Source organism: Micromonospora sp. NPDC005220 (genome assembly GCF_040607895.1).
Taxonomy (GTDB): domain Bacteria; phylum Actinomycetota; class Actinomycetes; order Mycobacteriales; family Micromonosporaceae; genus Micromonospora.
Window position 1 is genome coordinate 1 of sequence record NZ_JBEXHP010000020.1, and the last position, 57,671, is coordinate 57,671.

Annotated in this window: 43 protein-coding genes, 1 tRNA gene and 1 pseudogene (1 of these 45 running past the window's edge); 19 read left to right on the forward strand and 26 right to left on the reverse strand. The window is 67.4% G+C overall.

The genetic code is table 11. The features are described 5' to 3' along the window. The first annotated feature begins 223 nt into the window (after positions 1 to 223). On the forward strand, positions 224 to 964 hold the full coding sequence (locus ABZU52_RS11580; protein ID WP_354970994.1) for a hypothetical protein: 741 nt from the start codon (positions 224 to 226) through the stop codon (positions 962 to 964). A 408-nt stretch (positions 965 to 1,372) separates the two neighbouring features. Here the strand turns inward: ABZU52_RS11580 and ABZU52_RS11585 are convergent, their stop codons facing one another. From ABZU52_RS11585 to ABZU52_RS11595, 3 genes are all read right to left on the reverse strand, one after another. After that, entirely contained in the window at positions 1,373 to 2,329 is a 957-nt protein-coding gene (locus tag ABZU52_RS11585; protein ID WP_354970995.1) for a tyrosine-type recombinase/integrase, read from the reverse strand. 515 nt (positions 2,330 to 2,844) lie between these two features. Further along, complete coding sequence (locus ABZU52_RS11590; RefSeq protein ID WP_354970996.1) at positions 2,845 to 4,032, reverse strand: restriction endonuclease; 1,188 nt, start codon at positions 4,030 to 4,032, stop codon at positions 2,845 to 2,847. Positions 4,033 to 4,034: 2 nt separating this feature from the next. Next, on the reverse strand, positions 4,035 to 6,275 hold the full coding sequence (locus tag ABZU52_RS11595; RefSeq protein WP_354970997.1) for an AAA family ATPase: 2,241 nt from the start codon (positions 6,273 to 6,275) through the stop codon (positions 4,035 to 4,037). A gap of 532 nt (positions 6,276 to 6,807) precedes the next feature. Here ABZU52_RS11595 and ABZU52_RS11600 point away from each other — a divergent pair. Continuing rightward, on the forward strand, positions 6,808 to 10,329 hold the full coding sequence (locus ABZU52_RS11600) for an AAA family ATPase (RefSeq protein WP_354971044.1): 3,522 nt from the start codon (positions 6,808 to 6,810) through the stop codon (positions 10,327 to 10,329). Here ABZU52_RS11600 and ABZU52_RS11605 read toward each other — a convergent pair. Beyond that, positions 10,324 to 10,605 (reverse strand): NIPSNAP family containing protein, encoded by a 282-nt coding sequence (locus ABZU52_RS11605; protein WP_354970998.1) that lies wholly within the window; start codon positions 10,603 to 10,605, stop codon positions 10,324 to 10,326. The genes ABZU52_RS11600 and ABZU52_RS11605 overlap by 6 nt on opposite strands. Positions 10,606 to 11,391: 786 nt before the next feature. On the opposite strand from ABZU52_RS11605, the gene ABZU52_RS11610 reads away from it, so the two are divergent. Together ABZU52_RS11610 and ABZU52_RS11615 are read left to right on the forward strand one after the other, a co-directional pair. After that, positions 11,392 to 13,791 (forward strand): hypothetical protein, encoded by a 2,400-nt coding sequence (locus ABZU52_RS11610; RefSeq protein ID WP_354970999.1) that lies wholly within the window; start codon positions 11,392 to 11,394, stop codon positions 13,789 to 13,791. A 1-nt stretch (position 13,792) separates the two neighbouring features. Then, positions 13,793 to 14,230: a hypothetical protein gene (locus ABZU52_RS11615; protein WP_354971000.1), complete on the forward strand. Its 438-nt coding sequence runs from the start codon at positions 13,793 to 13,795 to the stop codon at positions 14,228 to 14,230. A gap of 257 nt (positions 14,231 to 14,487) precedes the next feature. On the opposite strand, the gene ABZU52_RS11620 is transcribed toward ABZU52_RS11615, so the two are convergent. From ABZU52_RS11620 to ABZU52_RS11645, 6 genes are all read right to left on the reverse strand, one after another. Further along, a complete protein-coding gene (locus ABZU52_RS11620) occupies positions 14,488 to 16,572 on the reverse strand; it encodes an AIPR family protein (RefSeq protein ID WP_354971001.1) in 2,085 nt (694 codons plus the stop codon). A 334-nt stretch (positions 16,573 to 16,906) separates the two neighbouring features. Beyond that, complete coding sequence (locus tag ABZU52_RS11625; protein ID WP_354971002.1) at positions 16,907 to 20,008, reverse strand: HsdR family type I site-specific deoxyribonuclease; 3,102 nt, start codon at positions 20,006 to 20,008, stop codon at positions 16,907 to 16,909. Between the two features lie 3 nt (positions 20,009 to 20,011). Continuing rightward, positions 20,012 to 21,196 carry a restriction endonuclease subunit S gene (locus tag ABZU52_RS11630; protein WP_354971003.1) on the reverse strand — a complete coding sequence of 395 codons (1,185 nt, stop codon included), beginning with the start codon at positions 21,194 to 21,196 and terminating at the stop codon, positions 20,012 to 20,014. Then, positions 21,189 to 22,766: an N-6 DNA methylase gene (locus tag ABZU52_RS11635; protein ID WP_354971004.1), complete on the reverse strand. Its 1,578-nt coding sequence runs from the start codon at positions 22,764 to 22,766 to the stop codon at positions 21,189 to 21,191. Before ABZU52_RS11635 ends, ABZU52_RS11630 begins: the two co-directional genes overlap by 8 nt. 188 nt (positions 22,767 to 22,954) lie before the next feature. Further along, the gene (locus ABZU52_RS11640; RefSeq protein WP_354971005.1) at positions 22,955 to 23,932 is read right to left on the reverse strand and encodes an aminoglycoside phosphotransferase family protein; all 978 of its coding nucleotides are present in this window, start codon (positions 23,930 to 23,932) and stop codon (positions 22,955 to 22,957) included. After that, on the reverse strand, positions 23,932 to 25,305 hold the full coding sequence (locus tag ABZU52_RS11645; RefSeq protein WP_354971006.1) for a tetratricopeptide repeat protein: 1,374 nt from the start codon (positions 25,303 to 25,305) through the stop codon (positions 23,932 to 23,934). Before ABZU52_RS11645 ends, ABZU52_RS11640 begins: the two co-directional genes overlap by 1 nt. 564 nt (positions 25,306 to 25,869) lie before the next feature. On the opposite strand from ABZU52_RS11645, the gene ABZU52_RS11650 reads away from it, so the two are divergent. From ABZU52_RS11650 to ABZU52_RS11700, 11 genes are all read left to right on the forward strand, one after another. Beyond that, positions 25,870 to 26,115: a hypothetical protein gene (locus tag ABZU52_RS11650; RefSeq protein ID WP_354971007.1), complete on the forward strand. Its 246-nt coding sequence runs from the start codon at positions 25,870 to 25,872 to the stop codon at positions 26,113 to 26,115. After that, the gene (locus tag ABZU52_RS11655) at positions 26,112 to 26,444 is read left to right on the forward strand and encodes a hypothetical protein (protein WP_354971008.1); all 333 of its coding nucleotides are present in this window, start codon (positions 26,112 to 26,114) and stop codon (positions 26,442 to 26,444) included. The genes ABZU52_RS11650 and ABZU52_RS11655 overlap by 4 nt, the downstream gene beginning before the upstream one ends. Before the next feature lie 109 nt (positions 26,445 to 26,553). Beyond that, positions 26,554 to 26,826, forward strand: a complete 273-nt coding sequence (locus ABZU52_RS11660; protein ID WP_354971009.1) for a hypothetical protein — start codon at positions 26,554 to 26,556, stop codon at positions 26,824 to 26,826. A 19-nt stretch (positions 26,827 to 26,845) separates the two neighbouring features. Continuing rightward, positions 26,846 to 27,508 carry a GNAT family N-acetyltransferase gene (locus ABZU52_RS11665; protein WP_354971010.1) on the forward strand — a complete coding sequence of 221 codons (663 nt, stop codon included), beginning with the start codon at positions 26,846 to 26,848 and terminating at the stop codon, positions 27,506 to 27,508. A gap of 62 nt (positions 27,509 to 27,570) precedes the next feature. Next, a complete protein-coding gene (locus ABZU52_RS11670) occupies positions 27,571 to 28,404 on the forward strand; it encodes a hypothetical protein (RefSeq protein ID WP_354971011.1) in 834 nt (277 codons plus the stop codon). 137 nt (positions 28,405 to 28,541) lie between these two features. Continuing rightward, positions 28,542 to 28,700, forward strand: coding sequence for an FxLD family lanthipeptide (locus ABZU52_RS11675; protein ID WP_354971012.1), 159 nt, complete (start codon positions 28,542 to 28,544; stop codon positions 28,698 to 28,700). A gap of 93 nt (positions 28,701 to 28,793) precedes the next feature. Beyond that, positions 28,794 to 31,904 (forward strand): lantibiotic dehydratase, encoded by a 3,111-nt coding sequence (locus tag ABZU52_RS11680; protein WP_354971013.1) that lies wholly within the window; start codon positions 28,794 to 28,796, stop codon positions 31,902 to 31,904. After that, entirely contained in the window at positions 31,901 to 33,190 is a 1,290-nt protein-coding gene (locus ABZU52_RS11685; protein WP_354971014.1) for a lanthionine synthetase C family protein, read from the forward strand. Before ABZU52_RS11680 ends, ABZU52_RS11685 begins: the two co-directional genes overlap by 4 nt. A gap of 14 nt (positions 33,191 to 33,204) precedes the next feature. Beyond that, the gene (gene fxlM / locus ABZU52_RS11690; RefSeq protein WP_354971015.1) at positions 33,205 to 35,277 is read left to right on the forward strand and encodes a methyltransferase, FxLD system; all 2,073 of its coding nucleotides are present in this window, start codon (positions 33,205 to 33,207) and stop codon (positions 35,275 to 35,277) included. A gap of 1 nt (position 35,278) precedes the next feature. Next, positions 35,279 to 36,382 carry a hypothetical protein gene (locus ABZU52_RS11695; protein ID WP_354971016.1) on the forward strand — a complete coding sequence of 368 codons (1,104 nt, stop codon included), beginning with the start codon at positions 35,279 to 35,281 and terminating at the stop codon, positions 36,380 to 36,382. A gap of 194 nt (positions 36,383 to 36,576) precedes the next feature. Further along, on the forward strand, positions 36,577 to 37,446 hold the full coding sequence (locus ABZU52_RS11700; protein WP_354971017.1) for a hypothetical protein: 870 nt from the start codon (positions 36,577 to 36,579) through the stop codon (positions 37,444 to 37,446). A 358-nt stretch (positions 37,447 to 37,804) separates the two neighbouring features. Here the strand turns inward: ABZU52_RS11700 and ABZU52_RS11705 are convergent, their stop codons facing one another. Both ABZU52_RS11705 and ABZU52_RS11710 read right to left on the reverse strand, forming a co-directional pair. Next, a complete protein-coding gene (locus tag ABZU52_RS11705) occupies positions 37,805 to 38,068 on the reverse strand; it encodes a GNAT family N-acetyltransferase (protein ID WP_354971018.1) in 264 nt (87 codons plus the stop codon). 22 nt (positions 38,069 to 38,090) lie between these two features. Next, positions 38,091 to 38,645: pseudogene (locus ABZU52_RS11710) on the reverse strand (transposase family protein); the annotation flags it as partial. Positions 38,646 to 38,854: 209 nt separating this feature from the next. On the opposite strand from ABZU52_RS11710, the gene ABZU52_RS11715 reads away from it, so the two are divergent. From ABZU52_RS11715 to ABZU52_RS11725, 3 genes are all read left to right on the forward strand, one after another. After that, positions 38,855 to 40,108, forward strand: a complete 1,254-nt coding sequence (locus tag ABZU52_RS11715) for an ATP-binding protein (RefSeq protein ID WP_354971019.1) — start codon at positions 38,855 to 38,857, stop codon at positions 40,106 to 40,108. 233 nt (positions 40,109 to 40,341) lie between these two features. Continuing rightward, positions 40,342 to 40,575, forward strand: coding sequence for a hypothetical protein (locus tag ABZU52_RS11720; RefSeq protein ID WP_354971020.1), 234 nt, complete (start codon positions 40,342 to 40,344; stop codon positions 40,573 to 40,575). A gap of 122 nt (positions 40,576 to 40,697) precedes the next feature. Continuing rightward, a complete protein-coding gene (locus tag ABZU52_RS11725) occupies positions 40,698 to 42,194 on the forward strand; it encodes a hypothetical protein (RefSeq protein WP_354971021.1) in 1,497 nt (498 codons plus the stop codon). 248 nt (positions 42,195 to 42,442) lie between these two features. On the opposite strand, the gene ABZU52_RS11730 is transcribed toward ABZU52_RS11725, so the two are convergent. The 11 genes from ABZU52_RS11730 to ald form a co-directional block, all read right to left on the reverse strand. Further along, positions 42,443 to 43,894 carry an IS701 family transposase gene (locus tag ABZU52_RS11730; protein WP_354971022.1) on the reverse strand — a complete coding sequence of 484 codons (1,452 nt, stop codon included), beginning with the start codon at positions 43,892 to 43,894 and terminating at the stop codon, positions 42,443 to 42,445. Positions 43,895 to 44,432: 538 nt separating this feature from the next. Continuing rightward, positions 44,433 to 45,356 (reverse strand): tyrosine-type recombinase/integrase, encoded by a 924-nt coding sequence (locus tag ABZU52_RS11735; RefSeq protein ID WP_354971045.1) that lies wholly within the window; start codon positions 45,354 to 45,356, stop codon positions 44,433 to 44,435. Between the two features lie 149 nt (positions 45,357 to 45,505). Then, positions 45,506 to 45,579: transfer RNA gene (locus tag ABZU52_RS11740), tRNA-Pro, on the reverse strand. Between the two features lie 198 nt (positions 45,580 to 45,777). Further along, the gene (gene der, locus ABZU52_RS11745) at positions 45,778 to 47,184 is read right to left on the reverse strand and encodes a ribosome biogenesis GTPase Der (RefSeq protein WP_354971023.1); all 1,407 of its coding nucleotides are present in this window, start codon (positions 47,182 to 47,184) and stop codon (positions 45,778 to 45,780) included. Between the two features lie 49 nt (positions 47,185 to 47,233). Next, positions 47,234 to 47,914, reverse strand: a complete 681-nt coding sequence (cmk, locus tag ABZU52_RS11750; protein ID WP_354971024.1) for a (d)CMP kinase — start codon at positions 47,912 to 47,914, stop codon at positions 47,234 to 47,236. A 194-nt stretch (positions 47,915 to 48,108) separates the two neighbouring features. After that, entirely contained in the window at positions 48,109 to 48,879 is a 771-nt protein-coding gene (locus ABZU52_RS11755; RefSeq protein WP_354971025.1) for a pseudouridine synthase, read from the reverse strand. Continuing rightward, positions 48,866 to 49,786, reverse strand: coding sequence for an SMC-Scp complex subunit ScpB (gene scpB, locus ABZU52_RS11760; RefSeq protein WP_354971026.1), 921 nt, complete (start codon positions 49,784 to 49,786; stop codon positions 48,866 to 48,868). Before scpB ends, ABZU52_RS11755 begins: the two co-directional genes overlap by 14 nt. Continuing rightward, entirely contained in the window at positions 49,779 to 50,888 is a 1,110-nt protein-coding gene (locus tag ABZU52_RS11765; protein WP_354971027.1) for a segregation/condensation protein A, read from the reverse strand. Before ABZU52_RS11765 ends, scpB begins: the two co-directional genes overlap by 8 nt. Positions 50,889 to 50,929: 41 nt before the next feature. Then, positions 50,930 to 51,853, reverse strand: coding sequence for an AAA family ATPase (locus ABZU52_RS11770; protein ID WP_354971028.1), 924 nt, complete (start codon positions 51,851 to 51,853; stop codon positions 50,930 to 50,932). Between the two features lie 179 nt (positions 51,854 to 52,032). Then, the gene (locus ABZU52_RS11775) at positions 52,033 to 52,998 is read right to left on the reverse strand and encodes a site-specific tyrosine recombinase XerD (protein ID WP_354971029.1); all 966 of its coding nucleotides are present in this window, start codon (positions 52,996 to 52,998) and stop codon (positions 52,033 to 52,035) included. Positions 52,999 to 53,036: 38 nt separating this feature from the next. Next, positions 53,037 to 54,152 carry an alanine dehydrogenase gene (ald, locus tag ABZU52_RS11780; protein WP_354971030.1) on the reverse strand — a complete coding sequence of 372 codons (1,116 nt, stop codon included), beginning with the start codon at positions 54,150 to 54,152 and terminating at the stop codon, positions 53,037 to 53,039. 225 nt (positions 54,153 to 54,377) lie between these two features. Here ald and ABZU52_RS11785 point away from each other — a divergent pair, with 225 nt between their 5' ends. After that, complete coding sequence (locus ABZU52_RS11785) at positions 54,378 to 54,719, forward strand: TM2 domain-containing protein (RefSeq protein ID WP_354971046.1); 342 nt, start codon at positions 54,378 to 54,380, stop codon at positions 54,717 to 54,719. Positions 54,720 to 54,801: 82 nt separating this feature from the next. On the opposite strand, the gene ABZU52_RS11790 is transcribed toward ABZU52_RS11785, so the two are convergent. From ABZU52_RS11790 to ABZU52_RS11800, 3 genes are all read right to left on the reverse strand, one after another. Further along, on the reverse strand, positions 54,802 to 55,407 hold the full coding sequence (locus tag ABZU52_RS11790; RefSeq protein WP_354971031.1) for an NUDIX hydrolase: 606 nt from the start codon (positions 55,405 to 55,407) through the stop codon (positions 54,802 to 54,804). A 52-nt stretch (positions 55,408 to 55,459) separates the two neighbouring features. Continuing rightward, complete coding sequence (locus ABZU52_RS11795; protein ID WP_354971032.1) at positions 55,460 to 57,211, reverse strand: CTP synthase; 1,752 nt, start codon at positions 57,209 to 57,211, stop codon at positions 55,460 to 55,462. 163 nt (positions 57,212 to 57,374) lie between these two features. Continuing rightward, positions 57,375 to 57,671, reverse strand: partial view of a hypothetical protein gene (locus ABZU52_RS11800; RefSeq protein ID WP_354971047.1) — the final stretch only. The gene runs 2,118 nt beyond the window's last position; 297 of the gene's 2,415 nt are visible here — the last part of the coding sequence; the start codon falls outside the window, past its right edge; it ends in the stop codon at positions 57,375 to 57,377.

Below are 57,671 nucleotides of genomic sequence, written 5' to 3' on the forward strand. Positions count from 1 at the left end.
TCCACTCCGGACGGGCTGCGGTGATCACCTGCACCCGGGCATCCTGCCTGACCGTCCCTAACAGACAGACGCCAGGGTTACGAGACGTCCCTTAGTAAGCTGTGGTCCACACTAATGTCGGAAAGGGACCTGTATGCCGGTTTGTAATGTGCGCCCCTTTCCGGTATCTCGGTACCAACTCGCGCCCGCCCGGCCCGCCACCAACGTCAGACCGAAGGCATAAATGGACGACAAAGAAGATGTCGAGCTAGCGCCGATCAATGAGAGAGTTAATCCGCACTCGTTCAAGCTAGTTGTCGGCGCAAGCACCACGAGCGCCATCGCTGGGGCACTCGGTCTTGTGGCGAACGCGGGTCAGTTCGCCTCCCTCACCCTCGACATCGCGCTCGTGTGCGTCGGCGCCGTTTCGGCGGTCTTGTGCGTCGTGGGCCTTCTGCGAAAGGGGTTCACCGACTCCAGGCGACGAGTGACTTTTGTGGCGACGATATTGTTGATCTCCGGCGCAGCTATAGGGGTCGGGATAAAACAACGGTTCGGAAGCGACCCCGAGTCTCTGCCGGCGAGTGACGCACAAGTCGAACCTGAACAGGTGAGGAGCCCCATTGCCAACGGGCACTTTCTGGAACCGCATGAACCCTTGCCGGCCTGCGCTCTGGCAAAGATCTACATCGAGGGCGGTGTCCCGAAGACCGGATGGGTATACGTCGTGGGGCACCGGGACCACGGGACCAGTCGCATATATTTCGTTACGGTCGAGAGAGCTTCAAATGACAGGTGGGCCAGCAGAGTTCCCACTGGCAGCAATGCGGCGGAAGTGTGGCTCCTTGCCGTGGCGGCCGACTGGGTCAACTACCTCCCAGAGTTGGCGCCGTCAGCTCAGTCAACTCGATGGTCCTCCGAGGATTTGCCGCCGGGATCTACGTCGCTTGACCACGCAACGTTTCCGCTGGCTGCCGGTTGTTAGCATTTGCGGCGGCTCGATCGGGTGTCACCAATCGGTAGTTCCGGATTATCCGCGTGCCTATCTGTGCAGCTTCTATTTTGAGTGAAATGCCTAATCCTGTGTAATCGACTCAGCGTGATCGAGTGCACTGACATCGGCAGATCCGAACGCCGAGCCGCCCGTCACTGGTAGGTCACCCTTATGCAACGTCAGCAATCGGACCGTCGGCGGGTCCTACAGGCGTCATGGATGCCGATCAGCATTAGGCCGGCTACTCGGATGCTGCTGTGTACAACCGGTCGTACCGAAATCTGCACCGGAGCCAGTGAGCCGAATCCAGCCTGACTCGACTCGGGCCCGCCGATCAACGACGAGAGCAACGCGGTCGGCCAAGCCGGCACTCGGCCCGGCCGACCGTGTTGCCGGCGTCTACACCCCTTCCCCGATGCGCAGTTGCACCTGGATCTCCTGGGCGCGTTCGGCCGCCGCGCTGGCACCGTAGTGCCGGGGCATGTCCTCCGAGGTCCAGCCCAACAGCAGCATCAGGTCGCCGGTGTTCCCGCCGGCACGCTTCCACTCGTGGGCGAAGTTGTGCCGCCAGCGGTGGGCGTGCACGTTCGCCACGCCCGCGGCGAGCCCCAACCGCTTCAGACGAATTTTGATGCCGTTGGCCGCCAACCTCCGCCCGCCGCGGTCGGCGAGCCACAGATCCGGCAGTTCCGAACCCTTGTGCTTGCCTCGGGCGCGCAGGTAGCGGCTGATGGCCCGCGCCGTCTTCGGCCCGAACCGCACCCGGCGGTCCTTGGCACCCTTGCCGTGGTAGTGCACCGACTCCGTGTTGAGGTCGACGTCGTCGAGCAGCAGGTTGCCGACCTCCGACAGCCGCGCCCCGGTGTTGTAGTACAGGCGGATGATCGCCTCGTCACGCAGGTGCGGGAAGGTCTTGCCCTTGCAGGCGTCGAGGAGTTTCTTCGTGTCCTCGTCCTGCATGATCGGGATCAGCTTCTGTGGTGTCTTGGGCTGTCGGACCCGATCCATCGGAGAGCGGTCGATGTCCTCCTCAGCCAGCAACCACTTGAAGAACTGCTGCAGACCTTTGTGCTTGTTCAACGCGGTCGACGCCGACCGGGTCTCGATCATCCACGCCTGGAACGCCTCCGCATGCCCCCGGGTCACCTCAGTGGGGTCCTCCGCGGCGTCGGCGGCATCAGGGTCCGGCGAATGCTCGGCCAGGTAGCGGGCCAACTGCGCCGCCGCGAGCAGGTAGTTGTACCGCGTCGTCTCCGGGTAGTTGCCCGCCCGCAGCGTCCGGTCCCAGTCGCGCAGGTATCCCGCCCAGGTCGAGGACAGGTCGATGGTGAGCTTGGTGAGGTCCAGTAGAGCCATGTCGGTCACCCGTCGAGTCAAGGGGTCGATAAGCGGCGTGCTCGACCTCGACGAACCACCATGAACACAAAAAAGAGGGTTTCCACAGGCTCTGACCTGCGGAAACCCTCTCGCTGTCGGGACGGCCGGATTCGAACCGACGACCCCTTGACCCCCAGTGAACTAGCGGGTCTGCCGGGGCTTGCCGGACGTTCCCGGCTCGTGCCGAACACGCAGGTCGATGGACGATCGGAGGTCCGCGTCACGTCAGGCTCTGTCGGGCCTTGCCAAACCGTCCGTGAGACGGTTGTGAGATATCACGGGAGCCCGGGCCGGGAGAGGCGTTGGAGGTCATCAGCCAGCGCCTCTCCGCACGTTGATGATCGGATCCTGTTCACAGAGTCGCACCGCCGTAACGGCATATGCCATCGTCGGCAATGAGCGGCGATGGCGCCGGACGGGGAATGACCCGTCCGCGGCGATCAGCTGCCGCGCCGCTCTGTCGTTAACCGGCCGTGCGCGAGTCGTCGCCTTCCTCAGTAGGCGCTCGGCGCGGTTGCGCGCCGGACCAGCGCCGCAACGTCATCGAGAATCTCGTGCGGCTGCCTCAAGAGGTCGAGCGGGTGATGGATGATCTCTATCGTCGTATTCCGGATGTGCTTGCGCTCCGGCGGAGTCGTTCCCTTCGCGTACACCAGCCATCCAGTTCGCACATCGAGGGCAGCACAGTAGGCGAGCATCTGGTAGGTGTCTCCGTTCGGGAAGCCCGACGTTGGATGCTCGAGCTTGTACTTTGCATCGAACACCGCGACGGGTCGGCCGTCGACCAGGTAGACCAGGTCGGGCCGAATCGGGATGCTCTGTTCGGCATCCAGATAGGTCCGATACTGCGCCTCCACAACTCCCGGGCAGGATCCGAGCGCCTCGCGGATCGCGGCGGCGACGAAGTTTTCGAAGACTGTGGCCATGTTGACGGCGAAGGCAGCGATTGCGATACCGCCGGCATCGGGCTCCGCGGACTGGTTATCGAGGATCAGCTCGGCCAGCCGGAGTGCGGGCACATACCTCATGTTGATCCGACTGGGGCTCCACAGGGGAACCGGCGCATGGGGTGGAAGGACGGGTACCCCGGCAAGGCGTGCGTCCAGCCGCTCTAGCCGCTCCCGTGCGGACGGCAGGAGCCGGGGCACGGCCAACATTCGGCGTACAGCGGTGCGGAGCAGTCGGTTCTCGACGATGTCGACGGTCCAGTCGTCGAACTGCACCTCGATCGGCAGCGGTATGGCTGGCCGACGGGCGAACTGCTCGGCGAATCGAACGCGTCCCCGGATCAGAGGGAGTGCCTCCTCGAACGATGTGTACCCCTGCAGGAGACCACCAGCGAGGGCCCGCTCGGCCTGCCGGATCAATGACTCCGCCAGTGCCGGCCATAGTCCTGACGCCGGTGCCGCAGTTACGTCCTCCGGGCGGAACCGCGGATCTTTCGCGTACCCGAGAAAGAACAGCAACCTCACCACGCCGACCTTCGGCTGCACCTGGACGTCGAGGTCTCCAGCGCGGACCGCGCCCACCTTGCCGCCAGGTCGAATACGCCAGCTCCTGCGCTCGGGGGTCAGCTTGACCAGGCCGGACGCCCGGAGTATCCGAACCTGAGCGTCGTCGAGGGGCCGCAGCACACCACTGGTATCCAGTTCCGGCAGGATGACCGCATCCACGCTGTCCACTGCTACCGCACGTCATCCGAATCATCGGCAATAACGACGGAAGCGGTTTGGGCACGGACCGCAGCCAGTCCGAATCGGCTGTGCACCTGCGCCCGGCTGAGTCGACCGTAGTAGTGCTCCTCGAGCAGCGGCAGCAGATCGTGCCGCCAGACGCGCTGGAGCGCAGCCTCATCGTCGAGGCCGGGCCGCATGAGATACGACGGCCCGATCTTGAAATCGTGGTCTTGGGCGCCGATCAGGGTGTTGAGTGAGGCCAACAGCCCGGCACGCTCGTCGTCTTCGCGGCCGTTGGCGGCAAGCCAACTCCCGAGAACATCGCGAACCGGATCCTCGTCGGGGTGTAGTTCGATGAACGCGAAGCGGCGTCGGATGGCGGCGTCGATCATCGCGATCGACCGATCAGCCGTGTTCATCGTCCCAATGATGAACACGTTGGGCGGCAAGTTGAAGGCCTCGGACGGCGAGTACTGCAGCCGCACCGTGGATTCGCGGTACTCGAGCAGGAAGTACAGCTCACCGAAGACCTTGGCCAGATTCGCCCGATTGATCTCATCGATGATCAGCACGTACGGGCGGTGCCGGTCGTTTCTTGCCTGCGAAGCGATCTCCCGCAGCGGGCCTGGTGTCTTAACAAAGCTCACGGCGCCGCCCTCCACGTTCTCGACCGGCCGGAACCCTTCGAAGAAGTCCTCGTAGGCGTACGAAGGGTGGAACTGCACGAGGCGTATCGCGTCACGCTCGGCCACGTGGCCCGCCAGCGCTCGGGCCAGGTAAGTCTTTCCCGTACCTGGTGGGCCGCAAAGAATGATCTGCGACCGTTCCTGCCAGAGCTCGAGCAGTTCGGTGAGCCAGGCCCTGCGCATGTGTACATGCTCCGCCAACGCCGCGGTGGCGGCGTTGAGTTTCAGGGTGATGGGGCCGACCGCTCGGTCCACGACGTTCGCCGTACTTGCCATGCCGGTTTCCTGCTCTACCTGGCTGATTGACTCGAAGAGCTCGATCAGCACTGACAGTGCACCGGTCAGATCAACCACGTTGCCCTGCTGATCTAGCTCCGCTGGCAGGGGCGCGGGAAGCGCGGCAGCATCGAGCGACGCGACGGCCCACTCGGCCGGCCGGCGCAGCTCACTACCGGCTGCGGCCGGACGAAACTCCGGCCCGCCGGCCAGGATTCCCAGATACATCCGGTCGTCGATGAGCGTCGTCACAATGTCGTCACTTTCCATCTGGCTGAGGAAAGCATGGAACTCGTTGGCGTAGCTGACACGTTGGGCGTAATCGAGATGCTGGTATCCGATGTCCACGGCCGACCGAATATCGGCCCGGGACGCGCCTAACGCGACCTCGCCGAGATGCGCGGCGCCGAGGGATACGAACGAGTCTTTCAGCCAGTCAGCCAGCAGGCTAGGACCGCCTTGACCCGGACGGATCAGCCAGGCTCGCCGTTCGCCGGGCGGCCTCTCCTTGACTCGCCACTGATTCACAAATGGCGGCAGGTAGTAGTCCACTGGCTGGCCGGTCTCGCTCTGGATTCTGGCGGTGATCCCGAGCAGATCGCGGTTGATGGATGGTGTTCGTTCGTCTGGGTCGCTGAAGGCGTCACGGATCGCCCGCTTGTGTCCGGTGTTAACGATCGGGAGGAAGTACGTGGGAAACCGCAGATAGAGCAGCGACTCTCGCAGGGATGGAACGATGCTGGCCTCGTCCACCAGGGCCTGCCATTCCCAGGGGTCGGCTAGCGCACGCTGCCGACGGTCGGGCGAGATGGTCCACCACTGGCGCAGGAGGACGACTGCGTCCGCCAGCCACTTCCAGATCATCGTGTGGCCGCCGATGCCACCGTTCCATGTCCCCTGCTCGAACGCGGCCAGCACCTGCTCCGGGATGGCAACTGGTTCCTTCATCCAGCCGAGCACTGTGCTTACCCGTTCGCGCAGCTTGCCGGCGCTCAGGTTCACCAACGGTAGTCCCTGCAGCGTCAGCAGCTCCGCTGCCAGTTGGATCGCGAGGTCGGATCCCTTGTCGAGCTGCCTGTGCAGCTTGACCATGAACGAGTCCGTGCCGGTATCGACCCGATCGTTGTAAAGGTGGAAAAGCTCTTTCGCTGTTTCCGCACTCCAGACTGGGCGTCCGGGCGTGAAAAGGGATCCGCCTCGATTCAAGCCCTGCTCGAGGAGCTCCCAGCCAACACGGCGGACCAATTCGTCGTCGCGGGGAGGGATAATCGCAGCACTATCGTCCATGATCCGCTTACTCCCCTAGCTGATCGTCAGGTCCGTAGGCGCAGAGCTCAGGTCAGGTCAGGCTGGGTCGACCGGTGAGGGGCGACCAGCTTGACGAACCGCCTGCTCCACACCAACCTCAGGCAGACAGAAAGAACCGAGGTCGAAAGAATATCTGCTGGATTCAGCCGGTCAAGCTCTACAAGAGAGCCGCCGGGATGCGCTGCTCGTCGGGCCGAGGCAGCTGCCGCCACCATGCGAGTCTGCCACCATGGTGGACTTAAGATCACCCCGACGATCACCTTCTCGCCAAGTACGAATCGATCTTGTAGCGTCAGCTTTTCCCGCGTAACGAGCACGGCCCGACGCAAGCTCCGAGCGGACTATTCGGCTGCATGAGGATGAGTAGTGCCGGACGGCAGGATCCCGGCTGCCCCAGGGCGATGCGGTAACGCTCTACAAGCCAGGCGTTCGCAAGGCGCTGCCACGACCTATTGATGCGGGCGCAGACCCGCTACCGTGATGCCATCGGGGATCATCGTTGGGGGGATTGGTGCGGCCGAGTCGACGTCCACCCATCGCTCTTCAGCTGTCACTGCTCATCATCGCCGTCCTGCTGGAGATCGCGGCCAACTTCTTCGCTAACGCCGACACGTCACCGCTTTCCGCCGGGATCCGTCAGGCCGCCGGTCCGGCGTTGATCGTCCTGCTGGTGGTGCTGATCGTCGGGAACGGCCTGGTGCTGTGGTGGCAGGCACCTCGCAGTCCGCGGCCGGTGTGGCGGTCGGATCGCAGCCCCTATCCGGGGCTCTCAGCCTTCACCGAGCAGGACGCGTCGGTGTTCTTCGGCAGGGATGAGCAGGTCACTGAGCTAGTGCGACGCCTACACGAGCTGGGCCTGGACGCGCCCGCCCGGTTCGTCTGCGTTACCGGCGCCTCCGGCAGCGGCAAGTCGTCCCTGGTCCACGCCGGCATCGTTCCCCGGCTGCGAGAGGGGCGGTGGCAGGTGTTGCCAGCGGTCACGCCTGCGGGTGAGCCGCTCGGCGTGCTCGCGGACCTGGCCGTGACACTGGGCGCAGCCGACCGCGCCTCCGCGTTGAGGGAGGTGCGGTCCCGCCCGGACAGCCTCGCCCGCCACCTGACGGCCTGGCGGGCTCGTAAGGGACATCGGCACGGGCGCGTCCTGCTGATTCTCGACCAGCTCGAGGAACTGGTAACACTATCCAGTGCTGCCGAACAGGCCACGTTCCTGGAGCAGATCGCGACGGCGCTCGACGCCGACCGGAGGCTCTGGGTTGTCGCGACGCTCCGTGTCGAGTTCCTCGCCGACCTTCTCGCCGGGCCCCGCCCGGAGCTCTTCGCTAGCCCGGTTGCGCTGGGCACCATGCGGCCGGCGGACCTCGTCGCGGTCGTAGAGCAGCCCGCCCAGCTCGCCGGAACTCGCTTCGAAGACGGCCTCGTCGAGCAGATCGTCGCCGACACCGCTACACCGGACGCGTTGCCACTGCTGGCGTACCTGCTTCAGGAGCTACACCGGGCGGCTGGGCCAGGCCAAACTGCTACCCGCCAGGCGTACCAGGCCCTCGGCGGTGTCGCGGGGGCGCTGGGCCGCCAGGCCGACGCCGCGATGGCGGAGGTGCGGCGTGAGAGCAGCACTGAGGACGTACTGGCCACCCTGCTCCGTCTGGTGGCGATGGAGGGTGCCGAGCCGACTCGGCGCCGGGTGCCGCTGCGGGACCTGTCTGACATTCAGCGTCGGGTGATCGGTGTCTTCACCGATGCTCGGCTGCTGACCATCGACGTGACCGACGGGGCGCCGTACGCGCAGGTCGCACACGAGGCGTTGTTCCGCCGGTGGGCGCCGCTGCGCCAGCAGGTGGAAGCACGGGCGGAACAACTTCGTCGGCGTACCGAGCTGGAGCGGTGGGCAGCGGACTGGGTCCACGCCGGGCGCAGCGCCGACTACCTGCTCACCGGGGAGCGACTTGAGTTGGCCGGGCAGTGGCTAGAAGCGATGGAGTCCGCCGGCCAGGACAGCCCCGCCGCCCGCGCCCTGGTGAACGCCTCCCGCAGCCGGGACACCGCGTTCCTGCACCGGGTGTCCGAGACGATCGGGCAGTTCGCGCTCGGCAACGTCGACCGCTACCCGGAGCTCGCGGTGCTGCTGACCTCGGCCGCCCTGCAGGAGTGTCCACCAACGCCGATCGCCCGCCGGGCCCTGATGGCAGCGCTGGCGTTCAGCCATACCGAGGCGGTGCTCGCCGGGCACACCGACGCCGTCCGCGGAGTCGCCTGGTCACCCGACGGCACCCATCTCGTCACCGCCTCCAGGGACGGCACCGCACGGATCTGGCACGCGGACACCGGCACCGTCGTGCGGGTACTGAGTGGGCACACCGGCATGGTGGACGCCGTCGACTGGTCACCCGACGCTACCCGCCTCGCTACCGCTTCCCGCGACGGCACGGTCCGGGTGTGGGACGCCGCAACGGCGGCAACGGTCGCGGTGCTGCCCTGCGCAGACGTGGCACGCGGCGTCACCTGGTCCCCCGACGGGTCCCGGCTCGCCGGATCGAGCCGGGACCGGACGGTCCAAGTCTGGGACACCACCACCTGGCAGCTGACCGCCCGCCTGCTCGGCCACGAAGGAGACGTGTGGGGCCTGCGGTTCGCCCCCGACTCCCGCCGGCTGGCCTCCGCCTCCCACGACCGGTCCGTCATCGTCTGGAACCTCGCCACCGCCAAAGCGGAGCGGAGGCTGACGGGGCACGGTGACTTCGTCGAGGCCATCGCCTGGTCCCCAGACGGGAACCAGCTCGTCACCGGATCCGGCGACCAGACCGTGCGGATCTGGGACGTGACAAACGGTGAGACCCGACACGTCATCGGCGGACAGGGATCACCCGTCTGGTCGGTCGCCTGGTCCCCCGATGGTCGCACCGTCGTGTTCGCCAGCGGCGACGGCAGCGTCCGCGCCTGGGACGTCCACCGGCTGCGGGAGATGGCTGAGCTGCGGGGGCACTCCCAGGTCGCCTGGTCCGTCGCACTGTCCCCCGACGGACGACGAGCAGTCAGTGGCTCTGGCGACGGCACCGCCCGTCTGTGGACGATCCAGCCGCGCGGCGCCGAACAGCGCCTACTCGCTGGACACGACGGACCGGTCACCGCTCTTGCTCTGGACCGGACAGCGAAGATCGTCACCGGCGGCGCCGACGGCACCGTCCGAATCTGGCAGCCGGACGGCACGGCCGACGTGATGGCTCTGCCTGAGCCGGTCTTGTCGGTTGCCTGTTCGCCGACAGCCGACCTGATCGCCGTGGTCGTGCGCGACGGATCGATCCACCTGATCGGCACCGACAGCGACGTGCAGATCGGGGCTGAGGCGGAGTCGCTGGCCTGGTCACCGGACGGGTCCCGGCTGGCCGCAGGCTGCAAAGACAATTCCGTACGAGTGTGGGATGTCCGCACGAGCAGTTCCGCCGGCGTTCTGCGCGGACACGCCGACTGGGTGGGCACGCTCGCCTGGTCACCGAGCGGTCGGTACCTCGCCTCCGGCTCCGACGACCGAACCGTCCGGGTCTGGGACATCGAACACCCCGGCGAGAGCACCGTTCACTCAGGGCATCAGAATTATGTGGACGGGCTCAGCTGGGCACCTGACGAGCGCCGGCTCGCCACCTGCTCCGCCGACTGGACGGTCCGCGTCTGGGACCTGACGGGATCCGACCAGCCGCGGGTAATGACCGGCCACGACAAGCGAGTCCGCTCGGTGGCCTGGGCACCAGACGGCCGACGCCTCGCGTCCTGCTCAGACGACCGCACCATACGGATCTGGGCCAGCGCGGACGACGACCAAAGCGAGGTGGTCGGCGTTCACCGCGACGCTGTGACCAGCCTGGCGTGGCTGCCGGACGGGCGGCAGATCGTGACTGGCTCGGTGGATGGCACTGCCCGCGTGTGGGCGGACGTCGTCGACTTGGACGAGCTGACCGTGGCAGCAGGCTCACGGGCATTCCGTGCGCTCACGAACGACGAACGGCAGGCCCATCTACTACCTGGCCACCCGGACTCATAGCGTCTGCTCGACATCGCGGGTCTCCTCGCCAACCAGGTAGTCGTCCGGGTCCAGGCCGAGCGTCTTGCGTCGTTCCGACGCCCAGTAGGCGGCGTTGGCCTCCTCGAACGACTCAGGACCCTCGTGGGAGATCACCCAGATGTGCTGATTCCGCGCCCGGTCCTTCCACGACCCATGGATCTCGAAGCCAAGGTCACGGCGCAGCGGGACGACCAGCCGCTGCCATCGGTCCACCCAATCATCCAGCAGCCCAGCCCGGACCGTGTACGTACGCATCTGCACAGTCCTTGCCATACGCGCCACCTCATTCGTGCGGTGATCCCAGGGCCTTGCGCCATCGACCCTAGCCGAAGCCGTGGAACCAAGCCGGTCACGGAATCCACCACCGGACGACGTCGGGCGACCGCAGCGAGCCACTCCTTTCCCGAAGCATCGGCCATCCTGTCTGCCATCGACCCGCCCGCCGGGGAGCGGGCCGCCGCCCGGCCCGCCACGGCCTGCGGACCTCGACGGCTCGTACGGACGCTGGCGGGCCGGGCGGCGGTCTGCTCGGCTTGCCCGGGTCGTTGGCAGACAGGATGGCCTACCGCCACCACCCTCGGAGCCGGCGGCCGCGGACGGCCCCCGGCCATCCAGGAGCCGGAGCGCCCCCGCCGGAGGCGCAATGACCGCAAACCACGCGTCGCGCAACTCGCCGACGCAGCCGGGGCCCTCCCTCACATCGCGCATGGTCACTCCGCCCCGCCCGGAGACCGCGCCCGACCACCGAGGCCGCACCACGTAGTGCCGCACGTCGTGCCACCCGAGGGCGGAAGCACTGCTGACTCCGACTCGGGACATCCCGGAATGCGTCCTCACCTCACATCTTGCCATCTGCCTGGAGATTAGAACATCTGTACGCTTTGGCTAGATCATTGGTTTGCGCGTGTTGCTGGCATGAGGTTGACGCGCGGGATATGTTGTGCGGCTCGCTGCTGGGCCGACCTTCGGCCCACCCATCGTTGTCCGGCACGAGACAAACGCGGCGACTGTCCACGGCCGGCAAGCCGAAAGGGCTCTTTCGTGGTCGCCGAACACCCTTCGCAGCGTGTCCTGCTCACCTGGGCTGACATCACCGCCGCTGCAGCAGAACTTGAGCCGGATATGCGGGACCTGCTTCTGGAGCTAATCCGGGCCAAGAACCCGAATCTGGCAACGAGCGTCACCACCGCTGACGGGCCTTGGTATGTACGGAACGTGCATGTCCGGGGTCACATAGGAGTCGCCGAGGAAGCCGTCGACCTGCCTCTAAAGCCAACTGCGGGCCTCACGATCGTCACCGCGCGCAACGGCACCGGTAAGACGAGCATCGCCGACGGCGCCCGACACACCCTTAGCAGCGGAACCAAGCGGTCCTACCAGGTGCTGGCGAACAACATTCATTATCCGCACCGCGACATTGTCACCACAGTCAGCAACGGGCGACGCGACATAGAGATTTTCTGCGGGGCAGATGAGGTTGTTCAATGGCGCAACGCGGACGGTTCACTCAGTACGCCGCCCAGCGAGTGGACGGAGGCATTCGAACGCTACATGCCAGTGCTGCTGTATCCGGAGATGTCCCAGGTCATTCAAGATCCGAGTAATCTGCACACGTTCCTAAAAGACGCGTTTGAGTTGACCGCACTCGAAGAACTACAGGCCCTGCTCAAAACTGACCGGGACAAGGGCGCGGTGGCCAGGCGCCTTGTAGAGGCCGCCCACACGAGCGCCCTGAACGGCATCGTTAAGGCGGGCCAGGAAGAACTGGCCAGGACGGTGCGGAACTGCGGCGCCTTCCCGGACGAGGAGGCCCAGGCTCGGATCATGGTGTTGACCGAAACCTTGCCGGAGACGGCGCCGCCGCCGCTGGGCCTGCCCGACACCTGGGCGGTGGATGACGGGCTTCGCGTACGGGCCGTCAACGCGCTCGTCCGGCTGGAAAACGCCATCGGTTCGGATGCGGCCGGGGCAAACGCGCTCCTGGCGGTGCTTCAAAAGGCACTTGCCCTCGGTGACGCGCGGCTCGACGACCTCCGTGACCGGGACGTATGCCCGGTTTGTGGGGCGGCCGGGCACGAGTGGATACGGCGTGCCTCCGAGGATGCCGACCGGCTGAGGACGGCTACCCGGGAGCTGCGCAATGCGAAGGCCGCCGCAGCTACGGCGCTGGGCGACCTTGGCAGAAGCTTCCCGACCCCGCTGACCGAATCGCTGCGCCGGGCACTGACCCAAGTGACGGATTCCGCGACTGAACTACGGATTAGGCAGTGGGACCGGCTCGTCCGCCTGGCCACAGATTTCGCCACCATGGCGCCATCCGTGGCGTCGCTGACTGAGGCGCTTGACGAGAGCGCCGATCTAGTCGGTTGGTACGCGAAGGTCCGCGACGACCTTCTCGCCCGGCGTGACGACGTCATCACCGCGCAGGCAACGGTCCGCGCGCACATCGGATCGTGGATGGACGTCCGCAGCCAGGAACGGCCGGCGCTGACGAGGCTCGCTGTGGCCGAGCGGCTGGACCGCAAGGTCGACCGGTGGATCCGAACCGCGCGTGAGGACATCTTCGCGCCCATCGGGAAGGAGGTGATGGAGTTGTGGTCCGTGCTCAACCCGGACGCGGACCTCAAGCTGACCGGCATCGCTCTCACCGGCGGTACGAAGATGCGGCGAAATGTGGCGTTGGACCTCGTCGACGGCGACGTCGCGCTGCCAGCCGGCAAGAACAGCTCCGCGGTCCTAAGTACCGGCCAGCGCAACGCACTCTCGCTGGCCACGTACCTGCCCCGTGCTACTCAGCCAGAAAGTCCCTTCGGATTCCTCATCCTCGACGACCCGATCCACGCGTTCGACACCTGGCGAGTGCGGTACCTGGCTCGGCACCTGATGACCCTCGCTGAGCGCTTCCAGGTCGTCGTATTCACTCACGACGACCGCCTCTGGCGCGAGCTTCGTGGCCTGGGCGCAATGCCGTCGCACATCCGTATGGACCGGCACGGTGACGGCCGGCCGCAGGTCCGAGTGAGGCACGTGGCTAGCCCCGGGATTCAGCGGCTTGACGAGATCCAGCGAATCCTCGGGGCGGAGAAGGCGGCATCCATCGGAACCCCCGCCGCCGTCACCGCAATGACGCTTGCCATCTGCCGGCAGGCGGTCGATACCGAAGTCGTCGCACAGATCGAGATGCTGGGCCGGCAGGTCGGCTCGCCCGAAGCCACAGTCGTCGCCGACCTTCGAAAAGCGCGGAAGACTCTCGACCAGTTGGCGCTCCTAAACACCTATGCCCGCCGTGCGGGCCTGCGAGCCATCGACGTCAACGGCTTCACCCCGACCGTGCACGCACTCAACGGCGCAGCGCACGGCCGCGCCCCTGAGGGAGACCCGCAGCTTTGGATACGCCAAACTCGGAAGATCATTAAAGCCGTTCAGCAGATCGGGAGCTGAGATGGCAACCTACCCGGACGTCGAGCTAGCGGATCTCCAGGCCGCCTACCAGGGGTGGCCCGGCGGCACGGCCGAAAAGGCGGCGCTCGCGGCGCTGGTGCTCCGCGTTCGCATCGAGCGCGCAGCGGCCAGGCTGCCCAGCACGGTGATTGCTGCGAAGCCGGACATCTCGATGATCGAACGACGGCTGTACCTCAGCATCGGCGAGCCAGGGCTCTCGCCAGAGGCCCAGCTCTGCCGCATGCAGGCGATCGCCGGCGCGCTAGAGGCATACGTCGCGATCTGCGAGATCCTGCACGGCCGCAACCCAGATCCGGCACCTCCCCTGGAGGATATCGATGCATGGACTTCGGCCGTCGACGCGCTTGAGGAAGACCTATACCCGGCTCCTGCGGCCGCCCGGGACCGAACGTTGCAGGGCGCAACTACGGGAGGGTAAGTCGCAGTGACAGCTGGCCAACGGCCACGCCCCGTGTGCGGCTCAGAACCCGTCGAGCAGCGGCTGATAGGCCCCGCCAGCACCCACGGTCAGACCTGTTTGCCTCCGAGCCGCGGCGCACCGGGCTTCAGTTCCCTACGAGTCGGTGCGCCGGTTCTGCTTCCTGTCCTCGGCGGCGACGCCTTCGTCCGCCAGTAGCCGAACTTCAACGCGGCGGCCTGCGTGCCGAGATGGTTCGGGCCGAGGAGCCGGGCCATTCATTGATCCTGGAGGTCACGCCAGGCGAGGTCAGTGAGCGTCTCGCCCGTCTCGACGGTCCAGCGCGCGGTTCCCTGAACAGCAACCGGGTGCTTTTCCCAACCAGCCTCCTCCCATATTTTCATGATCAACCCGGACGGTGAATATTGCTGGCCGTCTGCCGACCACAAGATCGGCCTTGATCGATGAGGAACCCACGTGCCTCGCGCTCGTCGAGCGTCTGCAGCCAGCCAGTCCCGCGTAGCCTCGATTTCAGCGGCCAGCGGGGTGAGCAGTGTGAGAGCCGCACCTTCGTCTAGAAGGCCTCGGTCGATGATGACCGAGACTGCATTAGGACGGCGCTTACGTTTGGTGGGTGGTACGCGTCGGTACTTGTTGTGGACATTGATGCTCTCCACCTCCGCTCCGGTGAGCACCTTCTGTGTCACTTCGCGACAGCGGTCGACATCCGCGCATACTGATCGAATCTGGGACCGATCCGAGTAGAGGGCATCGATCACCGCGACGACCGTCGGTAACAGCCCCTCCACCAAGTCTCCGACTTGCGCAAGTGCCTGCGCAGCCCAATCGAGTCGGGGGTCAGGCTCGTCGATGGATTCGGTGTCGAGTTGATGGAAGACCAGGTGCGTGAGCAGGTAAACACCATGATCCGCGAGCGCGGCACCGCGACCCTCGTACCGAGGCTTCAGGTCGTGGAGTGTCCGCCGCACCTGGCGTAGGATCTGCACCGCGTTCCACAACAGGTAGACCCCCGGCTGCGGCCGAAAAAGAACGTCGTAGATTCCTTGCGAGCCCCTCTCCCAGAGCACGTCGAGAGTCGTCGCCATGCGAGCCGCGTATTGGCTATCGGGATGGGCGCAAGCAAGGGCACAGGCGGCTTCCACGACCGAACATCCAGTGTCTGGCTCTGGCTCAAGCTCACCGCGGCGAACACTGTAGTCGAGCCCCAGCTCGGCGCGCATCTCCTCCAAGATCGATGCCTGCACTGGGTCCAGCGCAATGAAGTCTCGATACTCAACCTTGTTCTGCCGGTTGGTCGCCTGAGTGGCCTGTTTTGCGAATTCGACAGACTTGCCCGTCACGATGACACGGACGCCCACCTGCGCTGACGCGACATCGTCATCTGCCTCGAGGGCTTCCGCCACCGACTTAACTGTCTGGGCACCATTCACCACGCTTGCGTTTTTCAACGTCAGCCGAAGCGGGCGAGACTGTGGCGCACGCATTGACTGCTGGACACGTTCAACCGATTCGCAAAGGATCGTGACGCCATTGTTGAAGTACCAAAAGTGGGCAGGCTCATCAACCAACGTCTCAATCATCTCGTTGTTGATAGGCGTGCGGCCAAGCGGATTACGAATGTTCAAATGGAAGAGATTGGAGCCGTTCTTCGCCCAATCGGCGACTTGGTCGGCTTGGACGACACCCTGATAAGACTCGTAGGGGACCGTGATGGGAAACCACGGGAACAGCTCCGCTTCCAGATCGACGGGCCGAGGCGCCATGTCCTCACGCACGGAGGTCCAAATTTCAGCAGAGAGAATAATGCGGTTGTCCAGAACAGGGCCATGACGGTTGAACTCGGTCTCTCCAGCCTCGACGGCGGCTAAGAAGCCCGCGGTTACCGGCTCGGCACGCATCAGCACGATCACCTGCGTCACAGGAACCGGTCCGCTGGACATTACGGTCTTGGCTGACTCAGCAAGGGGCCGGCCGCGGAAGTTGAACGGAGTGAAGTTTTCGTCGTCAATGAGCCGCAGCCCGGCGAGCAACTCCATCACCGCAGACCGCTCGGACTTGGCGTTTCCGTACTTACTCCACTTTGCCTGAACGAGGAAGACGTGGGGGTCAGGACCACCAATCACGGCAATCGCATCGATGCCTTGGTCTCCGTCGCCATCGATCACGGCAGCAGCCGCGTCCTGCGGCGTCCAACCCGTCACCATCCGCACGGCTTGCGCCGCGAGTGCTCGGGAAAGCGCGCGCGGTGTAAGCTCCTCCTCCGGCTTGTCCTCGAGATCGCTGAGGTCGAGAAGGCCCGATTCCACATAGACTGATCGAAGGGCTGCTTCGACCTGTCGCACCTGGACAGCCGCCTCTACTTGACTAGAGCCGCGTCGAATCGAGCTCAAAGCTTCGCCCCCTAAATCCGCAGCCTCAGCCCACAGTGGATGGCTCATCCTACGCGTTTGAGCCGGTGGAAGCTTACCTGCAGCCAGCGGACGACATCGATCAACCTGAGCCGCTGCGGGCCTCTCCGCTCCAAGGTCATCGTGGCGGTTTTCGGCAAGTGGCACGGCTATCCCCGAACACCCCATTCGGGCATCTTCATCAGTACGCTAGTGCCTGCCTCTCCGGCTGGCCGAGCAGCGCGACGAGTCCGCCGAACACCACAGGGCGCCAAGGCGTCGTGTCTCGTCAGTCAACGAGGTAGTGAGCCTCAATGTAGGCGACGGTGGAGTCGTACGGCTCCCCCACCGGCTTCAACATGTACCGGCGGAAGACGGCGGCGGTGGCGCGGCGGACGCCCCGGTTGCGAGCGTCTGCGTTGTCCCATGACTGGGCGAGGGTCCGGGTGACCACCTGGTCGATTTCTTCGGCCAGGTTCCTCTCCGTGACGTTGAGGCCGGGCGGTGCGTGGTCGTGGATGATCCGCGACAAGACGCCAACCCGGTCGTCGTCCAGCACGATGATGGCTTCGTCGGGGTGTTTCTCGGCGTTGACGATGGCCCGGGCGATCCGGAGTGCTTCGGCCAGGAACTCCAGGGCGTCTTGGGCATTCTGGATGATCCTGTCCCGCAGGAGCCTGATCCGCTCGGCGAGGGCGGTGTACTTCGCGGACCCTGGTTCGACCCCCTTGTCGAGGGCGGCCTTGATGTGGTCCAGGATCTCCGCCGCGGAGGGGGGTGTCTTGTCCTCGCCGTCGTCCTTGCCGGGCTTGGGGCGGACGAGGGCCATCAACTCTTTGAGGATGGTGATGCCCTGGGCGTCCAGGACAAGGGCTTCCTCCTGGGAGGCGACCACGGAGAAGGAGTGGACGTGGGCGTTGATGATCTCTAGGACCATCGGTCCCAGCTCGCCCAGCCGTTCCTTCCTCTCCTCGTCGGAGGACTTCTTGAACAGGGTTGTGTACACGGATCCGAACAGCCCGAAGCCGTCCCGGTACTTGGCGATCCGCTTGTCGGTGTTGATGAGCGGGTACAGGCGGGCCAGGAGCCGGTAATCCTTGGAGAACACCTCGGCGGCGCCGGGGTTGGTGTCCAGGAAGGCGTTGATGGCCCGCACGGACTCGTATCCGTGGACCGTGAGGTCCAGGTCGTCGGCGTCTGCGAGGAGGTCTTCGATGCGGGCGAAGGTGGTTCGGAACTCGGCGACCAGCTCGGAAACATCGGTGACGAATCCGCCGCCCTCGCCGGTCCCCTCGGCGGTGGGGTCGACGACGGCGCGCTGCACTTCTTCGGCCAGGCCGATGTAGTCCACGACCACGCCGGAGGTCTTTACGAATCCGGTCGGGGATACCCAGGTGCGGTTCGGGCGGGTAATCGTCTGGAACAGGGTGTGGGCCTTCAGCGGCTTGTCCAGGTAGAGGACGCCCTCGTTGGGGGCGTCGAACCCGGTCATCAGCTTCGCGGTCACCACCAGGAAGCACAGCGGGTCGTCAGGTGTGAGGAACCGCCGCTTCTGTTCCTCCTCCTCGGCCTCCGAGAGGCGGTACGGCCGCATGGCGGGGTCTTCGTCCTTGGAATCGGAGACGGAGATGTTCACCTCGGCGGTAATCCGGGCATGCTTCCCGACCTCGGTCAGCACCTGTGAGGCCTCGAAGCCGGCCAGCAGCTCGTTGATCTTGTCCGTGTACGCCACGGCCAGTTGGCGGTTGTAGGCGACGACCTGGGCCTTGAGGCCGTTGCGGTAGGCGCCAGCCAGGTAGTGATCGACGATGTCCTGGCAGACCGTGTGGATACGGTCGGGGTTGGCGAACACCGAGGTGAGTCGCCCGAACTTGCGGGACAGGGCCTCACGGTCGGGGTCGTCGAGGTCGAAGTCGTCGGCGAACTGGTCGAACTCGGCCTGCAACTCCTGGTCGTTCATCTCGAAGGAGACCGGGTGCGGGTCCAGCATGACCGGGACGGTCGCCTCGTCCCGCAGAGACCTCGACACGGAGTACCGGTGCAGCACCCTGCCCGGGTCGGCCTCCTCGCCGAAAAGGGCGAAGGTGTCGGTGGCGAGGTTCCTGAGAGGGGTGCCGGTCATTCCGAAGAACTTCGCGTTGGGCAGTGCCGCGCGCATCTGCTCGGCCAGGGTAGGCCTGCCGCGGAGTCTCCCCCGGTCCCGGCTGACGGCTTGGGTGCGGTGTGCCTCGTCGACCAGCACGATGATGTTGCCCCGGGTCGACAGGTCCTTGCCGGCGTCGGCGAACTTGTGAACGGTCGTGGAGATGACGCCACGCACGTCGTCGGCCAGCAGAGAACGCAACTCCTGGCTGGTGGCAGGCTGGTGGAAGTAGGCGTCCCCCATCGCCGAGGTGAACACCCCAGAGGTCTGCCGGACGAGCTGGGTGCGGTCGGAGAGCAGGATGATCGTGGGTGACTCGGTGCGGGTGTCGGCCAGCAGGAGCGAGGCGGCGAACACCATCAGCAGCGTCTTTCCGGAGCCCTGGTGGTGCCAGATCAGGCCCTTCGATCCGCCCTCTAGGACCCGCTCGTGGATCAGGTGCGCCGCCTCCATCTGCGGATAGCGGGGCAGGTACTTGTTGTCCACCCCACCGCCAGAGGTGTCGAAGAGGGCGAAGTTCGCCAGCATGTCCAGGACGGTGGCCGGGTTGAGCAGCAGCTCGACGGAGCGCTGCACGTCGGCCTGGCCGGACAGGTTCTCGTCGTCGGCGGTGGACCGGAACGGCTGCCACAGGTTCGTGGGCGCACCGGCGGCACCGAATCGCAGGTTCAGCCCGTCGGAGGCGGCGGCGAAAACGTTGGGGGTGAAGAACCACGGGTAATCGGTGGTGTACACGTCGTTGATCTCGCGGGCGGCGTCAACCCACCCGGACTTCGCGGTCGGCGACTTCACCTCGACCACGACCAAGGGCAGCCCGTTGACCCAGTACACGAGGTCGAACCGGCGGGAGGTCTTACCGGGGACAGTGATGGTCACCTCGTCCGACACAACCAGCGTGTTGGCGGTCGGGCGCTCGACGTCGATGACCCTCAAGGCGTGCCACACGCCGTCGGCGTCCCGGAACTCCTTCTGCCCGCGCAGCAGGCGTAGCACCTGCTCGTTGGCCCGCACCAGCCCGCCTTCAACGGCGTTGACCGTGGCAACGATCTCCTCGACCACCGGATCGACGTCGAACCCGTCGATCACCCCGGGGTTGAGCCGGACGATGGCGTTCCGCAGCTGGCTGGCGACCACCGTCTGCGTCGTCTCTCGCTGCAGCGACCTGCCCGCTGTGAAACGCCAACCCATGGGGAGGGACCACTGGATCATCAGGTTCTGGAACTCGCGCTCTCGAATGCCCTTCGCCATGGCTCAGACCTCCAGCTTGGCCGACTCGATGTCGATGGTGCGGTCCAGCAGACCCGAGAGCAGTGCCACCCGTGCCTGACGGAGACGTTCCGCCTCAGCACGGAGGGCGGCGACCTGGGTGTCCATCGCGTCAGCCATTCCCGAGATGCGCTCCTGCTCATCACGAGGCGGCACGGGCATAACGATCTTATTGAGGTTTGCGGCGGAGACGCGAACAACCTTGGTCTCGCTCGTGAACCGACGCTTCATGTGGTGAAAGAGGGGCGAGGCGAAGAAGTACGAGACGAACTTCGGGTCGAGATCATGACGGAAGATGAAGCAGTCGTCGTGAACCGCCACATCATCATCACCCAGCCAAGCAACAGCCTTACCGACGTCCTCGACGTTCTCGCTCGTCCCGGCGATTACCACATCGCCGGGTTGTGCCAAGCGCATCGAGCCGCGGAAGCTCTCGGGCAGGTACGTCACCGTGCGTGTAGCCGACGCCCCGTGATCCGTGTAGATCTGGCCGTAGTGGATGCATCCCAGGCCGGAGTGCACGTAGTCGCTCTTCACGAACCGGCGGCCACGGCCGAGCGTCCCAACTTTCGACAACGGAGCGGACGACCATCCTTCACCGCCACGGGAGAGTATGTCTCCCAGAGCAGCGTTACGGAGGCGAAGAAGACTATCTGCCTCGGCGTCGAGTGCGGTGATCTGGTTCTCGACCGCGCCGATGACCTCGATGATCCGCCCCTGGACAGGAAGCGGCGGCACGGGAACCACCCACGCCTCGAAGTCGGCTTCCTTCCATCGCGCACGCCCCTCGGAGCCTGCGCGCATCGCACTGATCTGCCGCAAAACTTCTGAACGCTGGAAGTTGAGGAGGAGGAAGCGGGCGTCCACTTCCTCTTCGTTCACTTCGTAGAGCGGGAATTCATTCGTCGCCAGAGCACCGTCAAGCTCAGCGGAAACGACATCGAATGCACCCTTGTGAGTGTCGATTCGGTTGAATGTAAAGTCTCCCTCACGCGCCCTATAGAGAAATTTGGCCTTGACCGTCTCAGTCGTTACGAAACCCCTGGCGTAGCCGCCTTTGCCGTACCACCGCACACCCATCGTGCGGTATCCGGTACCTGGTTCCAGGCGGACTATCTCCCGCCGCTGGCGGGCGATCTTCCCCGCAGGAACATGGCGCCAGTCACTCATCGAAGCCCTCGATCCCGGCGGTTGCGAGGACAGCAAGCATGCGCTTCTCGGTCTTCTGGCGCTCAGCTCGGGCGATGTTGTAGGCATCGATGAGGGTGCCGAGATGTTCCTGCTCGGCGGCGGCCTGCTTGATGTACCGCCCGATGTTGAGGTCGTACCCGTTCGCCGCGATCTCCGTGCCGGAGACGAATCGCGCCGCGAGTCCGCCGTCGCCGTCAGGATCGACCGGGTTGCCGTTGGCCTCGAAGTCCGAGTGGTAGGCGGTGACCACGTCAGCGATGTCGAGCGCAGTGAGGACATTACGGTTCTTGGCTTTGGTGAACCGCTTGGAGGCGTCGATGAACAGCACCCCGTCCCGGCGCTCCTCGGCCTTGGTGCCAGGGGCACGAAACACCAGAATGCAGGTCGCGATCGACGTCGAATAGAAGAGGTTCGCCGGCAGACCGATCACGGCTTCCAAGAGGTCGTCGTCCAGAACGCGCTGACGGATGGCTGCTTCCTGGCCACCCCGGAAGAGGACGCCGTGGGGTAGGACGACGCCGGCACGGCCCTTCTTCGGTCCCATGCTGGCGATCATGTGCTGCACGAACGCCCAGTCCGCCGACGACTGCGGAGCGACACCGCCGATGGCGCGCGGGTCCTTGGTCCAGGGTTTCCACTTCAGACTGTAGGGCGGGTTGGCGACGATCACATCGAACTGTTCGATGGACCCGTCCGGCTTCTTGAAGCGCGGGTCCTTCAGGGTGTCGCCGACCTCGACCTGAAACTGGGTGAGGTTGTGCATGAAGAGGTTCATGCGTGCCACACCCGCGGTTTCCGGCACCGCCTCCTGCCCGTACAGGCGGAGCGTGTAGCCACGCCCGCCGTGAGCCTTCAGCAGGTTCGCGGAGGCGATGAGCATGCCGCCCGACCCGCAGGTCGGGTCGTACACCGACTCGAAGCTCTTGGGGGCCAGGATCTCGACAATCAGCTCGACGACCTCGCGCGGGGTGAAGAATTGGCCAGCGCGGGTGCCGGACCCGTCGGAGAACCGCTTCAGCAGGTACTCGTACGCCCCACCGAGCACGTCGTGGGACATGTTGCCCTCGTGCATCTTCGGGGTGCGGTCCATCGCCTGCAGGACCGCCGCCAGCACCTCCCCTGCCAGCACCTCTTCAGAGGTCCAAGTCAGGGAACCGAATAGGCGGGAAAACTTGCCAGGGTTGGCCGTCTCGATGGCCTGCAGGGAGGCGCGGACCCGTTGGCCGAGGCCGGGCTGGGTGATGCTGGCGAGGATCGACGACCAGGAAGCGCGACGCTGCTGGACGGTACCGGGGCGGATGAGCGGGATCTCGAATGATTGGTAGTCGCGGTACTCGATCTCGTGGGCTTCCTCGGCCGAGAGGCTGTCTAGGAGACCCTTATTCTCAGCCAGAAACGCCTGGTGCTGGTGGTCCCAGGTGTCGGACAGGTACTTCCAGAACATCAGCGGGAAGACGACCGAGGAGTATTGCGCTTCGGGCATCGCCACGCGTAGCTCGTCGGCGGCGTCCCACAACCGGCTCTCGATCTCCTGCTGCGTTACTGCCATAAGTCGGGGTGTCCCTGCTCGTGAAGGGGGGCGACCGGAAGGCCCCAGTGTGCCTGCTGGTCACCCTATTTCGAGCGTGCCAGGCGATGCGCACCGGGCGTGTCCTGCTGGTTAAACACCAGCGGAACAGCTCCCCGTGTCGCACGCCTCAGGGACGCCAGGGATGCAAGGCCGTCACCTACTCAGCACTACCGGTAGCGTTGCCATGTGGCTCCAAGATCGTCTGCGAAGAGCGATCGCAGCCTGTGGGCCAGCTCGCGGGCGACTTCGGGGCGGCCAGCGAGTGCATCGATAGTGCTGGTGACGAGCTGCAGCTCCCGAATCCGGCGCAGGACCGTCCAGCCGGTCCAAGCCATGAGGTCAACGCCATAGGCATCGACAAAGAGTTTGTAGGCGGTCCGTGAGCGCCCGAACCGGGCGGCTCCGTGGGCGGTTGGTACGAGATCCCACTCCCGCGGGCCGATGCACATTCCGTCTAAGTCGCAGAGTAGAGGCCGCGGGCGAGCAGTGGCACCACCACCCGATGCCGCCAGAAGGATGTTCCCGGTGTGTGCGTCGCCGTGAATGACGCCTGGCGGCAGCTGCCAGGCGACCCGATCCAGATCCTCTTCCGCCTTGTCGCAGCGGCGGTGAAGATCGCCTAGCAGGTCGATGGTTCGAACCCCGAACTCTGCCCTCGACCATCGCTCCAGCTCGTTGGCTCCCTGAGGTGGTAGCGCAGCGGCAGCGTTGAGACGCCGTCGGAACTTCTCGATTGGCGACCAGCGCGGCAGCGCTACATCGAGCCGGTCAAGGCTGTGGAGCTCACGAAGCGGCGCAGCCAGGTCGACCGGCTCGGGCTCGTCGCCAGCGGTGGGAACGTACTGCCACGCCGTGGCAACCCAGTCCCCACTGAAGATCGGCTGAGCAGTCACGCCGGAGGCCAACCGCACGGTGGGCATGCCGACCTGCTCCAGACTTGCTGCCACCGACACCACCCGCCGGGCGAGCGTCGCAGCATGGGGACCGGCGGCAAGTCGGATCACAAACGGCGGCGCCACGAAGACTGCGTTCATCGTGTACTTGACGAGCCTGGCACCACCCGGGTCCACGCCGACCTGAGCACAGACGTCGCTCAGATGGCCATGGAGCTCAGCGGCGACAGTATCGCTGAGTGCGGTGGTCATCAGTCCCCCTGTAGCTCGGCGATCCTGCTGCCGAGGGCAGCAAGCGCCGGTTCCCGCGCGGCCTTCGGCGCGGCAAGCTCCCACAGAGCGTTCAACCGATCGTTAACGCGAGCTGATCGCATCCCATCCGCCACCAGGCCCACCGCCTTCATCCCGTATTCGCCAGCGGTCGCGAGATCACCGGCCAGAGTACTCGCCGTGGCTACCGAGATCAGGTCGAAGATGAACGACCGACGATCTTGCGGGCGGCGTAGCCGTACCGCCTGGTGCGAGTGCTCGGCAGCGCGGTCGACGTACCGCACGTGCTCCGGGTGACGGGCCAGGGCGGAATAGGCGACGGCCGAGATTCCATGGACGTCAGCCTCGGTCAGCGCGAAGTGAGTCCAGGCCGGCGCGGTGTCCAGGTCGGCCTGATCGAGCTCACGCCGTGCACGGGCCAGGCTGTCGACGACTTGGCGGTCGGCACCGAGAAGTGCGTAGGCCCAGGCGGTGTTTGCGTGCAGTATGGCGACGCTGGCGTGGCAGGCAGCTTGCTGCGCCGCGAGCTGCCCAAGGCCGAAGAGTTGCAATGCTTCTGCGGGCTGCTCCTGGTGCAGACTGACCCGCCCGAGGCGATACAGCGAATTTGCGAGCAGTGGCAGCGAGTCAGTCTGCCGGGCCAGCACGAGGCTTTGAGTGAGATGCCGACGCGCCATGTCGTGATCGTCGAGATCGTGCGCCACCCAGCCGACAAGGTTGTGCAACTCGGCGAGAGCATCCTGCAGGTCGGCAGTCACCACCTCGGTGCACCTCACTTGCAGGAGCTTCGTCGCCCATGCCACGTAACCGCGTGCGGATTGCAGGCAGCGGCCTCCGCCGGCGGCGGCGTCGAGTCGGCGGTGGAAAGCGGTCACCGCTCGCACGGTGGCTACCTCGTCATGGCCGACGGCGCCGGGGACTGCGATATCCGGAGAGCCGGGCAGATACCGCTCTACGCCGACGGGTATGGCGCCTACCGCGATGCTCGCGACGACGCCGAGCAACTCGCGAGGATCGAGTGGCGCAACGACTTCAACCGGCTCGATGGACGTCCCCTGCCGGTAGTGCTGAGCCTGCTCGTCAAGTGCGAGCCCCATATAGTGCCGCGGGATAAGCAGTCCTTCAGCGATGCGCTCCAGTACGGCGTAGTCGGTGACGATGCGCCGGCCTGCGGCGATCTCTGAGACACGGCTGGCGCCCAAGCCCGTCGCGGCCGCGACCGAGGACCAACTGAAGCCCCGTTCCTTCAGAAAGCCGAAGACGGCTCCGATGTCGTGGCGTGCGAGGTGTACGCGCATGGCGACACCGCGATAGGCGCCCTCGTGCCACCACTGCGGTCTGACGACCCGCTGCATGGATGTCACCTCCTCCGGCTGCGGATACTGCGCAGAGTAGTCGTCCCCTGGCATGATGTCCGCCCTGCCACAGGGTTCCGTAGCCGGCCATCTCACTGTGAGACGCCCACCGTGGGGCGCTCACCGGTGGCTAGCTGGTGACAACCGGGATCGGCCAAGGTCGTTGCCATGCCAGTCAGACGCCACCGCCAACTCCGGGTTCCCGCTCAGAGGTTGACGGCCGGAGCGGACGAGTCTCCGGTCGGTGAGGACAACCGTCGTGACACTGGCCTGGACGGGTTCGGGGTGGGTGCTGTGCAGGCGGCCCGCTCGCCTCGGACCAGTACGCGGCAGGAGAGCAGGCAGGCGTTAACCCGAGACGTCGGCAGCCTTCCCGCCCGCGTACACCGGAGGTCTGTGCTGTTCGGGATCGCCGTCCCCCGTGCGATCCGGCGCCGGACCACTGGTGACGTGGTGGCGTGCCGGTGCCATCGTGCGCCGGCACGCCACCGCGGACCACTCGCCACACAGCCACCGGAGGGGCAGGCAGCCCACCTGCGGCCGTGCACCGGACAGGAGCGGTTCATGATCGGCGAGCACATCACGGTTCCCCGTCGGTTCGCCTTGGTGCGTTACCCGGACGGCGATGACAGCCGAGCGGTCATCGCGTGGGGTATCGAACTGCCCGACGGTTCCGCCGTCTCGCTGAGCCTCGACAGCCAGGCGGTCGCCGTCTGCAGCAGAGCTGTCCATTGCGAACTCATCCACGGCGCCGAGCTGGTCTGGATCGATGGCGAGATCGGTGACCTCGAGAAGGAGAGGCCGTCGTGAAGACCGCCGACGTGGCCAGGAGCCAGGCCGCGCAGCCCCCGCCGGACAGCGAGTTCCGTGCGACCGCGCGCGTTGTCCTGGACATCCATCGGGACGACGACGGCTTCTGTCTCGGCTGCTACGTCTACTTCCATCAACTCAAGCCTTTCCCGTGCGAGTACTACTTCTGGGCGGCACGAGTCATTACCACGTATCCCAGCCCTGCGCCCCTGGCTGGCGGAACCCCTACTCAGAATCGTCGGTCTGAGCGCGCCCGGAGCACCCCAATCCTGCAGTTGGTGTCGACCGTTTCTGCCACCGACGAGACGGTGGTCATGCGCCTGAGGTAATGCCCTCGATCTCCGCCAGTAGCGGCGGTACCGGCGACCGTTCCAGAAGTACGGAGACCCAGCTCCATCGCGGGTCAGGGAGACCCGTGGAACCGAGAAGGAGGAACACATGGCAAACGGAATGCTGGAGCTTGCCACGCTGGCGCTGGCCGCGATCCTCGCCATCACCGTGCGCGAGTTCGACACCCTCCTCGGCGTCGCCCCGCAGTCGCCACTGCGCTGGCTCTTCCCCACCGCGTACGTCGCTGCCGCCCTCGTCGGCACGGTCTGGGCACTGATTCTCCGCGCCGCGAAGCCCGAGATCTACCAGGCCGTCGGCCTCGGCGCGGAGAGCGCAACCGCGTCCCTGCGCAGTCCTGACGCCATCCGCCAGCCGGCCTGACCCGAGCCAGGGAGTGAGCATGACCGCCACCAGCACCACCGTGACCGTGCGCCAGGCGACCCGCGACGACACAGGTCCCCTGACCTCAATCCTCGCCGCGGCGTTCTTCGACGGACCCGTGGCCGATTGGCTGGTCCCCGACCACGCCGATCGCCACACCGTCTACCGCCGGTACTTCGAGCTCGTCCTCAACCACGGCCTCGATCACGGTTACGTCGACACCACCGCCGACCTGTCAGCCGTGTCGATCTGGTACCCCCGCGCCGAACCCCCGCTCGGAGAGTCGCCGGGGTATCAGGCAGCGCTGGAAGCGGCCACGGAGTCGTATGCGCCGAAGTTCACCCTTCTCGACGCGGTGTTCGAGGCCTTTCATCCGATCGAGCCGCACCACTATCTCGCGTACGTCGCTGTCAAGCCCGAGCAGCAGAGCCGCGGCGTCGGCGCGGCGTTGCTCAACCACAGCCACCGCCAGCTCGACGCGCTCGGCATGCCCGCGTACCTGGAGGCGAGCAACCTACGCAATCGAGAGCTGTACGTCCGACTCGGCTACCGCGCGGGGCCACCCTTGATCCTGCCCACGAGCGGACCGACGATCTGGCGGATGTGGCGTGGGAAACCGGACGCGGCCCGGCCGAGCGGCTTTCCCGCGAGTGGCCCGCTGTCACGCCGGCGGTCACTGTGACCTCGGCGGCGGCGACCCAGCTTGGACGGCCCGGTCTCCGCTTGCTGGGCGTGGGCCTTGTCGTGGATCTCCTGCTCACCGGCTGTCAGTCGAATACGCCTGCGGGCGACACGCCTGTCCGGCGAGAGTCGTCAGCTGCCGAGAGTCAGCCTGCGGCGGTAGCGAGTACTTCCGCCTCCGGCCCGGGCCTGACCCCGCAGCAACGGTTGATGCTCCTTGCCGAAAACATCGAGGGCACAGCGGCCGACGAAACCGTGGGCCAGCCCTACACCTACCTGCACATTCAGACCTGGGCCCGCGCGACCAATGCGATCACCCGGACGGATCTTCGGCGTTGGCGGCACGACGCGGACGGCTCGGGTCAGGAGATCGTCCGTCGTCTCCCCGAGCTCGCGGGCGTCACCCATCGGCCAGGACGCGACGAGCCGAAGCAGCTCGCACACGCGCCTGAGACCTCGACGCGGCACTTGGCGAACACCCTGCATCCATACCTGCCCGAACCCCTGCCAACCGACGCGGGCACATTGGCCGGCGCGCTGGCACCGCGCGAGCTGGCGGCCGAGCCCGCGTACCCGCGAATGCTCGCCGGGGGCATCGTCACTCTCGCGGCGAGCCAATACCTCGATCGGGAGCAGCGAGCGACAGTCCTGCGCGTCCTCGCGTCTGTCCCCCGGATCACGTACCTCGGCCACACCAGCGACGTCGTCGGGCGCAGGGGCCTGGGCTTCGCCGTGTCCGCCGACGGGTCGACGTCCCAGCTCGTGATCGACCCGCGCAACGGGGAGATCCTCGCCGCTCGGGAAGAACTGACCGAGCGTCGGCCGGGCTTGTTCTCGTACGTGCTCATCCTCGAACGCGGCAGGACCAACGGCGCCGGAATTTCCGCGCGGCCCTGATCCACCAACGCCCGACAGCTACCAGCTGCGCAGCTCCGCCCGCAAAGGGGGCGGTAGGGGTGGCACCGCCGCCATGAGGCAACCACCTCGGCATCACCCCGGGTCAGTTCGGCCCGGGTTCTCGGATCGGAGGAGAAATGGCAAACGGCACCCTGGAGCAGACCGCCATCGGCAGCGACGACGAGTTCGACCTCGACGTCAGCCTCCTGGAGGTGGCCGACCTCGCGGGTCTGGTCAACCTGACCGACGACGGCTGCGGAAGCACCTGCACCGCCTGCACCACCAACGTCGCCTGACCGGCAACCTTCCAACGCCGGCCGGCACGACGGCAAGCATCAGTTCCGTTCGCGCCGGCCGGCAACCCGCCCAGATCCTCGCTGAGGTGCAGTGTGCGCTCTCCCCAAGGCTCCGCCGCCTACCGATCAACCCACACCGCGCTCGTCCGCGCCGTTGCCCAACCTGACATCGAGCTGCCGCCGTGGCCGGACCTGACCGAGCCGCGCGCCGATCTGGTGCCCGCCTGGGTCGCCTGGTTACGCCAGGTCTGGGCCATCGACACGGTGGCCGATGCGGTGAGCCAGGCCAGTCCGGTCCTCACCGAGCAGGTGGGCAAGCTGTGTGCGGACAACGCGCTCACGACCCGTGAGACACGGCGGGTAATCCAGGCCGTTGCTCGATATGCGCAGCGTCTACTCGGCCGGCCGACCCCGTTCGGTCTCCTCGCGGGAGTGGCGCCAGCTGTGTTCGGGTCTCGGTTGCCCAGCCGGTGGGGTACCTCGCACCAGGCCGTGGCGCGGGCAGGTGCGGCGTGGATCACCAACGTGATCACCCACCTGGAGACATGCCCTCAGGTGGTCACCAAACTCGCGGTGGTCGCGAACAACACGATGACCGTACGCGACGACCGGCTCGTCATTCCCTATCAGCCGCAAGCTCGGCCGCAGGGCGGACCGACGGCAGCGGAGGTGTCGCTGCGGTATTCGGCGCCGGTACGGACTGCCGTCGCCGCCGCGCACAGCCCGATCCGGGTGGAGGTGCTCTCCTCACAGGTACATGCCGCGTTCCCCAACGCCAGCGCGACCACGGTGACCTCGACGGTTACCCAGCTGATCACCCTTGGCGCCCTCATCACCAACCTGCACGCACCCAGCACTGAACCCGACGCACTCGGCTACCTGCTGCTCCAACTAGACGAGGTGGGTGCCTCCACGGTCCCCGTGGTCGCCGACATCGTCCGGGTGCTGCGCGAGGCCCATCTCGGGCTGCACCGGCACAACAGCGCGCAGTCCGAGGAGGCCCGGGCGGCACGCCGACAGGTGACCTCGCAGATGCGGGGCCTCGCACTGTCGACGCACGAGCCTCTCGCGGTGGACCTCCGGCTGGACGCCTCGGTGACACTTCCCGACCAGGTGGCGCGGGAGGTCGAGCGGGCCGCCCTCGTCCTGACGCGATTGAGCGCCCACCCCTACGGCACCACCGCCTGGAAGGCCTATCACCAGCGCTTCTACGAGCGGTACGGGCTCGGTTCACTGGTGCCTTTGCGGGATGTCGTCGACCCGGACAGCGGACTCGGATTTCCGGACGGGTACCCGGGGGCCGCACCGGCGGAGCCCCGCCCCCCAATGTCCCGACGAGACGAGGCCCTGCTCGCCATCGCCCAGCGCGCTGCCCTGGACGGCACCGACGAGGTTGTCCTCGACGATGCGCTGATCGCACAGATGGAGCTGGGTCCGCAGCGGCTTCGTCTCCCCCCGCACCTGGAGGCGAGCATCCGCGTTCAGGCGGCCGACGAGGTCGCCCTGGCACGGGGTGACTTCCGGATCGAGGTGGTCGGCGTCTCCCGGGCGGCTGGCGGACTGGCCGGGAGGTTCCTCAGCGTCCTGCGGTCGACCGACGCCGGGCGAATCGCCGCCGGCCTCACCGATCTGCCCGCCGGCGACCGGGACACCGTGCCTGTGCAGCTCTCGTTCTCGCCGCTGGACCCGGCGACGGCACACGTTGCGCGCGCTGTTCAGATTCTGCCGACGGTGATCAGCCTTGCCGAGCACCGTCGGCCGTCGCGGTCGGTACTCACCGTCGACGACCTGGCCGTCGGCTGCGATGGCCGGCGCATGTTCCTGGCGGTCCCCGAGCGAGGCCACCGGGTCGAGGCGGTCGGCATGCACGCGCTCAACCTGCGGATACACACGCCGCCGCTGGCACGGTTCATTGTCGAGGTCGGGCGTGCCCAGTGCGCCCAGGTGACGGCTTTCAACTGGGGTGCCGCAGCGCGAGCGCAGGTGCCCTTCCTTCCCCGACTGCGGTACGGGCGAACGATCCTGGCACCAGCCACGTGGCGACTGCAGGCCACCGAGCTGCCCGACCGCAACCACCCCTGGTACGCCTGGGACGACGCTCTCGACCGGTGGCGAATTCGCCACCGCTTGCCGCGCCTGGTGCATCTGGTCGAGGCCGACCGGCGCTTGCCGCTGGACCTCGACGAGTCGGCGCACCGAGTCCTGCTGCGTACCCATCTGCTTTCCGCGCCCCGAGCGATCCTCGCGGAGGCGCCCACCGCGGAGAGCCTCGGATGGTGCGGCGGGCGGGCGCACGAGGTCATCGTCGCCCTGCACGCTTCCGAGCCGCCGCCCTGGCCACCTCTTCCCCCGCCGACCCCAGCGCGCGTCATCACGCGCGACCAGGGGCAGACGCCGGCCGCCTCACGGATCCTGCTCGCCAAGCTCTACGGGGACATCCGCCGCCAGGACCTGCTCCTGACCGAACACCTGCCGCGCCTCCTCGCCGAATGGGACGTACCGCCCGACTGGTGGTTCCTTCGGTTCCGAGACCCCGACCAACACCTACGGCTACGAATCGTGCTCCCCGACGTGTCCGCCTTCGGACCTGCGGCGCAACGCGTCAGTGTCTGGGCCGACGACCTCCGTCTGCGCGGTCTGCTGCGGGAGGTGCAGTACGCCACCTCATATCCGGAGACCGGTCGGTGGGGCTCCGGCCCGGCGATGCGAGCCGCCGAGGCGGTCTTCATCGCCGACTCGCACGCGGTAGTCACGCACCTGCGGCAGCCGGCACGCCCGAGCCGTCAGGCCTTGGTCGCCGCGCATACCGCCGCCATCGCCATCGCGTACGCCGGCGGCCTCGACGCGGGCATGCGCTGGCTGATCGACCATGTACCCGCGGCGGCACCACACCCGATCGCCCGACCGGTGTTCCGTGAAGCGGTGCGGCTCGCCCACCCCGGCGACGACTGGGCGGCCCTTCGCGAGCTCGACGGTGGCACCGCGATCGTCGACGGCTGGAAAACCCGGGACGTGGCACTCGCCGCCTACCGCACCCACCTGCCCGGCCCGCACACCGAAGGGGTCGACGTCGACGACGTCCTCGGCTCGCTCCTGCACGCCCACTTCATCCGCGCGGTTGGCATCGACTTCGATGACGAGGACCAGTGCCGCTACCTCGCCCGCGCTGCTGCCCTCGCCTACTTCGCCCGGAGCAGTTCGTGAACCCGGCCCACGGCGAGCAGCTGGCCGTCGCGGTCGGCGACCTGCTGGCCCATCCGGACGACCCCGCCCTACCGACCCACCAACCATGGTGGCGGCAGTCGCTCGCCCTCGGCGCACCCGGCATCGCGCTGCTGCACGTCGAGCTGGCAGCGGCAGGGCTAAGGCCCTGGCAACGGGCCCACCGATGGCTCGCCGTTGTTACCAGTGGCCCGGTAACGACGGGCGCGGCCAGCCACTCGTTCCATGGCGCACCGGCGCTGGCGCATGTCCTTGCCTGCGCTGCCGTCCGCCATCCCGGTGCGTACGCCGGTGCTCTCGACGACCTGGACGTAGCCATCGCCGCCGACGCCCGACGCCGAGTGGCGGCCGCCCACGCCCGGATCGACGCCGGCGTACTGCCCGCCCTGGCCGAGTTCGATGCCATCCGAGGCCTCACCGGCATCGGCGCCTACCTACTGCGCCGCCCCGCCAACGATCAGGAACTACGAGCCGTACTCGAGTACCTGGTCCGCCTAACCGCTCCCCTGTCCTGCGACGAAAAGGTGCTACCCGGCTGGTGGGCTGACAGCGGCCCCGACGGACGCGTCGATGGTCGGTTCCCCGGCGGTCACGGCAACATCGGGATGGCTCATGGCATTGGCGGACCTTTGGCCCTGCTGTCGCTCGCCGCCCTGCGAGGCGTCGTCGTCGAGGGCCAGGTCGCCGCGGTTACCACCATCTGCGACTGGTTGGACAGGTGGCGCGGCGAAACTGACGCGGGCCCGATCTGGCCGTACTGGATCAGCAGGCCCCAGCTCCGCGCCGGTCGTGCTCCGACCGCGCGTGCCCAGCGGCCGTCGTGGTGCTACGGCACCGCCGGATTGGCGCGCGCCCAGCAGCTCGCTGGGATCGCCGTCGGTGACCCGGTCCGTCGCGCCTTCGCCGAGGAGGCGCTGGCATGCGCCCTCAGCGACCCCCACCAGCTCGCGGTGGTCACGGACGCATCACTGTGCCACGGGTACGCGGGTCTCGCTCACCTTGCTCAGCGCGCCGCTTCCGACGCTCCTCCCGATACCACCGGTCGCCTGACCGCCCTCGTTCCGCGCCTGCTCAACAAAGTCGGGCCGGCAGGAGCCGACCCTCACCGTACGGCCGCTGCTCTGCTCGGTGACCATTCGCGACCTGGACTGCTGGACGGCGCCGCGGGGGTCGCGCTGGCCGCCCTGAGCTACGGCAGCGCGGCATCAACGGGCAGCGCCTGGGACTCCTGCCTGCTCAGCTCGCTCTCGAACCGCCCACTCACGTGAGGATGCCCAGTCCGATGCCAACACCCGCCTGGCGGCAGTACACGGTCGAGTTCGCCGATCCCGCGACGGCCGAACGCGTCGCCACCACCCTGCTCGCCCCTGCACTCGCCACCGCCCAGGACGACGGCGTCCTGCACAACTGGTGGTACATCCGCAAGTACCCCTCGTGGCGGTGGCGATACGTCGCCGACGACCCCACCTCCTCCACGTTCGAGGACCTGTTGGAGACGCTCGACGTTGACAAGCTGATCATCAGCTGGACCCGAGGCGTCTACGAGCCGGAGACGCTGGCGTTCGGCGGCACGGCCAGCATGCAGATCGCGCACCGTCTCTTCCACGACGACTCCCGGCACCTGCTCCTCGAGCCTGGTTGCGCGGAGTCGGCTCCGCTCGGGAGGCGCGAACTCGCCGTACTGCTGTGCAGCGTGCTGATGCGCGGCGCCGGCCTGGACTGGTACGAGCAGGGCGACGTCTGGGCCAAGGTCACCGAGCATCGACCCGCCTCAGCCGTACCGGATCAGGCAGCTGCAGCGCTGGGCCGGGCAGTGAAGCGGCTCATGACCGCAGATGTCCGCAGCCTCGCCCGTCCTACCTCGGACAGCCCACTCGCGAGCTACAGCACGTGGCTCGACGCGTTCGAGACGGCCGGCCAGGAACTCGCCGACCTAGCACGGCACGGCCGCCTCCGACGGGGCCTCCGCGCGGTCATCGCCCACCACGTCATCTTCCACGCCAACCGGATCGGCCTGTCCGTACAGGACCAGTCCATCCTCGCCGCCCTCGCGGTAGAAACCGTTTTCAACCCCCTAAGGAGCGCCGTGTCGACCTCAGAACCCACGCTGCCAGCCGTTAGCGTCGCCCAAATGACCACGCACGCCGAGCCCGCCGACCTGCGAATCAAGCTCGCGGATCAGCTACGCACAGAGAAGATCATTCGGGCCTCCGGGGTCGAGGCTGCGGTGCGGCAGACACCCCGACACCTGTTCTTGCCCGGTGTCCCGCTGGAGCAGGCCTACGCCGACGCACCGGTCTACACCAAGACCGACGGCCGTGGCACGTCCATCAGCGCTGCGTCGCAACCCCGCATCGTCGCCATGATGCTTGAACAGCTCAACGCCCTCCCCGGCCAGCGGATCATGGAAGCAGGCGCCGGGACCGGCTACAACGCAGCCCTGCTCGCGGCCATCGTCGGCACCACCGGACACGTCGTCACGATCGACGTCGACGAGGATCTCGTCGCCGGGGCTCGCGACCACCTCGCTGCCGCAGGCGTCGCCAACGTCGAGGTTGTTCACGGCGACGGAGCGCTCGGACATCCCGCCGGCGCCCCCTACGACCGGATCATCGCCACCGTCGGCGCCTGGGAAACGCCGACACCGTGGCTCGATCAGCTCGCCCCGGGCGGCCGCTTGGTGGTGCCGCTCCGCCTGCGCGGCGCCGCGTCCCGCTCGATCATCTTCGAACGGTACAACGGCGGATGGCGCGACAACGGCAGCGAACTGGCGGTCTTCATGCCGCTGCGTGGCATCGGCGACGACGCCCGGCGACTGGTCACCCTGAACCCCGAGCAGGATGTAACCCTGCAGGTCAACAAGGACCAGACCGTCGACGCCACGGCGCTCGCCGGCGTACTCGAATCCGAGCGACACGTGATGTGGACCGCCGTGCTCTTCCCGCCGATGGTCTCGTTCGAGTGGATGGACCTCTGGTTGGCCTGCCGCCTCGACAACGCCATCATGCGAATGAACGTCCAGCCCCAGGCCACGGAACGAGGCGTCGTCGCTCCGATGTTCCGATGGGGCGCGATGGCCACCACCCGGGGCCAGGACCTCGCATACCTCACCCTCCGCCCGGCGCCCCCGACGCCTGACGGCGGCAAGGTGTACGAAGTCGGCGTCATCGGTCACGGGCCCGGCGGCAAGGACCTGGCGCAGCAGGTCAGCGAGGAAATCAGCCTCTGGGATGCCGACTACCGCTCGCGTGACGTCCGCTTCGAGGTGCCCGACGTCCCCGGCAACGCAGACCCGTCAGTCGGACGCTTCGTTCTTCCTCGGCCGCACCACCCCATCACCGTCGCATGGCAGTGACATGGACCCGAACGGCCTGCTCCTACGACGGTTCCCCCTGGTGGCCCGGCCGCGGCCTGCCGCGAAACCACTGTCCGCCCGCATCGACGACCTCTGCGCGCTCGCCGACCGCGCACAGCGTGAGGACGACCTGTCGGCGGCCTCCGCAGTGCTCAACCAAGCAGCCCTCGTCGCCTCCGACTGCGGCCAGGCCGAGCTGGCGCGAAGGTGGTGCCACGACCACGCCGACGCCTACCTTCTGCCCGCACGCCCCCTGGGTGCGCAGGCGGCGCGGCATGCCCTGGAGCCGCTGGTGAACCTTGCTCGCCTGCAGATCAGAGACGGCAACGGCGATGCCGCCCACCGAATTCTCGCCGACCTCTTCCACGCAGTCTCCACGCGTACGGACACCCTGATCGACGACTACCCCCTGCCGGCGAGCAGGCTCACCCGGAACGAGGATGACCATCGAGACGTACGGCAGTGGCTCTGGGGCGTGCTCCTCGCGGACGGCTCCCGCGCCCTGACCAGCGTCGGCGGATGGCACGACGCATACGAGCATCTCAAGCGCCACAAGGGCATCGGCCAACGGATGCTCGACGGCCGACAGGTCGCGATCATCGCGCACCTCGTCGCTGGCGAGGTCAAGGAAGCACGCACGATCATCGCCGAAACCGCCCGCGGCGAACCCTGGGAAGAGGCCGTCACCGCATGCCTGGCCTACCTGAGCAACGTCGGGGACCCGGAGAAGGACCTCCTCGACGCGATGCTGAATAGCTACCGACGGCTAACGCCCATACCCAGCCTTGCCCTCTTCCACATCCGCCTAGCCCTCTCGATCATCGACGCGGCAGGTGGCGTGGACAAGACTGAATCTCGCAGCCTAGCCAGGGACCTGATTGGACAGGCCCTCGTTACCAAGGACGCCTACGTGGCGGGTCAACTACTGGAGCACGAGCGCATCCTCAGCGTCATCGACGCCCAGTCCAAAGCTGTGCTTGCCGACATGCGGCGAGCAGGTGGGTCCGCGAGCAGCCAGACGCTTGCGGTCACCCTCGATCGCCTGCTACAGCCCCTGACCATCAGCAGTTCGGTGATTCACCGGTTGGTACGACACGCCAACTAGTACCGAACGGAGAGGGACGGATCGCCACCTACCGAAAAGCGTAACGAGCGATCCGCAGCGGTCCGCGCACCGGCGGGAGGGGTTCAACAGGAAGATCGGGGTCAACAGGCGGGCCGACCCAACACCGGAAGGCGTGCCGTAACACGCTAGGTATCCTTGGTGCATTGAAGCCAGCTATAGCAAAGGCGTATGACGTGAGTGCCCCTGATGAAGTCCCTTATATTCCGGTCGGTACAGACTTCATGCAAATCGTTCGTAGCCAGGAAGATGCCTGTGACGCCCTGACGAGGCAGAGGCTGCCCTTCCTTGGCAAGAGGGCACCTGCTCTGGTGGTGGAGTTGGGCACCCTGCTGTCATGGCTCGACCGCGCGGGCAGTTGTTGGTGGGGATGCGCCAACGGTGACCACTTGGTAGAGCATGCCGTCGCGGGCTCGTGCGGGACTGTACGCGCCGGCCTGCGGCTGGCCTACCTGGGATTTTACGACGAGGCGCTCAGCCTCAGCAGGTTTGTGGGGGAGCGCGCCAATTTGCTCGCCCTGTTCAAGGCTGAGCCAGCATCGATAGATCACTGGAGGAATGGCGACGAAAGCGCCCGTCGTCGGGACTTCTCAGCTGTACGTGTTCGCGTCGCCCTGGAAAAGGCGGGGAAGCCCATCCCGACGCCTGAGGAGCGATATCGACAACTGAGTTCCTTCGGGAGCCACCCTGGTCGAACGCCACAGCGTCATGATCCGCGCATTCCTCCTCGCATGGGTGGGGTCTTCAACGAGGCTGGCTTATTACTAGCCCTTAACGAGCTCGCGCGTGGTCTCATTCTCGTCGCCGCATTTTCCGCTCCCCTGCTCCCTGGCAAGTCGATTCCGCGGCGGGAAATCGTCAGCGCCGCTCTGGCTACAGCCGAGCAGATAGGCGGGGCCAACGTGATGGACATTGACGGCCTCTGGGAGACGGTGACGACGGCTGAGTCGATAGCACCATCGCTTATCAAGCAGCCGCAGGTAGGCGAATCCTCCATTGAGGCGGAGAACGCCTCACCACCTCCGTTCGGGCATCATCCAGGGTAAGGTCGCCTCGCATCATCAAGCGCGGGCGCGAATCGTGATGAGCTCGTCACCAGCGAGCCGGGCGGCGGTCAAGTGGTCGAGGACATGCGCACGCCTGGTTTGCGATGCCCGGGGCGCGGTCTTGCGCCTTGCTCATCCCGACGGACCCGCAGTAGAGCAGAAGCCGCCGGAGTGGCCGACTACGACGCCCGCCGGTACAGGTCCTCGCCACTGAGCGAGCCATTTCATCCTGCGTAGCGGTTCGCTTCGGCAGGACGAGGAGGGTTTGCGCGATCGCAGTGGCGCGGCGTGGGCAGCTGCGTCGGGCCGGCGACACGATGTACCGGGCCGATTGGGTGGGCCGGCACGGGCGGCGGCTCTACGCCTCAGGGGCCCAGCTGAGCCACTCGGGATCGTGACCCAAGCCGTTGCGCTCGTAAAAGGGCATCGCCCGGGTGCTGGAGTGCACCGTCACGTGCTCCAACTCAAGGCGACGGGCCTCGTTCAGCACGGCCGACATCAGCAGCGCGCCGACCCGGCGGTCGCGCAGCTCAGCGACGACGAACACGGACTGTACGTCACCGCCGCGCCGGGCGTACTTGTTTGCTGTGGGCACACGGTCGAGTACTGCCAGCCAGGCCATCCCGATCACCTCGCCGGCGACCGCTGCCCCGGGCGCCCTGGTAACCCTTGTCGGCGAAGGTCATCACGTCCGTGCTGGTCAGGGCGTCGATGATGCCGTGGATGCGGGCCGCGGTAAGGTCGTGCATCGAGCCCGGCGGTGCCGGTGATGCCCACACGAGCCGGCCGGCGGCGTCGGCGATGACCTGAACGTTTACGCCATGGCGCTTGTGCTTGCCGGAGTAGTACGGCTTCTGGTCTGCCACCCGGTCGATCGGGATCAGCGTGCCGTCCAGGATCGCGTACGCCAGGCGGCGGATGCGCCGCATCGCCGTGGCCAGGTTTTCGGCGACTGTGGCGAGCAGCAAGATCGCTTCCTGCACGTAGCGCCAGGCGGTGGCGACACCGACGGCGAACCCGGCCGCGAGCCGGCTGTAGGTGTCACCGTTGCGACAGATGGGCCAGGGCGAGCAGCGCCTACCTGCCCGGGTCGAGGCGCCGCCACCGGGATCGGTGCTAGTGCGGTGCGCTCGGGTGCGGTCGGCGAGGTGGTTCAGGGTCCGGCTGGACAGAGGGATCGTCGAGGGGTAGGACAGCACAGGCGAGGCTCCCGGTCGGGGCATCGAATCTTGGTCGAGGGCTGTCTTACCTAAAGCCTAGCCCTCATCGATCTCCGGGCTCGCTGCACCCGCCCTGAGCTGCAGGATCAGCTTGGAAAAGGCTCAGCGTACGACTAACCGACAACAACCCGTAGACCGGCTTCCTAGCGTCAACGCTCACTGTCGTAGGCCATCCCTACGCTTTGAGCATGACCTTCACCGCACTGCACCGCTCACTCGGGGTTGGCCCCGGTCCGTTGACCGACGAGCTCCTTGACGCTGCGGTGGCCGCTGGCGTGATTGAGGCGAACGACTTGGATTGGAAGTCTGAGCTCCCGCCGGCCAAGGGCCTGCCGCAGACCGACTTTCCTAAAGACGTCGCCGCGATGGCGAACAGCGGCGGCGGCGTGATCGTCTTCGGGGTGCGCGAGGAACAGAAGGCCGCGACCGCGCGGGCCGACGTAGGTGAACTCGATGAGGCATACGAACGTTCCCTGCGCAGCGCAGCGATCACGGCGATTTCTCCGCCCGTCTTCGGCCTAGTGATTCACCGTCTTGGTTCCGAGGGGAAGCGCGCTGTCGTGGTTGAGGTTCCCGGAAGCATCGACGGACCACACCTGATCTATCGGAACGAATACTTCGGCGCTCCGGCGCGCAACGATTCGGACACGGTGTGGATGAGAGAGCGCCAGATCGAGGCGATGTATCGCGCTCGGTTCGATGAGCGCCGTCATGCGACCGAGGCGTTGGACGCGCTCTTTGCCGAGGCTTCCGCCGGCCGTGACACTGGCAAACGCGCGTGGCTGATCGCTGTCGCCCACCCGCGCATCCCTCGTCTTCGGGAGCGGCTGAACCGCGACCAAGCTCGCGACGTCCTGACAAAGACCGAAAGGCTGGCGCTGACCTACGCGCGGCGCGGCGGCGTTCATCCGCTGGAGAGCGTGGACCGGCTCAATCCTCGACCTGGGCTCCGTCGCTGGGTCGCGGTGAACACCGCGACGGGAGACCGATCTATCTGTAAGGAATCGTGGATCAGTATCCATCACGACGGCTCGGTGACTCTTGCTGCGGCGATCGGCGGCCACCGCATGAGCAGCGACGGCTACTTCGAGGGCTGGCAGGTTGAGTCCCCTGCGATCGAATGCGCGATCGCCGACCTCATGGCGTTGATCCGAATCACCGCCGAGGCTACCGACAACCAAGAGTATGACGTGCGCCTTGGGATCGACTGGATTGGCGAACAGCCGCTGGTGATCTTGACGAGGGACAACGCGGGCTTCATCTACGACGGCGTCTCGACGCCCCTGCACCGCTACACGCCTGTCGAGACGACCGTCAACGCGGTAGAGCCCGCCTTGGACTTCTACTGGCACGTCCACGACTTCGCCGAGGATTGTGTGAACCAGGGTGGCATCTCGAACGTGTGGATGATCCAGCCCCCCGCGCGCGACGAATCGTCGTAGCTCAGCTCCGCGCAGTCACAACGCCCGCCCGATCCGCTCGGTTCCGCTGCGGCGGGCGTGTTCCTGTTCCTGCCGTTCGGTTTGAAGGCTCCGTGCTCGCTCGAGAGCGGCGCGTGCTCGGGCGGCGCCGATCTTCTGCGCATCGTTCGTAGCCTGCGCATCAAGCGCGGCATTGCCGGCGATGCCATAGCGGTGTCAATAGGCGACGACTGTTCGTGCAAGAGTGCCGCCAAGTGGAGGCGGTCTTGGCGTCCTTCGGCGGCGTAGCGAGGACCGCCGTCCAGGCCTGGCTCTCGGTGAACGCGGTGTCGAGGAGGCTTCCTGCGGGCTTCGAAGAGGTCGCGCTGTTCGGTGAGTGCCTGCCGGAGTTCGGAGCTCCCCAGCGCACGCATCCCCAGCGCGTCTACCCACCGAACGCCCGGACGACGGCATGCGCGGACGCCAAGATCGCTCGCGATGCGGCGTAGGCGCGCGTTCCGTCAGAACTAAATCAGAATGTCAGCGTGCCCGGCTTCTCTCGTTGCAGTTCGGATGGGTAGTGTCTCGTGGTGTCTACTCGCCTCTTGCCCTCTCGACGGAAGGCGCCGCGATGCTTGTCTTGGGAGTTAGTTCGGATGATAAGGGCGCCCAGCTTGAGGCACTGGTACACACCGAACTCGAAAGTCAAGGCTACGTGGAGGTGTATTCCAACGTAATAAGATCCGGCGGGAACGAGCTTGATGTCACCGCCAAGCGCAAGTTTTCCGTAATCGGCGCAGACCATGTTACGCCGGTCGTGTGCGAAGCAAAGGCTTACCAGGATCCGGTAAACCTTCCCACGTGGCAGAAGTTCCTCGGAAAGCTCTTCATCCAGCGATGCGAAACGCCTGCCGCGATCGGCATCCTGGTAGCGCTCAGCGGCGTGAACGGCAACGTGCGCGGAAGCTACGAGTCGCTCCGAAAAAAGGACGGAGGCTTATTCATATTCGACGGCAGAAACCTGCTTGATAGAGCACGCGAGGCCGGAGCGATCGCAAGCGAGGACAAGGTAAGTCAGGCCGCGCAGGAGCAATTCCGTCGAGGTGTTCTTGGCGTCGAGCCTGCGTACTACGGCGGTGGCTATTTCTGGATAGTTCGGTGGAATGACGAAGAATACTCAGTCGTCAACGCCCATGGAAGTCGCCTACTTGCACAACAGATTGAAAATCTCCGTACAGCGCTCGAAGGATCCGTTAGTGGCAAACTCATGGCTACCGACGAAGCCCAAGCGCAAGCGGAAGCGCGCCACAACATTAAGATCGGTCTCATCAGCCGTTTACTCCAAGGCGGAACGGTAACTCTCGGAGACTCGCACGAGGACGATGAAAGGGAAGCGTTCGCGTCACTAGCCGATGAACCGTACTCCTATACCGAAAATCGGCAGCTCAACCTCGTCCCCGCAAACGAACTTGACGCGCCTGGCGTCGCTCGGTTCTTCACAAGCTTGTTCGAGAGTACTACATCGGTGAAACACCTTGCGTTCATGACGGGTCGAAATCACGACTCATACATAGAGCGACTCATCGATACGCTGCCTGAACAGCAAGCCGGGTTCACTCTTGACAACGATGACAGACTCTCCTTGCAAGCACTCGCACCGTTCTTCCCCTCAATATGGGCAACGCTTGCACAACCCATACAGCTGATTACCACTCATCGGATCAGTGAGCCTGGCCTGGCCGATGAAGCCACGCTTATCTCAGATCGCAACACATTCTGGGACGAGATCATCAAGGTTGTTCGACAAGACTTCATGAACGTATTCCTACGCGGCTTTCTTTACGACCACCTCGGTGTCGCCGACCTTGACGAGGTGATTGAGGTAAAGGTCAAGTCGAAAAGCGGAGTAATCGGCACCATGAAGACCAAGACGCGCACCGCGATCCGACAACTATCTGAAGATTTCGCCGGTGAGGCCGGTACCCGACATGCACTGATTCGCATGCTGCCAACAGTTGCTGAACCTTGGGAGGATTCTCACCCCGATCCGATTCCCCTCGAAATCGCACTCAATGCCGGCACGTCCCGCGCTACCGCTGCAGGGGTTTCCTCGGACACGGTCCGCTAGCCGAAGCTTGACCAGACTCCGATTCTTCCTGCAGCAGCAGTTCAGCCGGAGGTCAAGGATTCGCCTGGTGGCGGGCAGCGCAGTAGGCGCAGTAGCGTCCAGATCCAGCGCCCGCTATTCGGCTGCATGATCGGCTGCACTGTTCTCGGCAGAAGAGGGTGATCGAATCATGACACGCGATGCTGAGCAGACCCTCGTCGGCCGTCCCAACTATGCCGGTGCCAGGTTAGTACGGCAGCCGCCAATTGCTAGCTGACCAGGGCGTAGTCGCGGTTCAGTCGGGTGCGTTGGTGGAACCAGCGGGCGCGGGCTTGGTGACGGCGTCGCCAGGTGAGCCAGCGGGTGGCGTGACCGGGAGGTGTCGGGCGGTGAAGGGCGTCGGCGAGTAGCCGTTTGACCTCGTGCACGGTCAGTGGGATGAGTCCGGGGTCGGGCGGTGGTGGCTGGTCGGGTGTGCTCGGTGGCGGGGCTTGGGTGTCGGTGCGGTCTTTGAGGTGGGCGGCGGTGACCGCGCAGACGGCGAGGGCGGCCATGACCAGCACGGTGTGTCGGGCGATCGCGGTGTAGAGGCGGGCTTGGCACTGGTCCAAGCCGAAGTGGTCCTTGCCGAACTCGAAGCACTCCTCGACGGGCCAGCGCAGTCCGGCGGCGCGGATCAGCCTCGTCTTGGTCAGGATCTGTCCCTCGGGCACATGGCAGTAGTGAAAGGCCAGCTCACCGCTGCGTAGATGACGGCGGACCAGCAGATGGTGGCGGGGTGAGGCGGTGGCGAGCCACGCCCAGGCGTACCAGCGTTGTCCCTTCGACCCCGCCCCTGCCGAGCGGATCTCCCACCCGCGGTTGTCGGCGGTCAGCAGGGTGACGGCCTGGGCGCAGGTCAGACTGTCACCCGAGGGCAGCTCGATCATGAAGGTGGAGGCGACCCGCAGCACGTACGCCTGCCGGTGAGTCTCGAAGAACTCCCGCAGTGGTGTGCAGTTGCCGTACACCTCGTCGCCGCAGGCGACGTCGAACACCAGCCCGTCGGCGTACGCGTCAGCACACAGGTCTATGGCCAGTTGGCCCTTGGTGCGGAACTCCAGCTCCGGTGGCAGTCCCATACCGGCCGAGGCCTGCGGGTCGGTGATGTGTTCGGCCGGGATCCACTGGCGGGCGCCGATCAACGCGTGCCCGGTCCGCTCCCGCACATACGACAGGTGCACCGTGTTGATGCCGTTCGCGACCCGACCCGCGCACCCCATGTACTGCCGTTTCACCCCACACGTCGCCTGGCCCTGCTTCTGTTGGCCCGTCTCGTCCAACGCCGCGACCACCAACCCCCGACGCCGCCGACGCGCAGCCGCCGCGTCCAGAGCAGCGACGGCAAACCGCCGGACCTGGCTCATCGCGGCCGTCGTGTCCCACACCGCCCGGTTCAACAGCCGCTGCGTGCGGTCCGGCGTGGCGTCCCCGACCTGCTCGGCGATGCTCCAGCCGTTGCGCTTCGGCACCCGACTGACCAGCGCCGACACGTACCTGCCCGCGTGCTGCCACGTCTGCGTCCGCACGAAACACGACCGCAGCTCCTCCAACAGCTCGGCCCGTGCGCGTACCGCGCGCCTGGCCGCTACCCTGGCAGCAGCAGCCGCCTTCGATCTTGTAGTCCTCACAAACACATGATCGACAGGCGGCTGCGTCCACTTCGCACGCCCCCACCGCATCCCGCCAGGTCAGACCGCCAATGGCGGCTGCCGTACTAGCGACCTGCGGGTTGACCCGCGTTGGCGGGGAGTGACGCACGTTGATCTGCCTTGGACTGGCGAACCGGCTCGGCCGACGACCACACGGTGATCACACCGGATGGGGCCTCCACCATGATCGTTGGCCCCGGTTGACCTGGAGCGGCATAACTTGACCCGAATTGGCTTCCGCTGGAAACCACACGGTGACCACATCACCAAGATCATTAGGGATGCGTCCGCGAGCCCTCATTTCGCACCCCACGCCTGATCGCCCGCCCGTGGAGACCTCGACACCCGCGACGCCGTTACGGTCAGGGCTCGTTGAACCGGCCGCCAGCGACGCGACCCGAATGGCGATAGACCCGTGGCCGGTCTCCCAAGTTGCCAACAGCTCACCGCGGCTCTCGTCGATCGCATACTGCGTCATCGCCAGCCCTCCCCGAAAGCCCGCCGCCGCCTACCGGTAACGGAATGATCACGCACGGCAGGACCGTGCGTGATCACGTCATCCAAGCACCTACACGCGCTCGCCGATACCCAATCGTGCCTGCGTCTCCTGCGCCCGCTCGGCCGCCGCGCTCGCACCGTAGTGACGGGGCATGTCCTCCGATGTCCAGCCCAGCAGGAGCATCAGGTCTCCGGTGTCTCCGCCGGCGCGCTTCCATTCGTGGGCGAAGTTGTGCCGCCACCGGTGCGCATGCACGTCCGGCACCCCGGCCGCTTTGCCCAGCCGCTTGAGGAGGATCTTGATGCCATTCGGAGTCAAGGGCGCCCTGCCGCGCTCGGCCAACCACAGCTGAGGCAGTGCGCCGCCCTTGTGCTTATCCCGGGCCCGCAGATAGCGGCTCAGCGCCCGAGCGGTCTTCGGCCCGAAACGTACCCGTCGATCCTTGGCACCCTTGCCGTGGAAGCGCACAGACTCAGTGTTCAGGTCGACGTCGGCCACAAGGAGGTTGCCGACCTCGGACAGGCGGGCACCCGTGTTGCAATACAGCCGAATCAGCGCCTCGTCGCGCAGGTTGACGAAGCCTTTGCCCTTGCACACGTCGAGGAGCTTGCCGGTGTCCTCGTCACGCAGAACCGGGATCAGCTTCCGCGGTGTCTTCGGCTGCCGCACCCGCTCCATCGGCGAGCGGTCGATGGACTGCTCGTCGACGAGCAGCCACTTGAAGAACTGCTGCAACCCCTTGTGCTTGTTCAGCGCGGTGGACGCGGACCGCGTGTCGATCATCCAGGCTTGGAACGCCGCCACGTGCGCCCGCGTCACCGCGCACGGGTCGCCAGCCGCATCGTCGGCGTCCGGATCCGGGGATAACTCCCCCAGATACCGACCCAGCTGCGCGGCAGCGAGAAGGTAGTTGTAGCGAGTGGTCTCCGGATAGTTCCCGGCGCGCAACGACCGGTCCCAGTCCCGAAGGAACCCAGCCCAGGTCCGAGACAGCCCGACGGAGAGCTTCTGAAGATCAAGAAGTGACCTGACAACCTGCCCGAGTCAAGGAGTCCAACAGCGGCGTGCTAAACCGGGCATCCATGTCGAGCAATGAAAAGAGGGCCCCCGCAAGTCACTGACCTGCGGAAACCCTCTCGCTGTCGGGACGGCCGGATTCGAACCGACGACCCCTTGACCCCCAGTCAAGTGCGCTACCAAGCTGCGCCACGTCCCGCCCCCGCGTGGTTTCCCCCGCGGCAGCCGGTACAGCTTAGCGCAGCAGCTTCAGGTGGTCCGCACAGGCCCCACCGGCGTCTGAAGGCAGCCGAACCACCGCACAACCCCTAGAGCGTCCTAGGAGGGTGGGGTTGGATAGGCAAATGCCGGATGGGCAAGGTTGCCCATCCGGCATTTGGGGAGAGCTATAACCGCGTCAGCCGTGCGCCTTGCCTCGACCGCCGGGGCCGAGCTTTTTGCGCGGGCGGACCGAGATCTCGATCGGGCTGCCCTCGTACCCGAATTCCTCGCGGAGCTTGCGCTCCACGAAGCGCTGGTACCCGGCGTCCAGCGGGCCGGTGGTGAAGAGCACGAACCGCGGCGGCGCCACCCCGGCCTGCGTGGCGAACAGGATCCGCGGCGCCCGCCCACCACGCACCGGGTGCGGGGTGGCCTGCACCAGCGCGGTCAGCCACTGGTTGAGGTGCGCGGTCGGCACCCGGGTTTCCCAGCTGGCCAGCGCCTTGTTCAGGGCCGGGGCCAGCTTGTCCACGGCACGGCCGGTCATCGCGGACAGGTTCAGCCGGATCGCCCAGGGGATGCGGCGCAGCTCCCGGTCGATCTCCTTGTCCAGGTAGTACCGACGGTCGGCGTCGACCAGGTCCCACTTGTTGAACGCGATGACCAGCGCCCGGCCCGACTCGGTCACCATCGACAGGATTCGCTGGTCCTGCTCGCTGATCGGCTCGCTGGAGTCCAGCAGCACCACGGCCACCTCGGCGGCCTCGATCGCGCCGGCGGTACGCAGGCTGGCGTAGTACTCGGTGCCGCTGGCCTTGCCGACCCGCTTGCGCAGCCCAGCGGTGTCCACCAGTTGCCAGGTCTGACCACCGATCTCGACCAGGCTGTCCACCGGGTCCACAGTGGTGCCCGCCACCGAGTCGACGACCGCCCGCTCCTCGCCGGAGAACCGGTTGAGCAGGCTGGACTTGCCCACGTTCGGCCGCCCGACCAGTGCCACCCGGCGCGGTCCGCGCGGACGGTTCTCCACGACTCCCGGTGCCTCCGGCAGCGCGGCGAGGATGGCGTCCAGCAGGTCGCCGGAGCCGCGCCCGTGCAGCGCGGACACCGGGAACGGCTCACCGAGGCCGAGCGACCACAGCGACGTGGCCTCCATCTCGATGGCGGTGTTGTCGGCCTTGTTCGCCACCAGGATCACCGGCTTGGCGCTACGCCGCAGCATCTTCACCGCGGCTTCGTCCACGTCGGTGGAGCCCACCATCGCGTCGACCACGAAGAGCACCACGTCGGCGGTGACGACCGCCGTCTCGGCCTGCGCCGCGATGGCCGCGGCGCGGTCCTTCGCGTCCGGCTCCCAGCCGCCGGTGTCCACCACGGTGAACGCCCGGCCGTTCCACTGCGCGTCGTACGGGACCCGGTCGCGGGTCACGCCAGGGACATCCTCGACGACCGCCTGCCGGCGGCCGATGATCCGGTTGACGAGCGTCGACTTTCCCACGTTGGGGCGGCCAACGACCGCGACCACCGGCTGCGGGCCGGTCGGCTCCTCGACGGCGAGGTCAGGCTCGCGAAGCTCGACCCACCCGCCCGAATCGCTACTCATGCCACTCCTCCGCTGCGCTCCGGGCCACCCTGAGCCAGAACTCCGCCGCTCATGCCACGCCCCGCTCGGTGAGCAGGTCGCGCAGCCGCGCCACGACCTCGTCGATGCCCAGCTCGGTGGTGTCCAGCACCACCGCGTCGGGCGCCTGGGCCAGCGGGTTGACCTTGCGGGTCGAGTCGAGACGGTCCCGCCGCGCCAGGTCGGCGGCCGTGGCCGCCACGTCGGCGGCGTCCTCGGCGCTGCGCCGGGCGGCGCGGGCCGCCTCGGAGGCGGTCAGGAAGACCTTCAGGTCGGCATCCGGCGCCACGACCGAGCCGATGTCGCGACCCTCGATCACCATCCGACCAGCGTTGGCGATCATTTCGCGTTGCCGGCGGACGAGCAGCTCCCGGACGGCCGGCACGGCGGCGACGGCGGAAACCGCGCCGGTCACCTCGGCGCCCCGGATCTCCGCGTCCACGCCCACCCCGTCGACTGTCACGCCGTACCCCTGCGGGTCGGTGCCGATGCGCAGGTCGACGTCGCCGGCGACCTTCGCCACCGACGCGGCGTCGGTGAGATCCACGCCGGAGCGCAGCACGGCCCACGTGATCGCCCGGTACATCGCCCCGGTGTCGAGGTAGCGCGCACCGATGCTCGCGGCGAGCCGCCGCGACACGGTGGACTTACCCGAACCGGACGGCCCGTCCACAGCGACCACACATCGCCCGAACCGTACGTTTTCCTCCACCGTGTCCTCCTCAGCCCGTACCTCACGGATCGCCCGGTGCTGGCGCCGCAAGCGGTTGTCAATCGTCATCAATCATGCCCGGGTGCGTTGGTGAACCCGCGCGCGACGCCGCCGGAGGCGACCCACGCCACCCGGGCGGCCGCGTCCCGGCCATCGGTGGAGCCTATCCGGCAGCCGTACCCCGAACTCGGGGGTCAGTCACCCACCGCGTGGAACAGGGCGGCGACCTCCGCGTTGGTCAGGCGCCGCAGACGCCCGGTGCGCAGGTCGCCCAACCGGATCGGACCGATGGAGGTACGCACCAGACGGGTGACCGGGTGCCCGACCTCGTCCATCAGCCGACGGACGATGTGCTTGCGCCCTTCGTGCAGGCTCAGCTCCACCTGGGCGCTCTTGCCCAGGGTGCCGACCACCTTGAACGAGTCGACCTTGACCGGCCCGTCCTCCAGCTCCACGCCCGCGAGGAGCCGCTTGCTCAGGTTGCGCGGGATCGGCCCGACCACCTCGGCGAGGTAGGTCTTCAGTACCTCGTACGAGGGGTGCATGAGCTTGTGCGCGAGGTTGCCGTCGTTGGTGAGCAGCAGCAGGCCCTCGCTGTCCGCGTCGAGCCGCCCGACGTGGTAGACCCGCTGATCCAGCCGTCTGCCGATGAAGTCGGCCAGCTCGGTGCGCCCCTTCTCGTCCGCCATGGTGGTGACCACCCCTCGCGGCTTGTTCATCGCCACGTAGACCAGGCGAATGTCGACCTGGAGGCGCTCCCCGTCGACGTGGATCACGGAGGTGGCCGGGTCGACCTTGTCGCCGAGCTTGGCGACCCGCCCGTCCACGGTGACCCGGCGGCGGAAGATCAGGTCTTCGCAGGCGCGCCGGGAACCCACGCCAGCGGCGGCGAGCACCTTCTGCAGGCGCTCAGCCCCCTCGTAGACGGGGGCGTCGGGTTTGGGGGAACGGTTATCGGGTCGCATCAGCAAGCTCTTCTACGTCGTCGGGCAGGAAGGGTGCGAGGGGCGGCAGCTCGTCGACGGTGTTCAGCCCGAGCTTCTCCAGGAACAACGTGGTGGTCCGGTAGAGGAACGCCCCGCTGTCCTGTTCGGTGCCGCACTCCTCGACGAGGCCACGGGTGACCAGCGTACGGATGACGCCGTCGCAGTTCACACCCCGGATGGCTGAGATTCGCGAACGGGTCACCGGCTGCTTGTAGGCAACCACGGCGAGCGTCTCCAGCGCCGCCTGGGTCAGCCGCACGGACTGCCCGTCCAACACGAACCGCTCAACGTACGTAGCGTATTCCGGCCGGGTGTACAGCCGCCACCCACCGGCCGCCCGGCGCAGCTCGAACCCGTGCCCGGCCGCTGTGTAACCGGCGGCGATCTCGTCGAGCATCGGCCCGACCCGCTCGGCCGACTGCTCCAGCACCTGGGCCAGCACCAGCTCACTGACCGGCTCGTCGACGACCAGCAGGATCGCCTCCAACGCGCCACGCAGCTCGGTGTCGGACATCACCGGCGCGGGCTCCGGCACAGCCGTCACCCTCCGCCGCCCCGAAACCGCCCGAGAGGGTACGTCCACCCCCGCGCCAGCCTCACCCGCGCCGGCCTCCCCCGCGCCGACCGCCCCTGCGATCTTGGAAGATTTCGGCCCCTGGAGGGGCGGTTTGCTTCCAAGATCTGCCGGGGACGGCGGCGGGACAGCGCCGTCCGTGTCCTCGGGTTGATCGCTGTCGCGTTCTTCGGCGGCCTTCTCCTCGGCCTCGGCCTCGGGGGCGGCGGACGGTGCGGGAGTGGTGGGCTCGGGCGGGCGGGGGCGTTCCCACGGGGGGACCCAGGCGGCGGCCTGGTCGGCCAGCGAGTCCTGGCGTTCCTCGTCACTCATCCCGCTCATCCTCCGTCGTTCCCGTCCCGGCCGACCCGCCGGCCTCCCCAGCCGACCCCGAACCAGCCGACTCCGGCACCGCCGACTCCGGCACCGCCGACTCCGGCACCGCCAACTCCGGCACCGCCGACTCCGGCGATTCCGGCTCGGCCGCCCCCGGCCCGGCCGCCCCCGCCGGCCCGGCCGCCCCCGGCCCGGCGGACTCCGGCCCGGCGGACTCCGGTTCTGGCGCGCCGACCGGCACCGGCTCCGGGTCGGCCGGGGTGCCGGCGTACTCGTCGACGTGCAGCTCGGTGTCGCCGTCGGCCGGGCCGGTCCAGCGCACTGTCAGCTCCTCCAGGGCCTGCTCCTGCACGAAGGAGACCAGGCCCTCCCGGTACAGCTCCAGCAGCGCGAGGAACCGGGCCACCACCTCCAGGGTGGCTTCGCAGTCGGCGCAGAGCAGCGAGAAGGTGGCCGTGCCGGCCCGGCGCAGCCGGGCGGTGAGGATGGCCGCGTGTTCTCGGACACTGACCCGGACCATGTGCACGTGGGCGATGGAGACCTCCGGCACCGGCTTCGGGGTCATCGCCTTCACGGCCAGCTTCAGCAGCCGTTGGGGGCCGATGCCGAGCACCAGGTCGGGCAGCGCCTCGGCGTAGCGGGGTTCCAGGCTGACCGCGCGCGGATACCGTCGGCCGCCGACGGCCTCCAGCTCGGCGATGTGCGCCGCCGCCTCCTTGTACGCCTTGTACTGCAACAGCCGGGCGAAGAGCAGGTCCCGTGCCTCCAGCAGGGCGAGGTCGGCCTCGTCCTCCACCTCGGCGGCGGGCAGCAGCCGGGCCGCCTTCAGATCGAGCAGGGTCGCGGCGATGAGCAGGAACTCGCTGGCCTCGTCCAGGTCCCAGTCGTCGCCCATCGCCCTGATGTAGGCGATGAACTCGTCGGTGACCGTGTGCAGGGCCACCTCGGTGACGTCGAGTTTGTGCTTCCCGATCAGTTGCAGCAGCAGGTCGAACGGGCCGGTGAAGTTGGCCAGCCGGACCGTGAACCCGGTGGGCTGCACACCGTCGACCACGGCCGGAGCGGCGGTCTCGGGCGGGTCGAGGGGTGGCGCGGTCACCGGACGACCGTAGTCCACGAGGCGGGCACCGACCGTTCCGGCTACCGCTCCGACTGGGCGGCGATCACCTCGCGGGCCAACTGACGGTAGTTGCGTGCCCCGGAGGAGGCCGGGTCCATCGTCGTGATGGGGGCACCGGCCACGGTGGACTCGGGGAACTTCACCGTCTTGGTGATGACCGTCTGGTAGACCTTGTCGCCGAATGCCTCCACCACCCGCTGGAGGACCTGGCGGCAGTGCGTGGTGCGGCTGTCGTACATGGTGGCGAGGATGCCTTCGAGCTCCAGGTCGAAGTTGAGCCGCTCGCGGACCTTGTCGATGGTGTCCAGCAGCAGTGCCACACCGCGCAGGCTGAAGAACTCGCATTCGAGGGGGATGAGCACACCGTGCGCGACGGTCAGCGCGTTGATCGCCAGCAGGCCGAGCGATGGCTGGCAGTCGATCAGGATGTAGTCGTACTCCTTGCGGACCGTGCGCAGGACCCGGGACAGGGCCATCTCCCGGGCGACCTCGTTGACGAGCTGGATCTCGGCGGCGGAGAGGTCGATGTTGGCCGGCAGCAGGTGCAGGCCCGCCACGTCGGTCTTGATGAGGACGTCCTCGGCGGTCACGTCGTCCTGCATGAGCAGGTTGTAGACGGACAGGTCGAGGTTGTGCGGGTTGACCCCCAGCCCCACCGAGAGGGCGCCCTGCGGGTCGAAGTCGACCAGCAGCACCTTGCGGCCGTACTCGGCGAGGGCCGCGCCCAGGTTGATGGTGGTGGTGGTCTTGCCGACGCCACCCTTTTGGTTGGCCATCGCGATGATGCGCGCGGGGCCGTGCCGGTCGGTGGGCATCGGCTCGGGAATGGGCTTCCGCATCGTGTAGGCAGCCGGGTCCGCAGGACCCAGGTCCGCGCCGAGCGTGGCCTGCTGCTCGCGGAGCTCCGACGTCCAGGTCTCGGCACGGTCACCGTTGCCAGCCATGTGCTCGTTGCCCCCTCCCGACGACCCACCCGGCGTCGGAGCCGTCCGACGTCCTTCGCGGCGCCGCTGCGCACCCCGGTCGTGTCGCTCCAGGAGGTCCGCGCCGATGCCGACTGTACGCCACCGACCAGCAGGGGGTTCGGCACCGGCCCGGCGTGTCGGCGCCGACCGCGACCGGTTCAGCCCTGAGCGCGGGGGTGAGCGGTGGCGTACACCTCGCGCAGCCGCTCCACGGTGACGAGTGTGTAGACCTGGGTGGTGGTCACCGAGGCGTGCCCGAGCAGCTCCTGGACCACCCGGACGTCGGCGCCGCCGTCGAGCAGGTGGGTGGCGTACGAGTGGCGCAGGGTGTGCGGGGAGACGGCGGCGGGCCCGTCGACGGGCAGCCCAGCCGCGGCGGCGGCGCGGCGCAGGATGCCCCAGGCGCCCTGGCGGGACAGCGCGCCGCCGCGGGCGTTGAGGAACACCGCAGGGGTGCCCCGGCCGGCGGCGGCCAGCCCGGGGCGGGCCCGGACCAGGTAGGCGCGGACGGCGTCGACGGCGTACCCGCCGATGGGCACCAGCCGCACCCGGCCGCCCTTGCCGCGCAGCAGCACGGTGCCGTCGTCGGTGTCGAGGTCGTCCACGGCGGCGCCGACCGCCTCGGAGATGCGCGCGCCGGTGCCGTACAGAAACTCCAGCAGCGCCCGGTCGCGCAGCGCGAGGGGCGCGTCGTCGCCGGTCGCGGTGATCGGGCCGGCGGTCTCCAGCAGCCGGACCACGTCGTCGACAGGTAGCGCCCGGGGCAGCCGTCGGGGCGGGGTGGGCGGGCGGACGTCACGGCTCGGATCGGCGCCGGCGAGCCCCTCGCGCAGCGCGAACCGGTGCAGGCCGCGGACCGCGCTGGCCGCGCGCGCGGCGGAGGAGACAGCGAGGGGCGGGTGCGTGTCGTCGCCGGCGCGCAGCCGCGCCAGGTGCGACTCGACGAGGCCGGCGCCGACCGACGCGAGGTCGGTCACGCCGGCATCGACCAGGGTGGCGAGATAGCGGTCCAGATCCCGACGGTACGAGGCGAGCGTGTTCGCGGAGAGGCCACGTTCGACGGTCAGGTGGTCGAGGTAACCGCGGACGGCACGGCGCAGCGCCGGCGTGGGGGGTGTGTCCACGCCGGCGCTGTCGGTGTCGCTGCTCAGCCCGCCACCGTTCAGGCCAGCGCGTCGGCCAGCGGGAGCACGTCCATGCCGTGCGCCTCGGCGACCGGGCCGTAGGTGACCTGACCGGCGTGGGTGTTGAGGCCCAGCGCCAGCGCCGGGTCGTTGCGCAGCGCCGCACGCCAGCCCTGGTTGGCCAGTTCCAGGGCGTACGGCAGGGTGACGTTGGTCAGCGCGTACGTGCTGGTGTTCGGCACCGCGCCGGGCATGTTGGCGACGCAGTAGAAGATCGACTCGTGCACCTTGTAGACCGGGTCGGCGTGCGTGGTGGGGCGCGAGTCCTCGAAGCAGCCGCCCTGGTCGATGGCGATGTCGACGAGGACACTGCCGGGCTTCATCCGGGAGACCAGCTCGTTGGAGATCAGCGTCGGCGCCTTCGCGCCGGGCACCAGCACCGCGCCGATGACCAGGTCGGCGTCGAGCACGGCCCGCTCGACCTCGTACGCGTTGGAGGCGACGGTCTGCAGGTGGCCCCGGTAGATCGCGTCGGCCTGCCGCAGCCGGGCCACGTTCTTGTCCAGCAGCAGCACCTCGGACTGGAGGCCCAGCGCGATCGCGGCGGCGTTCATGCCGGAGACGCCGGCGCCGATGACCACGGTCTTGGCGGCGTACACGCCGGAGACACCGCCGGGCAGCACCCCGCGCCCACCACCGGTACGCATCATGTAGAAGGCGCCCACCTGCGGGGCGAGCCGGCCGGCCACCTCGGACATCGGGGCGAGCAGCGGCAGCGACCGGTCGGGCAGCTCGACGGTCTCGTACGCGATGCCGGTGACCCGGCGGTCGATCAGCGCGTCGGTGCACTCCTTGGAGGCGGCCAGGTGCAGGTAGGTGAAGAGCACCTGCCCTTCGCGCATCCGGTGGTACTCCTCGGCGATCGGCTCCTTGACCTTGAGCACCAGCTCGGCGGTCTCCCACACCTCGTCGGCGGTGGCGAGGATCTTCGCGCCGGCGGCGGCGAACTCCTCGTCGGTGATGCTGGAGCCAACCCCGGCGCCGGACTCGACGAAGACCTGGTGGCCGTTGCGGGTGAACTCGTTGACGCCCGCTGGCGTGATCGCCACGCGGTACTCGTGGTTCTTGACCTCGCGTGGGATTCCGACCTTCACGATGCAGACACCTCTCTTCGGGGCTGCTCTCCCCCGACTGCTCGGTGCCGCGGCGGCCCCTTTGCCACCGCGGTACACCGGTCCCGCGGCGGCAGTCTAGGCGCGCCCGATGCCGCCGCGAGCCAGCACAGTGGCATCCGGTGCCCGGGTGTCCTGACGAAGTGTCAGGACACCGCCGGGATTCGCGGTCGAGCGTCACCTCAGCCGACAGGACAGTGTTTCACCATTATCGTCCCATCTGCCGGACGGCGGTGCGGACAGCCGGCGAGTGGATCACTAATGTGTCCGCCCATGACCACTCCTCCTTACCAGCCCGAGTACCCCCAGCCGGGGTACCCCCAGGGCGTTTCCGACAAGAGCAAGATCGTCGCGGGCATCCTCGGCATCCTGCTCGGCACCTTCGGCGCCGGTCGGTTCTACACCGGGCACACCAAGATCGCCGTTCTCCAGCTCGTCGTGAGCCTGGTGACCTGCGGCGTCGGCGCCATCTGGGGCGTCATCGACGGCATCCTCATCCTGGTCAACGGCGGCACGGACGCCCAGGGCCGTCCGCTGCGCGACTCCTAGACCAGGCAGCGAAAGGGGCCCCGCGGCTGACCGCGGGGCCCCTTTGCGCGTACTCCCTCGCCGGCTGGACCGACGGCGACGCTCAGCGCGGCAGCGGCGCGTCCGCCCGGCGCAGAGACGTGAAGCCGGTGTCCCGGGCGCGGGCCGCGGCCAGCAGCCCCGCCACCGCGGACGCGTTGGTGATCTCACCGGCCAGGACCATGGCGACCGCCTCGTCCAGGTCGATCCGGACGACCTGGAGGTCGGCCTCCTCGTCGTGGCGCTCGTGCCGCTCGTCGGCCGGCACGTCGCCGAGGTCCCGGGCCAGGAACACCCGGACGATCTCGTTGGTGAACCCCGGCGAGCTGTGCAGGTCGACCAGCACGTCGACCCGCCCGGCGGTGAGGTCGGCCTCCTCGGCCAACTCCCGCAGCGCCGCCGCCGGCAACTCCTCGCCGGAGACGTCCATCAGACCTGCCGGCAGCTCCCACAGGTGCCGCCCCACCGGGTGCCGGTACTGCCGGATCAGCACCACCTGACCGGCGTCGTCGAGTGCCACCACGGCCACCGCCCCGACGTGCCGGACCAGGTCCCGCAGCCCGGTCCCACCGCCCGGCATGGTCACCTCCTCGGTGACCACGTCGAAGATCCGCCCCCGGTACCGCTCCTGCCGGGAACGCACCTCGTAGCGGTGCTCCAGCCCGCTCACGCCGCCGCCTCGCCGCGCTCGACGACGCTGCTGGTGCGCTCACCGCGCTCGCTCACGAGGTGGACGCCGCTTTCGTCGCGGCGCCGTTGCGGGCCGCCTTGCGCGTCGTCGGAGCCTCCGCCGCCGCGTCCAGGTCCACTGGCAGCTGGTCGGCCTGCGAGTACGCCACCGCGGCCTTGACGAACGAGGCGAACAGCGGGTGCGGGCGGGTCGGACGGCTCTTCAACTCCGGGTGCGCCTGGGTGGCCACGAAGAACGGGTGCAGGCTGCGGTCCAGTTCGATGAACTCCACCAGCCGGCCGTCCGGCGAGGTGCCGGAGATGTGCAGGCCAGCCTTGGTCAGCGCGTCCCGGTAGGCGTTGTTCACCTCGTACCGGTGCCGGTGCCGCTCGCTGATCTCGGTGCTGCCGTACGCCTCGGCGACGATCGAGCCCTCGGTCAGCTTTGCCGGGTACGCGCCCAGCCGCATGGTGCCGCCCAGATCGCCCTTGCCGGCGACGATGTCCTCCTGGTCGACCATCGTGGCGATGACCGGGTGGGCCGCCTGCTCGTCGAACTCCAACGAGTTGGCGCCGTCCAGGCCGGCCAGGTGCCGGGCCACCTCGATGGTCATGCACTGCAGGCCGAGGCAGAGGCCGAGCAGCGGGATGCCGGCCTCTCGGGCGTACCGGGCGGTGCCGATCTTGCCCTCGATGCCGCGGACACCGAAGCCACCGGGGATGAGGACGCCGTCCACGCCGGCCAACGCCGCGGCGGCGCCGGCGGGGGTGACGCACTCGTCGCTGGGCACCCAGCGCAGCTGCACCCGGGCCCGGTGGCCGAAGCCCGCCGCCCGGATCGCCTCACTCACCGACAGGTACGCGTCGGGCAGGTCGACGTACTTGCCGACCACCGCGACGGTGACCGTGTGCCGGGGGCGGTGCACCCGCTCCAGCAGGTCGTCCCAGCTGGCCCAGTCCACGTCCCGGAAGGAGAGGCCGAGCCGACGCACCACGTACGCGTCGAGCCCCTCCCGGTGCAGCACCTTCGGGATGTCGTAGATGCTCGGGGCGTCCGGGCAGGCGACGACCGCCTCGGCGTCCACGTCGCAGTAGAGCGACAGCTTCTCCTTGAGCTTCACCGGGATCTCCCGGTCGCAGCGCAGCACTATCGCGTCCGGCTGGATACCGATGTTGCGCAGCTGCGCCACCGAGTGCTGGGTCGGCTTGGTCTTCAGCTCCCCCGAGGGCGCCAGGTACGGCACCAGCGAGACGTGCAGGTAGAAGCAGTTGTCGCGGCCCAGGTCGTGGCGGACCTGGCGGATCGCCTCCAGGAACGGCAACGACTCGATGTCGCCGACGGTGCCACCGACCTCGGTGATCACCACGTCGGGGAGCTGGCCGTCCTCGTCCGGGTCGGCCATCGCCAGGATCCGCGACTTGATCTCGTTGGTGATGTGCGGGATGACCTGGACGGTGTCGCCCAGGTACTCGCCGCGCCGCTCCTTGGCGATCACGTCGGAGTAGATCTGGCCGGTGGTGACGTTCGCCTTGCCGGAGAGCGCCCGGTCGAGGAACCGCTCGTAGTGCCCGACGTCGAGGTCGGTCTCGGCGCCGTCCTCGGTGACGAAGACCTCACCGTGCTGGAACGGGTTCATCGTCCCCGGGTCGACGTTCAGGTAGGGGTCGAGCTTCTGCATCACCACGCGCAGCCCGCGCGCGGTCAGCAGGTTGCCGAGGCTGGAGGCGGTGAGGCCCTTACCCAGCGAGGAGGCGACGCCCCCGGTGACGAAAATGTGCCTGGTCGTCCGTGCTGATGGGGCCAAGGCCTGCTCCCGTGTCGTCTGTCGCGGTCATGCAGACCGTCGTGCTTGATCAGCAAAGTGATCACGCGATCCACGGGACTCGACGGTAACACCTCCCGGGCGGGTACCCGCAGGCCGCACCCCGGCTGCGACACCTCCGGGCCATCCGGACGAGGCCCGACGCTCAGGACGCGGCAACCTCCGTCGATGACCGGGAGACCTGCCGGGGCGGTACCGGCACCGTCGGCGTGGCGTCCGGCGTCGACGGGCTCGCGGTCGGCTCGACCGGGTCGTCGGCGTCCCCGCGGCGCTCGCCCGGGGCGTCCGACGCCGGCTGGGTGACCTTCGGCGGTGCGCTGGCCGGCGGGCCGCTGATCGGACGGGGGTGCACGGCGCCCAGTGGCCCACCGCCACCGGTCGGGCCGTCACCCCCACCCACCGGGCCGACCCCGCCCGACCCCGAGTCGTCGTCGGCGCCGTT

Coding starts and splice junctions, on each gene's coding strand:
- der (WP_354971023.1), bottom strand. CDS start 47,184: ATGAGTAGCGATTCGGGCGGGTGGGTCGAGCTTCGCGAGCCTGACCTC.
- ABZU52_RS11635 (WP_354971004.1), bottom strand. CDS start 22,766: ATGGCAGTAACGCAGCAGGAGATCGAGAGCCGGTTGTGGGACGCCGCC.
- ABZU52_RS11770 (WP_354971028.1), bottom strand. CDS start 51,853: ATGGCTGGCAACGGTGACCGTGCCGAGACCTGGACGTCGGAGCTCCGC.
- ABZU52_RS11725 (WP_354971021.1), top strand. CDS start 40,698: ATGCTTGTCTTGGGAGTTAGTTCGGATGATAAGGGCGCCCAGCTTGAG.
- ABZU52_RS11640 (WP_354971005.1), bottom strand. CDS start 23,932: ATGACCACCGCACTCAGCGATACTGTCGCCGCTGAGCTCCATGGCCAT.
- ABZU52_RS11695 (WP_354971016.1), top strand. CDS start 35,279: ATGGACCCGAACGGCCTGCTCCTACGACGGTTCCCCCTGGTGGCCCGG.
- ABZU52_RS11645 (WP_354971006.1), bottom strand. CDS start 25,305: ATGCAGCGGGTCGTCAGACCGCAGTGGTGGCACGAGGGCGCCTATCGC.
- ABZU52_RS11660 (WP_354971009.1), top strand. CDS start 26,554: ATGGCAAACGGAATGCTGGAGCTTGCCACGCTGGCGCTGGCCGCGATC.
- ABZU52_RS11595 (WP_354970997.1), bottom strand. CDS start 6,275: ATGGACGATAGTGCTGCGATTATCCCTCCCCGCGACGACGAATTGGTC.
- ABZU52_RS11715 (WP_354971019.1), top strand. CDS start 38,855: ATGACCTTCACCGCACTGCACCGCTCACTCGGGGTTGGCCCCGGTCCG.
- ABZU52_RS11665 (WP_354971010.1), top strand. CDS start 26,846: ATGACCGCCACCAGCACCACCGTGACCGTGCGCCAGGCGACCCGCGAC.
- ABZU52_RS11615 (WP_354971000.1), top strand. CDS start 13,793: ATGGCAACCTACCCGGACGTCGAGCTAGCGGATCTCCAGGCCGCCTAC.
- fxlM (WP_354971015.1), top strand. CDS start 33,205: ATGCCAACACCCGCCTGGCGGCAGTACACGGTCGAGTTCGCCGATCCC.
- ABZU52_RS11605 (WP_354970998.1), bottom strand. CDS start 10,605: ATGCGTACGTACACGGTCCGGGCTGGGCTGCTGGATGATTGGGTGGAC.
- ABZU52_RS11755 (WP_354971025.1), bottom strand. CDS start 48,879: ATGCGACCCGATAACCGTTCCCCCAAACCCGACGCCCCCGTCTACGAG.
- ABZU52_RS11650 (WP_354971007.1), top strand. CDS start 25,870: ATGATCGGCGAGCACATCACGGTTCCCCGTCGGTTCGCCTTGGTGCGT.
- ABZU52_RS11675 (WP_354971012.1), top strand. CDS start 28,542: ATGGCAAACGGCACCCTGGAGCAGACCGCCATCGGCAGCGACGACGAG.
- ABZU52_RS11625 (WP_354971002.1), bottom strand. CDS start 20,008: ATGGCGAAGGGCATTCGAGAGCGCGAGTTCCAGAACCTGATGATCCAG.
- ABZU52_RS11580 (WP_354970994.1), top strand. CDS start 224: ATGGACGACAAAGAAGATGTCGAGCTAGCGCCGATCAATGAGAGAGTT.
- scpB (WP_354971026.1), bottom strand. CDS start 49,786: ATGAGTGACGAGGAACGCCAGGACTCGCTGGCCGACCAGGCCGCCGCC.
- ABZU52_RS11730 (WP_354971022.1), bottom strand. CDS start 43,894: ATGCGGTGGGGGCGTGCGAAGTGGACGCAGCCGCCTGTCGATCATGTG.
- ABZU52_RS11705 (WP_354971018.1), bottom strand. CDS start 38,068: ATGGCCTGGCTGGCAGTACTCGACCGTGTGCCCACAGCAAACAAGTAC.
- ABZU52_RS11630 (WP_354971003.1), bottom strand. CDS start 21,196: ATGAGTGACTGGCGCCATGTTCCTGCGGGGAAGATCGCCCGCCAGCGG.
- ABZU52_RS11585 (WP_354970995.1), bottom strand. CDS start 2,329: ATGGCTCTACTGGACCTCACCAAGCTCACCATCGACCTGTCCTCGACC.